The sequence below is a fragment of the Granulicella sp. S190 genome (genome assembly GCF_009766095.1).
In the GTDB taxonomy this organism is placed as follows: Bacteria; Acidobacteriota; Terriglobia; order Terriglobales; family Acidobacteriaceae; genus Edaphobacter.
Genome location: NZ_LMUD01000031.1, coordinates 48,206 through 89,492, shown reverse-complemented (window position 1 = coordinate 89,492; position 41,287 = coordinate 48,206). Strand labels below are relative to the sequence as shown.

At 59.1% G+C, this 41,287-nt stretch carries 38 protein-coding genes; 11 read left to right on the top strand and 27 right to left on the bottom strand.

All coding sequences use genetic code 11. The features are described 5' to 3' along the window. Positions 1-347: two-component regulator propeller domain-containing protein (locus tag GSQ94_RS16210; protein ID WP_216843111.1), on the bottom strand; the 347-nt coding region annotated here is incomplete at its 3' end. Positions 348-504: 157 nt separating this feature from the next. Here GSQ94_RS16210 and GSQ94_RS16205 point away from each other — a divergent pair. From GSQ94_RS16205 to GSQ94_RS16185, 5 genes are all read left to right on the top strand, one after another. Further along, positions 505-1,593, top strand: a complete 1,089-nt coding sequence (locus GSQ94_RS16205; RefSeq protein WP_158944902.1) for a substrate-binding domain-containing protein — start codon at positions 505-507, stop codon at positions 1,591-1,593. 187 nt (positions 1,594-1,780) lie between these two features. Further along, positions 1,781-3,985: a bifunctional rhamnulose-1-phosphate aldolase/short-chain dehydrogenase gene (locus GSQ94_RS16200; protein ID WP_158944901.1), complete on the top strand. Its 2,205-nt coding sequence runs from the start codon at positions 1,781-1,783 to the stop codon at positions 3,983-3,985. Positions 3,986-4,027: 42 nt separating this feature from the next. Continuing rightward, complete coding sequence (locus GSQ94_RS16195) at positions 4,028-5,494, top strand: rhamnulokinase family protein (protein ID WP_174240952.1); 1,467 nt, start codon at positions 4,028-4,030, stop codon at positions 5,492-5,494. Between the two features lie 3 nt (positions 5,495-5,497). After that, positions 5,498-5,941 (top strand): DUF6314 family protein, encoded by a 444-nt coding sequence (locus tag GSQ94_RS16190; protein WP_158944900.1) that lies wholly within the window; start codon positions 5,498-5,500, stop codon positions 5,939-5,941. Between the two features lie 12 nt (positions 5,942-5,953). Beyond that, positions 5,954-7,417 (top strand): RNB domain-containing ribonuclease, encoded by a 1,464-nt coding sequence (locus tag GSQ94_RS16185; protein ID WP_158944899.1) that lies wholly within the window; start codon positions 5,954-5,956, stop codon positions 7,415-7,417. A 184-nt stretch (positions 7,418-7,601) separates the two neighbouring features. Here GSQ94_RS16185 and GSQ94_RS16180 read toward each other — a convergent pair whose 3' ends face one another. From GSQ94_RS16180 to uvrA, 11 genes are all read right to left on the bottom strand, one after another. Next, on the bottom strand, positions 7,602-8,270 hold the full coding sequence (locus tag GSQ94_RS16180) for a class II aldolase/adducin family protein (RefSeq protein ID WP_174240951.1): 669 nt from the start codon (positions 8,268-8,270) through the stop codon (positions 7,602-7,604). A 206-nt stretch (positions 8,271-8,476) separates the two neighbouring features. Beyond that, complete coding sequence (locus GSQ94_RS16175; protein WP_158944898.1) at positions 8,477-10,102, bottom strand: glycosyl hydrolase family 39; 1,626 nt, start codon at positions 10,100-10,102, stop codon at positions 8,477-8,479. A 151-nt stretch (positions 10,103-10,253) separates the two neighbouring features. Then, complete coding sequence (locus GSQ94_RS16170) at positions 10,254-11,132, bottom strand: sugar phosphate isomerase/epimerase (protein WP_158944897.1); 879 nt, start codon at positions 11,130-11,132, stop codon at positions 10,254-10,256. A 112-nt stretch (positions 11,133-11,244) separates the two neighbouring features. Then, positions 11,245-12,564: a Gfo/Idh/MocA family protein gene (locus GSQ94_RS16165; RefSeq protein ID WP_158944896.1), complete on the bottom strand. Its 1,320-nt coding sequence runs from the start codon at positions 12,562-12,564 to the stop codon at positions 11,245-11,247. A 55-nt stretch (positions 12,565-12,619) separates the two neighbouring features. Beyond that, positions 12,620-13,585, bottom strand: a complete 966-nt coding sequence (locus tag GSQ94_RS16160; RefSeq protein WP_158944895.1) for a sugar phosphate isomerase/epimerase — start codon at positions 13,583-13,585, stop codon at positions 12,620-12,622. 163 nt (positions 13,586-13,748) lie between these two features. Then, a complete protein-coding gene (locus tag GSQ94_RS16155) occupies positions 13,749-17,225 on the bottom strand; it encodes a TonB-dependent receptor (protein ID WP_254063922.1) in 3,477 nt (1,158 codons plus the stop codon). Between the two features lie 179 nt (positions 17,226-17,404). Beyond that, the gene (locus GSQ94_RS16150; protein ID WP_158944894.1) at positions 17,405-17,872 is read right to left on the bottom strand and encodes a DoxX family membrane protein; all 468 of its coding nucleotides are present in this window, start codon (positions 17,870-17,872) and stop codon (positions 17,405-17,407) included. Further along, positions 17,869-18,543: an orotate phosphoribosyltransferase gene (locus tag GSQ94_RS16145; RefSeq protein ID WP_158944893.1), complete on the bottom strand. Its 675-nt coding sequence runs from the start codon at positions 18,541-18,543 to the stop codon at positions 17,869-17,871. Before GSQ94_RS16145 ends, GSQ94_RS16150 begins: the two co-directional genes overlap by 4 nt. 173 nt (positions 18,544-18,716) lie before the next feature. Next, a complete protein-coding gene (locus tag GSQ94_RS16140) occupies positions 18,717-19,070 on the bottom strand; it encodes a hypothetical protein (protein WP_158944892.1) in 354 nt (117 codons plus the stop codon). A gap of 94 nt (positions 19,071-19,164) precedes the next feature. Continuing rightward, positions 19,165-20,241 carry a CPBP family intramembrane glutamic endopeptidase gene (locus tag GSQ94_RS16135; protein ID WP_216843110.1) on the bottom strand — a complete coding sequence of 359 codons (1,077 nt, stop codon included), beginning with the start codon at positions 20,239-20,241 and terminating at the stop codon, positions 19,165-19,167. Next, complete coding sequence (uvrA, locus tag GSQ94_RS16130) at positions 20,238-23,363, bottom strand: excinuclease ABC subunit UvrA (protein WP_158944890.1); 3,126 nt, start codon at positions 23,361-23,363, stop codon at positions 20,238-20,240. Before uvrA ends, GSQ94_RS16135 begins: the two co-directional genes overlap by 4 nt. Before the next feature lie 243 nt (positions 23,364-23,606). Between uvrA and GSQ94_RS16125 the strand changes: the two genes are divergently transcribed. After that, on the top strand, positions 23,607-23,780 hold the full coding sequence (locus GSQ94_RS16125; RefSeq protein ID WP_158944889.1) for a hypothetical protein: 174 nt from the start codon (positions 23,607-23,609) through the stop codon (positions 23,778-23,780). Positions 23,781-23,826: 46 nt separating this feature from the next. Here the strand turns inward: GSQ94_RS16125 and GSQ94_RS16120 are convergent, their stop codons facing one another. After that, the gene (locus tag GSQ94_RS16120; RefSeq protein ID WP_158944888.1) at positions 23,827-24,258 is read right to left on the bottom strand and encodes a hypothetical protein; all 432 of its coding nucleotides are present in this window, start codon (positions 24,256-24,258) and stop codon (positions 23,827-23,829) included. 468 nt (positions 24,259-24,726) lie between these two features. Here GSQ94_RS16120 and GSQ94_RS16115 point away from each other — a divergent pair, with 468 nt between their 5' ends. The 4 genes from GSQ94_RS16115 to GSQ94_RS16105 all read left to right on the top strand — a co-directional run bounded on the left by GSQ94_RS16115 (position 24,727) and on the right by GSQ94_RS16105 (position 27,453). After that, entirely contained in the window at positions 24,727-25,023 is a 297-nt protein-coding gene (locus GSQ94_RS16115) for a hypothetical protein (protein WP_158944887.1), read from the top strand. After that, positions 24,996-25,505 (top strand): flavin reductase, encoded by a 510-nt coding sequence (locus GSQ94_RS21895; protein WP_371417539.1) that lies wholly within the window; start codon positions 24,996-24,998, stop codon positions 25,503-25,505. Before GSQ94_RS16115 ends, GSQ94_RS21895 begins: the two co-directional genes overlap by 28 nt. Before the next feature lie 96 nt (positions 25,506-25,601). Beyond that, on the top strand, positions 25,602-26,648 hold the full coding sequence (locus GSQ94_RS16110) for a hypothetical protein (protein WP_254063921.1): 1,047 nt from the start codon (positions 25,602-25,604) through the stop codon (positions 26,646-26,648). Positions 26,649-26,802: 154 nt separating this feature from the next. Next, positions 26,803-27,453 (top strand): nitroreductase family protein, encoded by a 651-nt coding sequence (locus GSQ94_RS16105; RefSeq protein ID WP_158944990.1) that lies wholly within the window; start codon positions 26,803-26,805, stop codon positions 27,451-27,453. 66 nt (positions 27,454-27,519) lie between these two features. Here GSQ94_RS16105 and GSQ94_RS16100 read toward each other — a convergent pair whose 3' ends face one another. The 6 genes from GSQ94_RS16100 to purB all read right to left on the bottom strand — a co-directional run bounded on the left by GSQ94_RS16100 (position 27,520) and on the right by purB (position 33,069). Continuing rightward, positions 27,520-28,119, bottom strand: coding sequence for a UbiX family flavin prenyltransferase (locus GSQ94_RS16100; protein ID WP_158944886.1), 600 nt, complete (start codon positions 28,117-28,119; stop codon positions 27,520-27,522). A gap of 372 nt (positions 28,120-28,491) precedes the next feature. Further along, positions 28,492-29,118 carry a YkgJ family cysteine cluster protein gene (locus GSQ94_RS16095; protein WP_158944885.1) on the bottom strand — a complete coding sequence of 209 codons (627 nt, stop codon included), beginning with the start codon at positions 29,116-29,118 and terminating at the stop codon, positions 28,492-28,494. Positions 29,119-29,308: 190 nt separating this feature from the next. After that, a complete protein-coding gene (locus GSQ94_RS16090; protein WP_158944884.1) occupies positions 29,309-30,373 on the bottom strand; it encodes an SDR family oxidoreductase in 1,065 nt (354 codons plus the stop codon). 130 nt (positions 30,374-30,503) lie between these two features. Next, complete coding sequence (locus GSQ94_RS16085; RefSeq protein ID WP_158944883.1) at positions 30,504-30,710, bottom strand: hypothetical protein; 207 nt, start codon at positions 30,708-30,710, stop codon at positions 30,504-30,506. Positions 30,711-30,888: 178 nt separating this feature from the next. Next, complete coding sequence (gene purU, locus GSQ94_RS16080; RefSeq protein WP_158944882.1) at positions 30,889-31,758, bottom strand: formyltetrahydrofolate deformylase; 870 nt, start codon at positions 31,756-31,758, stop codon at positions 30,889-30,891. A 3-nt stretch (positions 31,759-31,761) separates the two neighbouring features. After that, complete coding sequence (purB, locus tag GSQ94_RS16075) at positions 31,762-33,069, bottom strand: adenylosuccinate lyase (RefSeq protein ID WP_158944881.1); 1,308 nt, start codon at positions 33,067-33,069, stop codon at positions 31,762-31,764. 226 nt (positions 33,070-33,295) lie between these two features. Here purB and GSQ94_RS16070 point away from each other — a divergent pair, with 226 nt between their 5' ends. After that, a complete protein-coding gene (locus GSQ94_RS16070; RefSeq protein WP_158944880.1) occupies positions 33,296-33,727 on the top strand; it encodes a nuclear transport factor 2 family protein in 432 nt (143 codons plus the stop codon). A 65-nt stretch (positions 33,728-33,792) separates the two neighbouring features. On the opposite strand, the gene GSQ94_RS16065 is transcribed toward GSQ94_RS16070, so the two are convergent. From GSQ94_RS16065 to GSQ94_RS16030, 8 genes are all read right to left on the bottom strand, one after another. Next, a complete protein-coding gene (locus tag GSQ94_RS16065) occupies positions 33,793-34,047 on the bottom strand; it encodes a glutaredoxin family protein (protein WP_158944879.1) in 255 nt (84 codons plus the stop codon). Between the two features lie 139 nt (positions 34,048-34,186). Further along, positions 34,187-34,960: an SDR family NAD(P)-dependent oxidoreductase gene (locus GSQ94_RS16060; RefSeq protein WP_158944878.1), complete on the bottom strand. Its 774-nt coding sequence runs from the start codon at positions 34,958-34,960 to the stop codon at positions 34,187-34,189. A gap of 9 nt (positions 34,961-34,969) precedes the next feature. Beyond that, entirely contained in the window at positions 34,970-35,890 is a 921-nt protein-coding gene (gene tadA, locus GSQ94_RS16055) for a tRNA adenosine(34) deaminase TadA (protein WP_158944877.1), read from the bottom strand. A gap of 36 nt (positions 35,891-35,926) precedes the next feature. After that, on the bottom strand, positions 35,927-36,553 hold the full coding sequence (locus GSQ94_RS16050; protein ID WP_254063920.1) for an HD domain-containing protein: 627 nt from the start codon (positions 36,551-36,553) through the stop codon (positions 35,927-35,929). After that, positions 36,550-37,617 (bottom strand): agmatine/peptidylarginine deiminase, encoded by a 1,068-nt coding sequence (locus GSQ94_RS16045; RefSeq protein WP_158944876.1) that lies wholly within the window; start codon positions 37,615-37,617, stop codon positions 36,550-36,552. Before GSQ94_RS16045 ends, GSQ94_RS16050 begins: the two co-directional genes overlap by 4 nt. Before the next feature lie 147 nt (positions 37,618-37,764). Continuing rightward, positions 37,765-38,538: an SDR family NAD(P)-dependent oxidoreductase gene (locus GSQ94_RS16040; protein ID WP_158944875.1), complete on the bottom strand. Its 774-nt coding sequence runs from the start codon at positions 38,536-38,538 to the stop codon at positions 37,765-37,767. 133 nt (positions 38,539-38,671) lie between these two features. Then, on the bottom strand, positions 38,672-39,640 hold the full coding sequence (locus GSQ94_RS16035) for a carbon-nitrogen hydrolase (RefSeq protein WP_158944874.1): 969 nt from the start codon (positions 39,638-39,640) through the stop codon (positions 38,672-38,674). Positions 39,641-39,860: 220 nt separating this feature from the next. After that, positions 39,861-40,913 carry an aldo/keto reductase gene (locus GSQ94_RS16030; protein ID WP_158944873.1) on the bottom strand — a complete coding sequence of 351 codons (1,053 nt, stop codon included), beginning with the start codon at positions 40,911-40,913 and terminating at the stop codon, positions 39,861-39,863. Between the last annotated feature and the right edge of the window lie 374 nt (positions 40,914-41,287).

Below are 41,287 nucleotides of genomic sequence, written 5' to 3'. Positions count from 1 at the left end.
TGATCGTTGGTTGCAGTCCAGATGCGGCCAGAGTCGTCCTGGTAGACGTCGATGACGAGACTTTCGCGGATGCCGTCTGCTGTGCCGAAGCGGTGAAACTCCGCGCCATCGTAGCGGAAGAGGCCGTTTTCAGTAGCGGCCCAGAGGTGGCCCGTCTTGTCCTGGATGAGTTTAAAGACATCGTGATTTTTAAGACCTTCGTTCTGATCGAAGTGTTGAAAGGTGAACTGCTGTGCGTTTGCCTGGAGCGTGCCGAGGAGAAGGGTCGCCAGGGCGGCCTTGAGGAGCCAGAGCGAGAGGGCAGATCTAAAGACAGAAGACTCGGCGGGTCGGTTGGGCCTGGGCAAGATGTCTCTCTTTTAGCACAGTAAAGATTTTAAATCGTACCGGAGTGAGAGGGGTTGACGGAGATTTTGCAGTTTGCGCGCCTGGATTCCATTAGCGAAACGCGAGACCTGTGCAGCATAATGGATCGGCTGAGTGGTTTCTCCTCAGCGGGAGCCTATGCCGGTACGCAAGACCTCGAAACGACTTTATCTCATTCCTGTGCTGTCGAAGGCGCTGGATATTCTGGAGTTGCTGCAGGCGGAGAACCAGCCGATGACGCTGGAGTCGATCCACCGGCAGACGCGGATCTCTAAGACGACGGTGTACCGCGTGCTGAAGACGTTTGTGCATCGGGGATATCTTTCTCAGTCCCCTGATGGTACGTACCGGCACGTGACGCGGCCGAAGAAGATCCGGTTCGGGTTTGGCGGCCAGAGCGCGGATATGCCGTTTTCTGTCGAGGTAACCGAGAGCCTGAAGGATGCGGCGGCGGCGGTGGGAGTCGATCTGCTGATCCTGGATAATCACTACGATTCGGCGACTGCGTTGAGGAATGCGGAGGAGTTTGTTTCGAGCAAGGTTGACCTGGTGATTGAGTTTCAGGTGGAGCAGGAGGTGGCGCCGATGATCGGAGACAAGATCGCGGCGGCGAAGATTCCGCTGATTGCGATCGATATTCCGCATCCTCATGCGACTTACTTTGGCGTGGACAACTACCGGGTTGGGATTGAAGCGGGGGAGACGCTGGGCGCGCATGCCACGGCGAACTGGGATGGCAAGGTGGATTGGGTGCTCGGGTTGGACCTGGCAGAGGCCGGACAGCTGGTGCAGAGCCGGATTACGGGCGCGTTCGAGGGTGTGAGAAAAGGACATCAGGAGCTGCCGGTGGAGGTATTTGTACGGATCGACGGGCGAGGGATGAGGGACCGGAGCAAGAAGCTGATTGCGGATTTTCTGCAGCGTCATCCGAAGGACAAACACATTCTGATTGCGGCGGCTACGGACTCCAGCGCGCTGGGTGCGGTGGATGCGGTGCGGGAGCAGAAGCGGGAGAAGCATGTTGCGATCGTGGGACAGGATTGCATTGCCGAGGCAATCCAGGAGATGCGGAGGGATAAGTCTCCGCTGATCGGGTCTGTTTCGCATGAGGCGAGTTCTTATGGGCCGAGTTTGATTCACCTGGGCCTGTCGCTGCTGCGCGGACAGACGGTGCCTCCGTATAACTATGTCGCGCACAAGATGGTGACGCGGGAGTCGCTGGGCTAGGACGGCTGTTAGGGGCCCGGTTTCGGCGCCGGCCGGGGGGTTGCGGCGAGACTGTTTCAGGTGGGTTCCGGCTTGCATCATGGCTTGCCCTGCGCGAAATTTTCTCATTGGAAATAGTTGCTGTATTGGTGTTGGGTGTGGAATGATGGTCCGGGCCTGAGTTTGGCCGACACAACAGAGGTACAACATGACTGGACGGAGTGGGCTGCGGTTTCTTGAGGATCGGTGGGATGATGCGGTTGCAGCGAAGCTGGATGCGCCGGAGCTGCTGAGATACCGATCGAATCTGCTGGGTTCGGATCTGCGGATCACGAACTTTGGCGGGGGAAATACGAGCTCGAAGCTGGGGCAGGTGGATCCGCTGGATGGAAAGACCAAAGAGATTCTGTGGGTGAAGGGAAGCGGGGGCGACCTGGGGAGCATCAAGCGTGCGGGGTTTGCGACGCTCTATATGGAGAAGCTTCTAGCGCTGGAGAAGGCATATCGCGGAGTGGATCTCGAGGATGAGATGGTGGAGATGTATCCGCTGTGTACGTTTGGGAATAATCCGATCGCGGCTTCGATCGATACGCCGCTGCATGGATTTCTGCCGTTTGCGCATGTGGACCATCTGCACCCGGATTGGGGGATCGCGCTGGCGGCCTCGGCCAATGGGAAGATCAAGATGGAGGAGTTCAACAAAGAGTTTGGACACAAGCTGGCGTGGCTGCCGTGGCAGCGGCCCGGATTCGAGCTGGGCATGATGTTGAAGAAGATTGTGGCAGAGACGCCTGGATGCGACGGCGTGGTGCTGGGTGGGCATGGGCTGTTTACGTGGAGCGATACGCAGCGCGAGAGCTACCTGAATACGATTACGATCATCGATCAACTGGGACAGTTTATTGAGCGGCATGCGAAGGATGGGTATACGGTCTTCGGTGGCGGCCAGGGGAAGACGCGAGAGGATCGTGCAGAGATTGCGGTTTCGATCATGCCTTATCTGCGCGGAGCGGTATCGCGGAAGCAGAGATGGATTGGGAGTTTTTCGGATTCGCCGCAGGTGCTGGAGTTTGTGAACTCGGCGCAGGCGGAGAGGCTGGCGCACCTGGGGACGAGCTGCCCGGATCATTTTATCCGGACGAAGATTCGACCGATGTTGATCAAGTGGAGTTCGGCTGGCGACCCCTTGGAGTTGAAAGAGCTGATTGAGAGCGGGTTGGAGACTTATCGCGCGGAGTATGCGGAGTATTACAAGAAGCATGCGGTGAAGGACTCGCCTGCGGTGCGTGATGCGAGCCCGACGGTGGTGCTGGTGCCGGGTGTGGGGATGTTCAGCTTTGGGAAGAACAAGACGGAGTCGCGGATTACCGGCGAGTTTTATATCAATGCGCTTGGCGTGATGCAGGGCGCGGGCGCGCTGGGCGCTGGAGTGGATTGCAAGGAGATTCCTCAGGCTGGGCCTGCGGCTGCGGCGGATCAGTTTACGGTGCATGCGAACTATGTGGCGCTGCCTCCGAGCGAGGCGTTTCGGATTGAGTACTGGAAGCTGGAAGAGGCGAAGATTCGCCGGCAGCCTGCGGAGAAGGAGCTGAGCCGACGGGTGGCTTTGATTGTCGGGGGCGGCAGCGGGATTGGACGCGAGGTGGCTTTGATGGCGGCGGAGCGTGGTGCGCATGTGGTGATTGCGGACCGCGATGTGAAGGGCGCCGAGGCGGTTGCGGCGGAGGTAAAGGCGATCTCGGGGAAGGAGTCGGTGAGCTGGACGGGCATCGACATTCGCGACCGGAAGACGATAAAAGCTGCGCTGGAGGCTACGATCCGGGAGTTTGGCGGGATCGATATTCTAATCAATACGGCTGCACTGTTTCCGTCTTCGCCGGATGGGGTGATCAGCGATGCGCAGTGGGCGCTGACGCTCGAGGTGAATGTGACGGCGAACTATCTGCTGGCAGATGAGGCTGCGAAGATTTTTGCAGAGCAGGGAATCGATGCGAGCGTGGTGCTGACGAGCTCTGCGAATGCAGTGGTGGCCAAGCGCGGGAGTGAGGCTTACGACGTGAGTAAGGCGGCGTTGAGCCATCTGGTGCGAGAGCTGGCGGTCACGCTGTCGCCAAAAGTGAGGGTGAACGGAATCTCTCCTGCGACCGTGGTGAAGGGCTCGACGATGTTTCCGCGGGACCGGGTGATCGCTTCGCTGAAGAAGTACAAGCTGCCGTTTGAAGAGACGGCTACGGACGATGAGCTGCGGAATGTGCTGGCGCAGTTTTATGCGACGCGAACGCTGACGCATCAGCCAATCGATCCGAAGGATTGTGCGCAGGCGATTCTGTTTCTTGCCGGGCCGCTGGCGCGATGCACGACGGGACATCTGATTCCTGTCGATGGCGGGTTGACTGAGGCTTATCTTCGCTAGATTTGGCAGGAACAGCCTGGGTGGCCCGATGAGACAGACGCGATGAGACAGACGGGGGACAGGGTGCTGGTTCCGATGAATACTCGGGCTTTGGTGGCGGTGGACCTGGGGGCGGAGAGTTGCCGGGTGTCGCTGCTACGGTGGGTGACTGGGCGCCCTGTGATTACGCTGGTGCATCGATTTGCGAATGCTCCTCGCGTAGTGGATGGCGGTTTGCGGTGGGATCTGGCTAGGATTGAGGCGGGGCTGGAGGATGGGCTTCGGCGGTGCGCGGAGATTGCGGAGGAGGGTGTTCGATCGATCGCGGTCGATGGTTGGGCCGTGGATTATGTCCGCGTGGATGCGGAGGGGCGAGCACTGGCTGATCCGTTCTGCTATCGCGATGAGCGAACGATAGAGGCGGAGCCGTTGCTGTACCGAGCGATTGCGCCTGAGCGTCTGCGAGAGCTGACAGGAGTACAACTACTGCGGATCAATACGCTGTACCAACTCTATGCGGACGGGCTGCAGGGAGCTGAGGCGGGGACGCAGTGGATGAACCTGCCAGAGTATATTCTGTCGCGTTGGGGAGGAGCGCGGGTGGCAGAATATACGAATGCGACGCATACGCAGATGGTGGATCTGCATCGTTCGCGCTGGTGCGAGGAGATCTTTCAGGCTGCGGAGCTCGATATGGCTTGTGCGTCGAAGCTGGTTCCTCCAGGGACCGTGGTGGGGAGATTGAGTGGGCCGCTGGCGGGGCTGGCGGCGTTTCGGGATACGGTGCTGATTGCTCCGGCTTGTCATGACACGGCCTCGGCGATTGCGGGGATTCCTGCGACGGGTGGCGATTGGGCTTATATCAGCTCGGGTACGTGGTCGCTGGTGGGGACGGTACTGGAGCAGCCGCGGAATGACGAGTCTGTTGCGGGGGAGAACTTTACGAATCTCGGTGCAGTGGGGGGCCGGATTTGCTTTCACAAGAATGTGAATGGGATGTGGCTGCTTCGGCAGTGTATGGATGCGTGGGCAGCGGCGGGGCGGGAGTGGACGGTGCCGGAACTTGTGGCGGGGGCGGAGACGGTAGCGAAGCCGGAGGGGATGCTGAATGTGGATGATCCGGAGCTGCTGCTAGCGGGACAGATGCCGCAGCGGATGAATGAGCAGAGAGCGAGAATGGGATTCGCACTTCTGGACGAGAGCCCGGAGGGTGCGCCGGTGTTTGCCAGTTTGATCTTTCATAGCCTAGCTGCGCGGTATGCAGAGGTTTTGCAGCGTGTGGCGCAGCATAGCGGTAAAGAGCTGAAGCGGTTGTTTGTCGTAGGAGGAGCCAGCCAGAACGATTTTCTGAATCGCTTGACGCGGGAGGCTACCGGGCTGGAGGTTTTTCGTGGGGCGGCGGAGAGCTCGACCGTAGGGAACTTTGCGGTGCAGATGGCGGTGCTTGAGGGGAGCCGCGATGAGGTAACTGGAGCCTATGCGGAGCAGGTTTCGCGGTGGGCCGCGTTGCTGGTTACGGCGATGGGTTAGCCGATGCGCGATGTGTTCGACGGTCTGCTGGGGGAGTGGGGGTTCGAGCGGGAGATCCCGGGGCAGGGACGTATGAGTGGGACGGCTTCGTTCACGGCTCTGGAGGATGGGAGCGTGCTGTATCGTGAGGCGGGCGAGTTGCGGCTGGAGGACGGACAGGCGTTGCAGAGCCGGCAGAGTTACCTCTACGAGCGAGGTGATTGTGGATTTGCGGTGCGGTTTCATGACACCCGCGAGTTGTTTCAGGTGGTGCGGTTTGAGGTTGAGGGTGAAGAGATGGCGGGCGGTGCGGAGCATCTCTGCAAGGATGATCGTTATGTTTCGGCTTACCGGATCTATGCCGATGGGAGCTTTGAGATTCGGCATCGGGTGAGTGGGCCGAAGAAGGATTATGCGATTCGGACGGTGTATTGGCGGTTGAAGCGCGAGTCAGGCGCGTCATGTTAGGCTACCTCTCGCATGTCTAACCTACCCTTTGACCTTGTTGGTTCTGCCTCGGCGGAGATGATTCGCGAGGGATTTCATGTTGGATTTCCCGATGGCAGCGATGCGCAGATAGCTGCGATTCGCGCGGCATTGCATACGGCTCCTGACAAGGATGTGCGTGACCTGCGGGAGCTGCTTTGGTCTTCAATCGATAACGATACCTCGCGGGACCTGGATCAGATTGAAGTTGCTGAGCGATTGGCGGGCGGGGGCGTTCGCGTGAGGGTGGGGATTGCGGATGTGTCGGCCGCAGTGTTGAAAGATACGCCGTTGGATCGTCATGCGGCGGAGCAGACCGAGACTGTTTATACAACGGTGAAAAACTTTTCGATGCTGCCGGTTGAACTCTCTACGGATATGACTTCGCTGAATGAGGGCGAGGATCGGGCGGCGATGGTAGTGGAGTTTGTGGTGACTGCCGAGGGGATGGTAGAGCAGGCGAGTATCTACAGGGCTACGGTTACGAATAAGGCACAGCTTGCTTATAGTCACGTGGGTCCGTGGCTGGAAGGAAAGAGCGGGCCGGATGCGAAGGTGGCGGCTTCAGCGGAGTTGCAGGAGCAGCTGCGGATGCAGGATGAGGCTGCGGTGGCGCTGCGGGCGCAGCGAGTGAAGCTGGGGGCGCTGGAGTTCAACCGGGTTGAGGCCGATCCGGTGGTGGTGGACGGAAAGGTGGAGTCGATTGGGACGGCGTTTCATAACCGGGCCAGTGACCTGATTGAAGAGCTGATGATCGCTACCAATGAGACGATGGCGCGGACGCTGCGGGAGGCGAAGCGGTCGTGCATTCGCAGGGTGGTGCGGTCACCGGAGCGATGGGCGAGGATAGTAGAGCTGGTGGGGCGGCATGGGACGGTGCTGCCGGCGCAGCCTGATTCGGGTGCGCTGAATGCGTTTCTGCAGACGCAGCGGGTGGCGGATGCTGTGCATTACCCGGATCTATCGCTAGCAATCATCAAGCTGATGGGGCCGGGGGAGTATGTGCTGGCGAAGGGCGATGAGGCGGAGTCGCAGGGGCACTTTGGATTGGCTGCGCAGGACTATGCTCACTCGACGGCGCCGAACCGACGGTTTGTGGATCTGGTGACGCAACGGGTGGTGAAGGCGATGCTGGCGGGAGAGGTGGCTCCTTATAGCGATGAAGAGCTTGACGTGATTGCGAAGCACTGCAATGAGCGGGAGTCGGCTGGACGCAAGGTGGAGCGAACGATGCTGAAGCGGGTGACGGCGGTTGCGCTGGCTGGGAGCGTAGGCAAGAGCTTCCACGGGGTGGTGACCGGGGCGAACGATAAGGGGACGTATGTGCGGGTGTTCGATCCGCCGGTGGAAGGCAAGGTGGTGCGGGGGGCGCAGGGGCTGGACGTGGGAGATATGGTGGATGTGATGTTGGTGCATACCGATCCGCAGCATGCGTTTATTGATTTTGCGCGTGGCTGAGGTTGGCGATTGTGTTTGGGGCCGAACGGTGTAGAGAATGGAGGGTTTGCGAGAAGCAGATTCCTCCGCTTCGCTGCGGAATTACAACAATAAGACGAAGGGCGACAGGATACTGACTGCAACAAAAGAGACAGACTGCAATAAAGGCCGACTCAATAACAGGCGCTATTGAGGTGCGTTTGTTTTAGGTGGCGTTACGGATGTACTTTTGTTTGGCGCGGAGAAGATCGTCGAGTTGATGGTCGCTGAGGGTTTGAGGGGAGCCTAGCTGGTGGGCGACCAGGCGGATGTGGGCGAGATGCTCGACGGTTTCCATTTTAAGGAAGGCATCGAGAAGAGTAGGACCGTAGGCTACGGCGCCGTGGTTGGCCATGAGGATGGCGGTGTGGTGGGGGATGAAGGGGCGCAGGCTGGCGGCGACTTCGTGGGTGCCCGTGGTGGCGTACTGGGCCAAGGGGACCGAGCCGAGGGTCATAACGGCCTCCTGGCAGAGCATCTCGTCGAGAGCGCGGCCGGCGCAGGCGAAGGCGGTGGCGATGGGAGGGTGGGAGTGTACGACCGCCTCGATGTCAGCTCGCATGTTGTAGACGGCGAGGTGCATGATGAGCTCGCTGGTGACCCTTCTTGAGCCTTCGAGCTGACGGCCTTCAAGGTCGACGATGACCATGTCGGAGGGGCGCATGAGGTACTTGCTCATGCCGGTCGGGGTGACCAGCAACCGCTCCTGATCGAGCCTGACGGAGAGGTTCCCTGAGGTGCCCGGCATGAAGCCGAGTCGAGAGAGCCATCTGCCAAACTGAACCAGCTCGCGCCTCAGTTCCACTTCGGGTCGACTGATACATTCCTGGATCATCGTTCCTCTTTCGTTGACATGAAGTGTAGCGCCATTATCGTCCGAGGTCGCATGATTTCTCGCAGAGTCCCGGTTGGCGATTGTCTCGCGAAGGATCTATTTTGTCGATGATAAGTTTTGTCTGTCTCTTTACACAGTGGCGCAGGAGTGATTCGTCGCAGCTGAGTCCTGCAACGGAGCGGGATATTGATTGCCTGGATTGACGATTATTGATGTTGCGTTTTGACGACCAAAAGAACGAGGCCGTGGGGGGGGATGGTGAGCTGCAGATGCCCTTGAGAGAGGTGAAGGCTCTCTGCAGGTGTCATGGTGCCTGCAGCCTTCAGATTGAGGATTTGATCATGGGTGAGGTCACGCGGGCGTCCCATGGCGTCGAAGGCCTTCAGAACATTTCCGTGGTCGTCATCAAGCCGGAGCAGCTCGACCTTCGCATTCGCGGGAACACCGGTGAAGGTCACCTGAAAGCTCTTGTCCTGCCCCTTGTTGGCCGGTGGGGGGGTGTAGGCAGCGCCCGTGCCGAAGGGAGCTGCATAGTTCCAGAGAGCAAGTTCGACGGCGCCATCGCTCGATTTTGTAGCGAGTGCGTCGTCGGCCTCGAGTTTGATCCTGCGATCTCCGAGCCGATGCAACATCGCAAAGGCGTTAAAGGCTGGCTTGGGGATGCTGTGTTCAGCAAGCAGACCGAAGCCTCCGTAGAAGAGGGTTCGCACGACGCCCTGCTCCTCGAAGACGTCTGAGAAGGTCCAGTAACTCATCGCCTCGGTGAGGCCGTCGCAGAGACGGATGTTGTTAGCCAGCCATGGGCCCATATAGGTGGAGTCGGTGACGTTCGGTTCGTTGGAGTAGCTGGCGTTGTACTCACTGAAGAGAAGCGGAGTTTTGGGGAAGGGAGAGGCGGCGATCTCTTCATGCACCTTCTTGACGGCACGGTAGACCATGAGATCGCGCGGAATCTGCTCGTCGGTGTGAAGGACATCCTTGGCGGTGTCGTTGGCGTAGACGTGGGTTGAGGCGAAGTCGACTGGGATGTTGTGATCTTTGCAGTGCTGAAGAAAGTCTGCGACGTATGCGGCCTGGGCGGTGGATGGGCCGCCGACGCGAATGCGCTGGTTTACTTTTTTGAGGGCGAGCGCGGTGTGGTCGTAGAGTTCAAAGTAGGTGGGGATGTTGGGACGTCCGCCCCAGAAGTCGAGATTCGGCTCGTTCCACACCTCGAAGTCCCATGTTGCGACCTCTTCGATGCCGTAGCGGTCGATGAGGTGCTGGGCGAAGGCCGTGATCATTGCATCCCAGAGGGCGTAGTCCTTTGGGGGGGAGACGACGGGCTTGTAGAAGAAGGATTGCGTCTGGTTGGGGTCGGCTGCCATCTTGCGAGGCATGAAGCTGAGCTCGACGAAGGGTCGGACGCCGTTTTCGAGGAGGCCATCGTAGATCTGGTCGATGTAGGAGAAGTTATAGATGCCCGCGCCCTGAACTTTTTCCGGTGCCTGACCGGGGTTTTGCGTTTGAGCATCGGGGTCGTAGAGTCCGACCTCGTCGAGGAAGATTCCGTGAAAGCGGATGGCGCGGAGATCGGTTACGTTCTTGACGGTGTGGATGTCGTCGCGGTAGCTCTGGCGCAGGGAGAGAATGGCGCGGCCAGATCCGAAGATCTGCTCCCAGACATGCGGGAAGGGAGTGGTGTCGGCGTGGGCGTCGACGCGAATCTGCTCTTGTGCGTGCGCGGAGAGATTGCTTAGTTGAGTCGATGCCAGCAGTAGGACTAGCCCGAGTCCTAACGATCCGATCGATCCTTGCGATCCATGCGATCCAGTCTTCTTTTTGTTAAACATCGTGCTCCTACGCGCGCTGTATTGCTGAACCTCTTCGGCCAGGAATGCTCAAACCGCGCCAACCTGCCGCAGGATAACACTCTGACGTCGCCTCTGGCTGACTGAGCGCGGGCGAGTAAGTGATCTTGAGATGAGGCTTACGGCAGTGGGATCAGCTGTGGGACAGGTATCCCATACCTGCGAGGACGCCTCGCATGTAGGCGAAGCTGCTGATGACTCCGGGCATGGGATCGTCGGCGTGGACTTCGTATTCGAGGTCGACGAAGCCCTTGTAGCGGGTTTTGATGAGAGCCTCGAAGATTCCCCTTATTGGCATGATCCCGTCTCCTACGGCGACCTGGCTCTCTTTGCTTTGGAAGTTGGTCAGATCTTTCATGTGGACGTTGAAGAGGCGCGGGCCTACTTCGTGGATGGCCTGGACGACATCGGTGCCGGCTCGGACGGTGTGGCCTACGTCGATGCAGCAGCCGATGCGCGGGTCCATATTTTTGACGGCTTTGAGGATGTCGAGCGGGGAGTGCCAGAGCTTGTCTTCGGGGCCGTGGTTATGAATGGCGATGCGGATGTCGTACTCTTTCACGAATTTTTCTACGCGGGGAAGGGTCTCGGGCGAGGGGTCGCCGGCGACGATGACGGAGATGCCGGCGCGTTTGCAGTACTCGAACTTGCTGCGGATGTCGGCGTCCTCATCCTTGCTGAAGTAGATGGCTCCGGCGGCGTGGAGTTTGATGCCGGCGGCGGTGTAGTCAGCGATTGCCTTCGCCTCTTCGGCCGGATCCATGGGTAGATGATCCTTGGTGTCTTTGACATTGAGGTCAGAGACATTGAGCTGCTTCATGAAGCCGATCATCTGCTCGCGGGTGAAGTTGCGGAAGGTGTAGCTGGTAAGCCCGAGTTGAATGGGAGTGGGGGCTCCGGTGACAGGCGAGGGCTGGAGAGCGGAAGCGGGGATGGCCTTTGAGGTGGCGGCTGCCGCCGCGAAGAGTGCGCCGGACTGAACAAAACTGCGACGGGAGACAGTGTTTTTCATGAGAAGGAGTTGACTCGCGCTTTCTTCGGGTTAGTGGTGACAGTGTGCAAAAGCAGATTCCCTTCAGGAATGACAAACAAAAAGGCGCCTCTATCCCAACTGCGTCGGTGCCCTATAGGTGCGGCGCCCATCCCTTTTCGTAGTCGCGGCCCCACATCTTCATAGCTTCGGCGTCGTGCAGTATCTTGCCGTCGGTGGTGTCGAGCTGGAGTTCGCGATTGACCTCCCACGCTACGTTGGAGAGCTGAAGCATGGTGACGGCGACGTTTCCGATGGAGACGGGAGCATTGAGTTTCTCGCCTTTGCGAACACCTGCGATGAAGTTGGCGAAGTGTGCATCGGTCATGGAGTCGCGGCCGGTGAGATCGGAGGACGAGGTCTCTTTGCCGGTTGCGAACTCGCTGGTCTTGTTTCCCTTGAGATCGTAGATCTCGTAGCCGTCGCGGTCGACGAGGACGGTTCCGGTGGTTCCCATGATGGCCGAGCCACGGTCGCGATTGTAGTACTTCATGCCCTGGCAGCTCTTACCTTCCCAGGTGATCATCTTGTCACCGTAGTCGAAGCTGGTGACGAGGGTATCGTAGAACTGCCAATCATCTTTGAACTGGTAGCGTCCTCCGGAGGAGGTGATGCGGTTGGGGAACTCCGCGGCGAGAGCCCAGCGACAGACGTCGACCTCGTGGGTGCCGTTGTTGAGGGTTTCGCCGGTGCCATAGGTTCTGAACCAGTGCCAGTTGTAGGGCTGGATGTTGTCCGTGTAGGCGCGGCGTGGGGCGGGGCCCTGCCAGAGATCCCAGTCGAGCTGCGGAGGAACGGGCGCTTCTTTGCCGGTGCCGATGGACTTTCTTACGTTGCTGTACCAGGCCTTGGCGAAGTAGGCGCGACCGACGAGGCCGTTGTGAATCTTGTCGACGATCTCGATGGTGTGGGGAGAGGAGCGCTGCTGAGTGCCCATCTGGACGAGCTTTCCGTACTTCTTTTGCGCCTGGACGAGGAGCGCGCCCTCGGCGGGATTGTGGCTGCAGGGCTTTTCGACGTAGACGTGTTTGCCGGCTTGCAGTCCGGCGATGGCCATGGGGGTGTGCCAGTGGTCCGGGGCGGCGATGGTGATGGCGTCGACATCTTTCTGCTGAAGGATATGTCGGAAGTCCTTCTCCGGCTTTGGAGCTTCGCCCATCTCCTTCTCTGTGTCTTCGGTGAATTTCTTGAGCGTGTTGCTGTCTACGTCACAGACATAGGCGATGCGCGCATTCTTCTTGTTTGCCTTGAGCGCGGAGAGATGAGCGTAGGCTCGGCTGCGAACGCCGATGACTGCGAAGTTGAGGCGGTCGTTGGAGCCGAGGATCTGAGCGTAGCTCTTTGCGGTAGATCCAACTGCAAGGCCTGCTGCTCCTACTGCAAGGGTGTCGAGGAACTCACGTCTGGTGATCATTTTTTCTCCCGTGGTGTGAAGCGATAGGGACGGCTGAAGGCAAGTGCGCCGACGGTTAGAAGGTTCCCGAGTTGATCAGGCACTGCTTCATGCCTGCCCAACTGATTCTTGTGGAAGCCTCGGGGGTGCCCGCTCCGCGCCAGTGCGTTTCGAGGCTGACGGCGTCGCGGTAGCCAGCCTGCTTGAGTGCGCGGAACTGTGCGGTCCAGTCGATATAGCCTTTATCCACGGGCGACCAGACGATCTTGCCGGTGTCGTCCTTGACTGCGTTCTTGCAGTGGCAGTGGTGGATGCGGTTTTTGGGGATGGCATCCCAGCCGGCAGGGAAGGCGTCGAGTTCGCCGCGCATGACTGCGTTACCGGCGTCCCAGTTGAGGGCGAAGTGAGGAGTCTGGACGGCTTCGAGGACCTTCGCCGCTTCGCGGCCGGTGGCGGTGTTGCAGGCAAACTCGTTTTCGATGACGAGGAGGAGATCTTGTTTGCCGACGATCTCGGCTGTGGCGCGGAGCTTCTCGTTGATCGCTGTGCGGTAGGGTGCGACGTCGTCGATGCGCCAGAAGTCGAAGCAGCGGATCTTGTCGGTCTTAAACTGTTTGGCCAGGGAGATGGAACGTTCGACGACTTCGTCCTGCTGCTTGTAGGCGACCTCGGCGGCTCCGTGCATGTCGCCTTTGGAGCCATACTGCGATTTGGGTGCGCCGGGCCAATCTACTTTGAAGAGCGGGCTGGCGATGTCAGTGACCTGGAGTTTGTACTTGGCGAGGATCTTGAGGGCCTCGGCGATCTCGGCATCAGAGGATGCCTGAAGATTCTTGCCCCACATCTCGCGGAGCTCGACGTAGTGGAGGCCGAAGTCATTGGCAATGACGGAGCAGGCGTGGTCGAAGTCCTGGGAGATCTCGTCGGAGATGACGGCGATCTTGAAGGGCGAGCTTGCGGCCCATGCGCGCATTGGCAACGTGAGAGAGGCCGCCAGTCCGGCTGCGCCTCCTGCAAACTGTCGCCTGGTGAGATTCTTCATAACTTGCACTCCTCTTTCTTCTCTGCAGATTTTGCGTGCGGCATGGACATAGACGGATGAAGCTGCTCCTGGGCCGCACACGTGACGCGATAGAACCCCCAGCGATTTGAGGTCATTGCGAGATCCGCACCCCGGATACAGGATGCGGGGGCTTCGCTTCGGATTAGAAGGCGATCTTTACAGCCGCCTGGAGAACACGTGGACCGCCGACGCCGTTGACATTGCCGACGCCACTGCTGAGGGGTGAGGTTATTACGCCGAACGAGCTGGACCCAAAGGTCGTTCCGGGCAGGCCGAAGGCGGGTGTATTGGTCAGGTTGAAGGCATCGAAGCGAGCCTCGAGAGACGCCTCGCGGAAGATCGGAAAGCTTTTGAAGAGCGACAGATTGTCTGAGAAGTAACCAGGACCACGGAATTGATTTCGTTGCGTATTTCCAACGACGCATGGACCAGGGGCTACGCAGCCGGAGAGCCTGCTTACGCTGAAGCTTGTGGGATCGAACCACTGTACATTGGCCGCTCGGGTGACGTGATGGAGGACGTGGAAGGGGGCAACTTCATCAACTGTCTGGGTTGTTCCGGGGGTTGCGCTTGTGGTTGTGAGGGTAAACGGCAGACCCGAGAGCGCCGATAGGATCACAGAGGTCTTCCAGCCACCCAGCACGTAGGAGCTGATGCCTGAGTTGAAGAACTTGTGATTGCGTCCAGCCGGCAGCTCCCACGTGAGAGTCTGCTCGAAGTTGAGCCTTCGGTCGAAGTCGGCAAGGGTGTAGTTGCGACGAAGGTCGCCGCTGTAGAAGAGCAAGGCTCCGTCCTGGGGACCGGTTTGATAGTTTTGCGCCTTGCCCCAGGTAAACGCTGAACTAAATGCGAGACCGTGAGTGAATCGGCGAGTGAGTTGCACTTGCAGCGATTGGTAGTTTGTGGTGAAACCCTGAAAATACTCAGTCACAGAGGCAGTCTTTTTAAACGCTATGTTCAACGGATCGGATGCCCCACTTTCTCCGTAGACGCTGGGTACGTTGATGTTCTGCGCTACGTCAATCCGTGTGCCGTGGTTGGCAACATAGGCGATCTGCAGAGAGCTATCGTGCGGGAGCGCCTGCTGAATGGCCGCATTCCAGGAGGAGACATAGGCGTTCTTGAAGTTGAGCGGGATGTACAGGGTGCCAAGACTGTTGAGGAATGTGTTGCCGGTTGCTGTGATGGTTCCATCGGAGCCGATGGGGATGGTCGGGGTGGGTGGAATTCCGCTTACGAAGTTGACTGCTGCTGGATTATTGGAACCCAGTACGGCAGCTCCATAGGTCGGAACATTGGTGTAGTCGGTGCTCCTCTTGATGGGATAGTTGTAGGCGTAAGAGTTATCGACGAAGGGAACATAGCTGACGCCGAATCCAGCTCGGATCACGGTGGAATCGGTGGCACGATAGGAGGCGCCGAGCCGGGGAGCGAAGTTGTCGTAGTCGGTCTTCATTCCAAGATTGGAGGGATTTCCATCTACGCCAGCGATGACGAGCTGGTTAGTGGCAGGGTTGAAGTTTGAGAACCCTCCGGCTTTGCGCGGTGTGGCGGGTGGGTACAGCTCATATCGTAGGCCTACGTCGACAGTCAGTTTGGAGGTAGCCTGCCATTTGTCTGAGACGAAGAAGAAGAGCCAGGTCTGCCGATAGGCGGGGAAGGTGCTGTTCGTATCTTGACCTACCTGATATGGAGTGTCGAAGAGAACACTGGCGATATCGTTAGCTTGTCCCTTGGTGGTCGCGCTCGGGCTGGAGGTCTGGTTTTCGCTGAAGTAGAAAGTTCCGGCAGCGGCGTTGATGTTTCCCTGAAGTAGGTCGTCGCGGATGCGGCGGACGTCGACTCCTGCTTTGAGCGCGTGGTTGCCGAGAATCTTAGTCCAGTTGTTGGCAAAGTCGATGTTCGATTCGGCGCGGAGCCACGGGAGCGATTGGGAGTACCCGATAAGCGGGTTTCCGGTGCCGTTTTCTCCATTGCCCGCGAAGTTGCTTACCTGGAAGGCAACTTGTCCGCTGTCTATTGAGCTAAGGTTTGTACCGGGAATGCCGAGGGTCTTGGCATCGGTCGATCCAAAGTCCGACTGTTGCGCGGAGTTGCGGAGGTGGGCTACACCGACGCGAACTTCAGTGAACAGCGTTGGCGAAAAGACGTGGTCGTAGTTGCCGCCTGTACTGTAAGCGGCGGCCGTTCCGGTTGCTTCGAAGCCTCCAGCTGTGGGACCGCCGAGGAAGGATCCGAACAGAGGTGCCTGAAATGTGTTGGTTTTCTGATGGCTGAAACGAACGCTCAGGTGGTCTTTTGCGGTGATGACGTAGTCACCCTTAATGTCGTAGCTGATGGAATCCTTACTAAAGGGTGAGTTCTGCTGGAAGTTGTTGGAGATTGCTCCGCCTACGTAGGCGGCGGATGCGAGGTTGCTCTTTGGATCTCTCGCGATGGCGTCGAGTGCCTGAATAACGGTCAACCCAATGTTGCTGTCGTTGACTGGCGTCATGACACGGCTTAGCGGAATTTGGTTGCCGGCGAAGGCGGTTCGTCCTTTACCGCAGTTGCCTGGGGTCGCGCCGCCCTGGCAGTCTGCCGTATCTCCGGTCTTTGGATCGTAGACTTGCCCGGCGTATTTGCTGAGATCGATGTTGCCGCCGACGACGTTGTAGTACGGGATGGATGTGGTGACTGTGGAGGACTCGTGATCGGAGGTGCGGAGAAAGTCGCCGAAGAGGAAGAGCCTGTTCTTGAGGACCGGACCGCCGAGCGATCCGCCGGTGTAGTTATAGACGAGACGACCGTTGGGGCCACTCGCGAAGTAGTTGCGAGCATTGACCCCGTTGTTCTCCATGTTTTGAAAGACAGAGCCGTGAAACTGGTTGGTTCCTGACTTGAGGGTGACGTTGACGACGCCGCCGACGGCGCGGCCAAACTCTGCCTCGAAGTTATTGGTGGTGATGTCGACGTTCTGGATCGCGGCAGCGGGGGGAACGAGGATGATGTGGATTCCGGTGCGCTGGTCATCGTCGATACCCTCAATTTGATAGAGGTTGACGTAGGAGGACTGGCCGTTTGCATTCACAGACAGATCATTGTTGGCGTTGAAGAACTGTGAGTTGTTGAAGACGACGGGCGCCATGCCGGGAACGGTGTTGAGCAAGGATTGAAAGCTGTTGCCGCTGCTGAGGGGAAGATTAGAGATCTGATGGGCTTCGAGGGTGGTGGAGATGTCGGCGCGGTCGGTCTGCAACAGAGCGGGTGCCGTGGTTACGAGAACAGTCTCGGAGACGCTGCCGGTGACCAGAGTGATGTCGACACGGGTGGAGGTGTTGACGAGGAGGTCGATGTTCTGATGAGTATCTTTTTTGAAGCCATTGGCTTCGGTGGTGATGCTGTAGGTGCCGGGAGGAAGGTCGGGGAGGGTGTAGTTCCCGCTCTCGTTGGTGATCGACTGATGGACCGTTCCGGTCGCTGTTTCTACGATGGTGATCTTGGCCCCGGCGACGGTAGCGCCGCTTGGGTCGTTGATCGTACCGAGCAGGGTAGCGCTTACGGCTTGACCGAGGAGAGAGGGCGTCAAACTTAGGAGAAGCAACGAAACGATGAGTCTTAGTTTCTTGAGTGTGATCACTTGAAGCCTCCAAAGGTGTTACAGATTTCAGCCCCAGGGTAGTTATTGTTTGAAGAGCGAACGAACCGTACCAGCGGCGATATAACGCAGTCAAGAAAATAAACGAAGACCTGCGAAGGCCGATCTTTGAAGGGCGAGTGGCGTTTGGGGCTGAAGGGGTTACGGCGCTTCGAACAGGACTATTTCCGGAGTCGAAGGAGCGTCCAGCGTTGATTCGAAGGGCTCAAAAGTAAGGTAATAAAGCAGAGGGCGAGTACGGAGTGATCAAGGGATGCGCCGAAGAACTCCCAGAGAGGTGCGTGGGGGCCGGGATAGTTCGAAGAGAAGAGGAAAAGGAGCATCATGGTCAGACCACCGGCACTGGCCCAACGGACGAGTGCGCCAGAGAGGAAACTCACAGCAATCAAGCACTCAGAGACGCTGACGATGGCACCGAAGAAGACGGCGTGGGGGAGGATGATTTCTTTGAGGAAGGGCCGCAGGAAAGGATAGGATCCCTGGTCGATGAACTGACGGATGTACTGAGCCATTCCTCCCCAGATGAATCTGGTGCTTGTGAGTTTGTACTCGGCGAAGATAAAGAAGAGAAGGCCGATGGAGAGGCGCAGGAAGGCGAGTGCCCTGGATTGTTGATCCTCCGCGCTCATCTCTTCTTTTGCTGGGCGATGTGAGCGGCGCGGACGTCGGTGGCGGTGAAGACGGAGAGAAAGGGAACGCCGGGGATTGCGGCTTCAATGTTGGCGCGGCCACCTTGTTCGCGGTCGACCAGGCAAAGGACTCCTGCTACGTGCATACCGGCTTCGCGGGTAGCTTCGATTGCGGTGATGGTGGATCCGCCGGTGGTGCAGACGTCGTCGACGATGACGACATGGGCGCCGGGTTTGAGAAAGCCTTCGATGCGTCGGCCGGTGCCGTGAGTTTTTTCTGCTTTGCGGACGAGGAAGCCGTGGATAAGGGTAGGTGCGGGGCCTTCTTCGCTGCGTTCGTCGACGCCTAGCTCGAGCGCGTCGGAGAGCTCAGCGATCTCGTTATAGTCCGCGAGAGCCCAGGCGGTGGCGGTGGCGGTGTTGGAGACGAGGGGGTCGGCGCCCATGGTGAGGCCGCCTACGGCTTCGATCTTTTCAGGATGCGGAAGGTACTGGTGGATGAGGTCGTAGAGGACCAGACCGGAGAGGCGGCCGCCTTCGGCGTGAAGCGTGGTGATGCGGCAGTCGATGTAGTAGTCGGACTTTTTGCCGCTGGCCAGGGTGAAATCGCCCAGCTTGAAGGAGTGTGTGGCGATCAGATTCAGGAGGGCTGTCTTATTGTCGGTCGGCATGTCTATTTCGATTGTAGAGGATAGTTCCCCCAGGGGCTTGTGGTGGCGGAGGGAGTGCCCATCCTTGTGGAAGGGGAGGTTTCGTACGGTCGCTGGTAGGGAGATTTACATTCCCACCCATCGCGATGAGGCCGCGATAGATGGGGCACCCAGCCGGACAGGATTGGACGCTGTTATCTGTGACGAAACCAGTGCGAGGCTAGCAGTATCAGGACAATAGCAGCACTGACGATGAGTCGGCGTCTAAACGGATGGAACGTGAGATCGTCTTCACTTCCTGAATTTTCCTCAGGGTTCTCCGGGTTATAGGTGATGGCAAAAGTGTGACCTAACGGGACATCGGCATGTGCAATGTATTGGCCGGAGTGTTCCTGGCCGTGTGTATGGTACGTAAAGGTGATGGCATACCTTGAGAAGTCCGGCATCTCAAAGTTTGCAATGCGACCAGTGCGGATGCGTGGTGCATGTTTGATGAGTTCGCACGCTGCGACCGTTGCAGTTGTTTCAATCCAGGGATGATCTTCCATGTCAGGCCCGAAGAATTATAGCTCGCTGCTTGATTGCTGTTGAAGATCAAGCGAAATAGCGAGGGTGGAACAGTCTTTTCCTTTTGCGTGTGGGTTAGTGGGAGAGCTTGTCGAGGTGGCGGTAGCCGCCGGTGGCGATGAAAGCGGTGAGGAAGATGGTGAAGTTGTAGCTGGCGTGGATGAGGGTGGAGGCTAGGACGGAGCGGAGACGGATGCGGACGGCGCTGAGGATGAGCGAGACGCAGAAGAGAAGAAGCAGTACGGGCCAGGTGAATGCGGTCTGCTGGCCGTGTAGAGCGGCGAAGAGAATGCTGGTGAAGACAGCGGAGAAGACTAAGGCCGGTGTGGAGATCTTATTATTAGACTGCCAGAGTTCGCGGGCGGCGGGGATGCGGGGGAGCGAGAGCCAATCGTAGGCGATGGCGACGGCGGGCAGGAGGAAGCCGCGGAAGAGGATCTCTTCGAAGAGAGGGGCGAGGAGGACTCCGAAGAGGGTGACCAGCCAGACGTCCGATGGAGTGCGGAAGAAGTCGTCCATGGGGATGTCTTTAGGGATTGCGATGACCGACGAGATGGCTTGTACCGCAAAGGAGAGGGTAAGGCCGATGGGGATGAGGCGGATGGCGTTGCGCCGCGCGGCGTCTGGGTTGGCGTCTATGCCGTTGGTGAAGGGGCGCTTCCACAGCAGAGGGAAGACGAACCAGGAGATGGCCAGGGTTGCGAGATAGGTGAATGCCTCCGAAGCTATGAGTAGCTTTGGCGGGATGGAGGCGGCGGATAGCTTGCCCCCGATCGCGGGGGCGTGGGTTAAGCCGAGAAGAATGAGCTGGGTGAGAAAGAGGAAGACGCCGGCGATAGCGAGGAAGAGGAGCGCGTGGCCGAGGTTGGGGATGCGGTGAGGTGCGTCTTCGGGCGCGTCGTTGGGGGTGTTGTCCATGGGAGGCTGGAGGATGGCCTCGCCTTCGGGAAGGATGGAGAGTTCGGGGAGTATTGGGCGTTCGGGGAGGATCGGGCGCACGGGAGCGTCGGATTGGCTTCGGCTTTGGGGTGCGACCGGAATTGGATCCGTAGAGAAAAAATCGGCAGTGCTTTGGGAGATGTCCGAGCTAAGGGATCGGGACGCGGGGGATCCGGCGGCTGGTGTGGCGGGGTTCGGGGTTAGGTCGCTCATGCTTTAGTCGTGCGCGGGGCCGGCTTTGAGGCGGATGCTTTCTTCTTGGGTGCTGATTCTTTTTGAGCTGCTGCTTTGCTTATTGTGGACTTCTTTGCGGCTTTTGGCTTGATGCTTTTGGGGGATCTCTCTTCGGGCTTGGTGGCGCTGGCCTTGGCGAGTCCGGTTTTCTTTTCTGGCGCGATGAATTTGCCGCGCGATTCCTTCTTTTTGTCGGGGGCAGCAGCGATGGTAAGGGGCTGGGGGCCAGCGTGGCTGGTGCCGTTGCGGCTGGCGAAGTTGGAGTTGTGGGAGGTGTAGTAACGGGCGAGGAAGCTGCCGGTGTGGGAGGCGGCGACGGTGGCGATCTGCTCGGGCGTGCCGTGGGCGATGACGCGGCCTCCGCCTTCGCCGCCCTCGGGGCCCATGTCGAGGATGTAGTCGGCGTTGCGGATGATGTCCAGATTGTGCTCGATGATGACGACGGTGTTGCCGAGGTCGGTGAGGCGATGGAGGACTTCGAGGAGCTTACGGACGTCGTCGAAGTGGAGGCCGGTGGTGGGCTCGTCGAGGAGATAGAGGGTGCGGCCGGTCTGGCGCTTGCTGAGCTCGCGGGCGAGCTTCATGCGCTGGGCTTCGCCGCCGGAGAGGGTAGTGGCGGATTGACCGAGATGGATGTAGCCGAGGCCTACGTCGACTAGCGTTTGGAGCTTGATGTTGACTGTGGGGATGTCTTTGAGGATGGGGACGGCGTCGGCGATGGGGAGGTCGAGGAGGTCGGCGATGCTGTAGCCATTAAATTTTACGGAGAGGGTCTCCTGATTGTAACGACGTCCGTTACAAACTTCGCAGAGGACGTAGACGTCGGGCAGGAAGTTCATCTCGATACGGCGCTGACCTTCACCCTGACAGGCTTCGCATCGTCCGCCCTGGACGTTGAAGGAGAAACGACCGGGTTTGTAGCCGCGCTCGCGGGATTCGGGGAGCATGGCGAAGAGGTCCCTTATTGCTGTAAATACCCCCGTGTAAGTCGCTGGGTTGCTGCGTGGGGTGCGGCCGATAGCTGACTGATCGATCTGGATGACCTTATCGAGCTGGTCGATGCCGATAACCTTGCCGTGCTGGCCGGGCTCTTCGCGGGAGCCGTAGAGTTCCTTGGCCAGGGAGCGATAGAGGATGTCGTTGACGAGGGTGGATTTTCCGCTGCCGCTGACTCCGGTGATGACGGTCATGACGCCGAGAGGGAAGTGGGCGGTGACGTTTTGCAGGTTGTGCGAGTGGGCGTCTTCTACTGTGATCCAGTTGCCGGTGAGGGCGCGGGGTTCAGTGCGGGCTACGATTTCGATTTTGCCCGCGAGGTACTGGCCGGTGACGGAGGCCGGGTTGTCCATGATTTGTTGCGGGTTGCCGTCGGCGATAAGGTAGCCGCCGTTTTTGCCCGCGCCGGGGCCGAGGTCGAGGACGTAGTCGGCTTTGCGGATGGTATCTTCGTCGTGCTCGACGACGAGAACAGTGTTGCCGAGGTCGCGGAGGTTTTCGAGCGCGGAGATGAGGCGTTGGTTGTCGCGCTGGTGGAGGCCGATGGAGGGCTCGTCGAGGACGTAGAGGACGCCGCGGAGGCGGGAGCCGATCTGCGTGGCGAGGCGGATGCGCTGGCCTTCACCGCCGGAGAGGGTAGCGGCGGATCGGTCGAGGGCGAGGTAGCCGAGGCCGACCTGATTGAGGAACTCGAGACGTTCGATGATCTCGCGCTGGAGGCGGTCGGCGATGAGGCGGTCGCGGCCGACGAAGTTCATGTTGCGGGCGGAGGTGAGGGCACGCTCGAGGGGTAGGGCGGTGAAGTCGGCGATGGATGCGCCGTTGACGGTGACTGCGAGGGATTCGGGGCGGAGGCGGCGGCCTTTGCAGACGGGGCAGATGGTCGCGGACATGTACTGCATCATGTACTCGCGGTAGCCCTCGGATTTGGTGTCTTCGAGGTTGGAGCGGAGGTAGTCGAAGATGCCGTGGAAGCCTGTGCGACCGGCTTCGGCGCGGGGGGGGCCGTAGAGGAAGAGGTTTTGCTGCTCGGTGGTGAGGTCTTCGAAGGGAACCTTGATGTTGATCTTGGTTTTTTCGGCGAAGAGCTTGATGAGGCGGAGGAGGTAGGCGGAGCCTGAGCCAGGTCCCATGGCTCCGTCGAGGAGCGGCTTGGACCAGTCGGAGATGGTCTTGGCGGGGTCGAAGTCGTAGATGCTGCCGAGGCCGTGGCAGTTGGGGCAGGCGCCGTAGTTGGAGTTAAAGGAGAAGCTGCGTGGCTCAAGGCGTGGGACGTTGATGCCGCAGTCGGGGCAGGCCATGGAGGAGGAGTAGAGGGTTTCGTCCATGCCGTGGATGCCGATCAGAACGAGACCGTTGGCCATTTGCAGGGCCTTGGCGACGGAAGTCTCGAGACGGCGAAGGTCGTACTTGGGGGCAGCGTTGGCAAGGGCAGAGTTGGTGTTGGGTTCTCTCGCTTCAGGCGGGAGGGGTTTTAGGATGATGCGGTCAACGACGGCTTCGATGGTGTGGTTCTTGCGCTTTTCGAGGCGCATGCCCTCGGTGAGCTCGGTCATCTCGCCGTCGATACGCGCGCGGAAGCCTTGTTGGTCGAGGGCTTCGAGCTCTTCGCGGAACTCGCCCTTGCGGCCGCGGACGAGGGGGGCGTATACAGTGATGCGTTCGCCGGGGGAGAGGGCGGCGATGCGTTCGACGATCTGCTCGGCGGATTGGCGGGTAATGGGGCGGTGGCAATTGGGGCAGTGGGGCTGGCCGACACTCGCGTAGAGGAGGCGGAGGTAGTCGTAGATCTCTGTGATGGTGCCGACCGTGCTGCGGGGGCTGCGGGAGGTGGTTTTCTGCTCGATGGAGATGGCGGGGGAGAGGCCGTCGATGGCGTCGACGTCGGGCCGCTCCATCTGATCTAAGAATTGTCTGGCGTACGCCGATAAGGTTTCTACATAGCGACGTTGGCCTTCTGCGTAGATGGTGTCGAAGGCGAGGGAGGATTTTCCGGAGCCGGAGAGACCGGTGACGACGGTGAGGGTATTGCGCGGAATGCTGACGTCGACGTTGCGCAGATTGTGCTGGCGAGCGCCGCGGACGGTGATGTGTGTAATGCCCATGGGAGGTCTCAGGCGGTGTTCGGCCAAGACTCTAGAATACGGCATTTTGGAAGATGGCATCTTGCAGGATGGAGGACGTAGTTTTGACCCGGGCAACTCCAGAGTGGGAAAGATGTATCCGAAGGAGCAACATGATCCACTTTCGGGTCATTGTATCGGCTGATAAGTTTGTAACAATAGCCACGATATGAAAGTCTGTCGCAGGCAAAATGGACCTGACGGCTGGTGAACTGAGGAGTGGGTGTGAATTCGTCGATCATGTTGGTGTCTGCGGTACTGGCTTCTCTGGCAGTAGGTGTTCTGGTGGCTTACGGGGTTTGTATCGCCATGTTCAGCGCCTTCCAGATGCATGTGCGCCAAGTGGCGGGGAGTGCGGCCCGTCAGGTGGCGGCCACCGTGCAGGTTGCGAAGAACTAACTCGATTGCCCCCCTGGAAGCAGGTTGCGGCTTTTCCACTAAAAGACTATTGAGGCGGGGTTTGCTGCTGGCGTATACGCTGGAGCTGCTCGTAGATCTGCTGTGGCGTTTTGACGCCGTTGGGTGAGTCCGGCTGAGATCCATCGGCTGGTACAGCCGCATTTGGCGTGGCTGGGACGATTGGGGGAACAGTCGTGTTTCCGGGGGGTACTTCGGCAGTGGGCGCGGACTGTTCGGAGGATTGCTGGGGCTGCTCGGAGTCAGGTTTGTCGTCGAAGGTGGAGGCGTTGGGATTAGGCGGCGTTGGGCCACCCTGGCGAGGGGTAAGGATAAGCTCTGCCGGGGCTGCGCCATCACGGTGTATCAGAAGCATATTGCTGCCCGTCCCATCCAGGAGCTGGGCCAATATTTGGGCTGGTTCGGCGGGACCATACTGACCAAAGACTCTCTCGTCTATTACTCCTCCGGTGATCTTCATACCAGTTTCATGAGAGATCTGGCGGAGGATTTGATTGAGGCTGGCGTTATCCGCCAAGACGGAAAGAGTATTCCTGGTTAGTGTTACCTGCGCTCGCTTTGGCTGCTGTTGGGAAGGCGTAAGAGGAATCGAGGGTTCAGTCGTGGTGGTGGCCGGGGTCGCGGGCAGGGTGGATGCCGGCTGAGCGGCAGAAGGTTTGGCTTGCGGGGGCGGTGGGGTCTGTGCAGAGAGCAGAGTGGCGCAGGCCACGCAAACTAAGGCAATGCAACGGATTGGCGCCATGGTCTGCATACAGTGATAGGACGCTTTGTGGCGGAGGAAGGTCATCTGCGGATATCAGTATCCAGCTTATCGCGGACGGGTGTGAAGGAGTTACATTTCTGTGACATCTCCGCGCGCGGAGCGTTGTAAAGTCTGCTCACAGTTGCCCTGCTCTGTACTGGCATGAGGTGAGGAACTGGAGCAAAGATGACGACTACCGCTGGGAGCGCCGAGGGCGAATCGATGCAAACCGCTCAAGCATACTGGGACTCGGCCGCAGAGACGTATGAAGATGTTTTTTCCGGGACCACGATCGGGAAGACACGGCGTGAGGCCGTGTGGCAGGATCTGAAGCGTCTCTTTCGACGAGACGATCATGTACTGGAGATCAATTGCGGGACCGGTCTTGATGCGGTGTTTCTTGCAAAGGAGGGCGGTATTGGACGTGAAGGGATGGGAAAATTCCTAATGCCCGGATGTCAGCAGTTGACGCTCACGCGATGATGGTGATGTTTCTCTGTCCTCGTCCGGTGGTTCTTGTTACTGCGATGGAGGAGCGGAGCGGCAATATATTTCCTATGAATCTGATGGGTTCTCTCGGGGACGGGTACTTTTCGTTTGCGCTCAATGCGGAACGACAGGCATCGCGGTGCGTGAGACGAGTCGAGAGGGTCGCCCTGAGCAGTGTGCCCTACGACAAACAAAAGGAGGCGCGTGAGTTGGGAAAACAGCATATGCAGACCTCTGCAGACTGGGACCGACTTCCGTTTGGTATCAGACGCTGCCTTCAGTTTGAAGTTCCCGTCCTGGAGTTTGCGTTGTCGGTTCGGGAGGTCAAGATTCGCGTCGCGAGAGATCTCGGCAGCCACACCTTTTTGTCGGTAAGGTTATGCGGGAGGAAAAAGTGTGCAGAGGCTCCGGCATTTTTCATGATTCATGGCATGTATCAGCGGGTGCGGTCTCTGAATGAGAGTGCCAGGCGTTAGGCGCTGCGATTTAGTGTCTCCTGAAGGCCGCTTTCTTTGATTTGCGTGCCTGGCTGTAGACTGGGAGCACCCTTTTGCAAGTCTCGAATGGAACGAGTGAGACTTTTCAAAAGCGTGACGGTGGGCGCAATGACAGGTCTCAGGATTGGATTGTTGACGTTGGGACTGCTGATGAGCGGGGAGGCATCGGCAGAGGTATGTACGACGCAGTCACAGATGGCTCCGGCTGATCGCGATGCTCTTGCGGCAGCAGCACGTAGTTTGGCTGCAAAGGTTCAAGCGAATGACGTGAGTGGACTTCGTGCAGCTACGGCGGCTGAGTATGCCAAGGATTTCAGCGGCATCGGGGACGTGGTTGGCAGCACGTCGGTACGGGTAAAGAGTGGCACCCCAAAGGTGGAACAGGTCTATGTCCTGGACGCAACGCAGTTGAAGCCTGGAGCAAACGGGGCTGCGTCGGATGCACAGTTTTTCTGTTCGTTGAATAGATCGGTAGCCGAAGCGGATTTTCTGATCTCGGGGTTGGCGCCAGGACGATATGGATTCGTAATGGTGGATGTTCCAGACGGAAGTTCTCCGTGGCGATTGTCTTTTTTGCTTCGACAGGATCAGGGGCAATGGATGATGGCCGGGTTTTATCCCAAGCCGTTGCTGGCAGCGGGTCATGATGGACTCTGGTACTGGACACAGGCGCGATCGATGATTCTGCAGAAGGAACATTGGAACGCGTGGCTCTACTATGAACAGGCTGAAATTCTGCTAAGGCCAACCAACTTTATTCAGAGTACCCATCTTGAGAAGCTGAAAGCAGAGCAGACGACGGCTGCGCCACCCGCTCTGTCGGAGGGAGTGAGCACCGAGTCTCCGCTGGTGGTGAAGGGTGCGGATGGTATGGAGTACCGGTTTACCGGCTTAGGGGTAGATGATTCCCTTGGGAAGGATAAGGTCGACATCCTCGCACATCTCAAGGTGGACCAGATCGGAGATGCAGCTGCGGCTCGTAAACGCAACTCAGACGCGATGGCCGCACTGCTCGCTGCGTATCCAGAGATGAAAAAACCGTTCCATGGAGTGTGGATGTTCGCTGAGGCTCCTGGGCAGAATCCGTTTGCGACGGAAGAGGCAATGAGTGAGATTCATTGACTCTGCAGATGAGTTTTCTGGATCTTATGACGTGTGTTTGATTGGGTAGTGCTATCTTGAGAATCGTTTCCGCGGGACGGTAAGCAATGCAAGGCATGAAGGCTAACCTTCTATGTGAAGCTGGCAGTCTATTGGATAGATGAGAAAGAGAATGATGACAAAGATAAAAAAAACGTTGATCCAAGCGATTCAAGAACGTAGAGCGACGCCGAGTTTTGACGGGGCCCCGATCCCAGCAGAGGACTTGCGGCAGATTCTGGAAGCAGGGCTGCATGCGCCTAGTGGATATAACATGCAGCCTTGGCGATTCGTGGTGGTGCAGTCTGCAGAACAGAAGAAGAAGCTTCGCGCAGCGAGCTACAACCAGGGGAAGGTGGAAGAGGCGTCCGTTGTGATTGTGGCGTGTGGGGATGCGGATGGCTGGCGGAAGGATCTGGACTTGATGCTGGAGAATGGGCGCAAGGGTGGGATGCCGGAGGGCTACGCGGCGCAGGCCCAGAGCAGCGTGCCGAACTACATGTCGAGCTTTAGTGGTGCGCAGATGCAGGGCTGGCTGAACAAGCAGGTGATGCTGGCGTTTACGCATATGCTGCTGATGGCCGAGGTGATGGGGTATGACACCGCGCCGATGGAAGGGTTCGAGCAGGATAAGGTTCATGAGGCGTTGCGGCTTCCGATCAGCTATTGGGTGGTGGCGCTGCTTGCGGTGGGACATGTGAAGGGCGCTGACAAGTTCGACGGCGGACGCTTCGATATGGGACACACGGTGTTTGGGGAAGAGTTCGGCAAGCCGCTGAAGCTATAACGTGGAGATGACTGGCGATGAAGCTTGCGCTGCGCGTTTCCAGTGGGATATTGGCGGAGTTTTGGCTTAGTCGGGTTGCCACTGGTAGGCGTCGGGCTGGGGAAGGCCTATGTGGGCAAGGACCCGGTGAACGAACTGGCGCGCCATCTCCTGGGTACTTTGGGGATGGTTGTAGAGGGTAGGGATGGCGGGGAAGATGGTGGCTCCGGCGTCGGAGGCGAGCTGCATGTTGCGCAGGTGGATGCGATTGAAGGGTGTCTCGCGGATGCAGAGGATGAGAGGGTGATTCTCTTTGAGGCAGACATCGGCGGCGCGCTGGATGAGGTTTGAAGCAAGGCCGTTGGCGATGGCAGCGAGGGTGCCCATGGAGCAGGGAAGGACGATCATGGCGTCGGTGGGATAGCTGCCGCTGGCGATGTTGGCGCCGATGTCGGTTTCGGCGTGATGCTGAAGCTTAGGGCAGGGGGCGCCGAGAAGTTTTTCGGCGAGATCGTTGCGTCCGCTGAGTTCGAGCTCTTCGGCGAAGACGCGGAGGGCGCTGTCTGAGGCGACGAAGTTTATCTTTGTGACCCTGGTGTCGGCGGCGAGGGTGCGAAGGATCTCCGCCGCGTAGATGCTGCCGCTGGCTCCGGTGACTGCGAGGGTGATGTTTGCAGGTGCTGACACGGGATGATGTTCTCCGACTTCGGGTGGGGTACCCCCCTCCCCCTTGCTGGGTATTTTTGGCGCAAGTGCTTTTGTAACAATAGGATAGCGACGGGGTGTGCCGCTAAAATATTACAAATAAAAGGGTTACGTGCAAAATATCTGAAATGTGCAGCTTACGGGAGTTTTGTCTGGGACCGCACGTTCTTATTCAATCTTTTGCCTCGATATGGGGTTCGGAGCGTCTCTGTACTCTCTTCCTCTATTTTACGGAGGGAACGATAACTCATGCGCCATGCTTTCGCGATTTATTGATGGGAGTGAAAGGAAGTGTTTTGTGTGGGTTGAGGCGGAGAGGCAGAGTCGCCTTGATGCTGAGGGGCTTGACACGAGCTACGGGTGAGGCTGGCTGGGATCGCGGAGGGCGTAGGCGATGAGGGTTTCCCCGTGGAGGTGATGGGTGGTGTTGAAGGTGGTGTTGCTGGATTTCTGCTGGTCGGGGATGGTGGGATCGAGTTCGCAGGCGGCGATCTCTTCGGTGGTGGCGTGGATGAAGCAGAGCTCGCAGGTGGCGAGGTTGACCTCCCCGTTGTCTCCCTCGCTGCGCATGGGTGGGCCGAAGGTGCGGCAGAGGATGGGGCGGTGTTGGTAGAGATCGCAGGTTCCTGTGGTGAGGTCGAGGACGGGGCAGGGCTCGTCGTTGGCGAACTCTTCGAAGAGGATGGCGGCTTCGTGGTCTTCGTTGAGAATGCCCGTGGCGAGGTCTCCGGGGAACCAGGGATCGAGGCGGGTGAGGGAGTCTTTGACTCTTTCGTGAATGCGTGCGGATCTTTCGGGATCGGTTTGTTCAAGGAGGGTGAGGCCCTCGCGGAGGCGGGCTGCGTCTTCGTGAGCGATGGGGAAGACTCCGATGCAGCATTGGGAGCAGCCGGGGTGACAGACGAGGTGTGCGCCTCCGCGAAGGTAGGCGTCGGCTACTGCGGTGTCTACGATTTGGATGAGGGGATCGTGGAGGGGCATAGTTTGATTATGCTATTGCGGTGCAGATGGCGGTTGTGGCCAGGGTAGAACGAATGCGACAGATCGCTTCGAGAGGAAAGAACAAGCTACTGCAAAAGCAACCGCAGATCCCTACGGGATGACAAACAAAAGAACAGGCAACTGCAAGAGCAAGTGCAACGGCAACTAGCAGATTCGCTTCGTTGCGTGGTTAGGGGATGATGCGGTTGTGGCGGAGGCGGGTGAAGAGGTCGTAGAAGCTTTCGTCGGTGGGTTGGTAGTCGAGGAAGCCGAACTTGCGGCTCTTGCTCATGTCGGTGACGACTTCGATGGGGCGACCGAGGTCGGCGTCGGTATGCCATGCGGAGACGAGGCTGTTTATGTTGGGTTCGATGAGGTTGTGGGACTTTGCGATGTTGCGCCAGATGTCTTCTGTGTCGGCGAGTTGTTGTTCGAGTGGGGTGCCCTGGCCGGGGAAGGGTGCGGGTTCGATGCCGAACCATGCGGCGAGGCGAGGCCACATCCAGCTCCAGCGGAAGACGTCGCCGTTGACTACGTTGAAGGCGTGATCGTGCGCGATGGGAGTCGTCGCGGCCCACTCGAGATGGCGGGCAAGTAGTCTTGCGTCGGTCATGTCGGTGAGGCTGTTCCACTGCGTGGGTGAGCCGGGGAAGAGAAAGGGACGGCCGGTTTCGCGGCAGATGTTGGCGTAGACGGCGAGGGTGACGCCCATGTTCATGGCGTTGCCGAGGGCGTAGCCGATGATGGTGTGCGGGCGGTGGATGCTCCAGTTGAAGCCCTGGCGCTCGGCTGCGGCGAAGACCTCGTCCTCTTGAGCATAGTAGAAGTTTTCGATGTCGAGACGGGGCTGCTCTTCGCGGAAGGGCGTGGCGGGGAGCTTGCCTTTGCCGTAGGCCTCGAATGGCCCGAGGTAGTGTTTGAGACCGGTGACGAGCGCGACGTGGCGGACGGAGTCGGCGGGCGCGACGGCTTCGAGGAGATTGCGCACCATGGCGGAGTTGACGCGGATATTTTCGGCTTCGGTGGGTTGGCGGAGCCAGGTGGTGATGAAGACGTGCGAGGGCTTGATGTTGGCGACCGCTGTGCGCAAGGCGATTGGGTCGAGGAGATCCGCGGCGATGAAGTTGACTCCGTCGATGGTGTTGGAGGCTCGTCGCGCGAGGCCGTGAACCTGCCAGCCGTTGGTGAGGAGTTGCTGGGCGAGATTGTTGCCGACGATGCCGGTGACTCCAGCGATGAGTGCGGTGCGGGACATGAGAGATCCTTTCGGCCTTGTGGCTGATGGCGATTGGATGAGGTTGGTGGGAGATGGGATTCGGAGGGCGTGATGCGTCAGCGGCACCGGTCTGGGTTGAAGACAAGCCTGAGCGACCGGCGCCACGTTGCTAGACAGCTTTGCGCTGGAAGGTTGTTTTCTTGGTTCCGGCGAAGGAGTCCTTTGCCTTGACGGAGGCGGTCGACGATCCGGCGAGGGATTTGTCGCCACCCTTTGCCTGGGCTGCTGCTTTTTCGCGCGCGGCCTGGAGCTTCTGGGCTTTCGGGCTTAGACCGCGTGTTTTGACTTCTGCTGGTTTCGGGATGAAATCACTCATAGAGAAATCGTCTCATGTTGTGGGGTGTTGAACAAGGCATGTGTCCGGTGGGTTGCGCTCGCGTGTGAGGGACTCGCTCTCCTTTTATCCCAGGAATAGCGCAGCCGTATCAAGGAAAGTCTCATCTCGGTCTGTTGGTGTCGATAGAGAAGATGACTCTGACGGATGATGAGGTGGCTCAGGCGAAGATGACGGTCTTGTTGGCGTAGGAGAGGATGCGGTGGTCCAGGTGCCATTGGACGGCGCGGGAGAGAACCATGCGCTCGAGGTCGCGACCCTTCTGGATGAGGGCGGGGAGCTGATCGTTTTGCGAGACGCGGGCGACGTCCTGCTCGATGATGGGGCCTTCGTCGAGGTGTTCGGTAACGTAGTGGCTGGTGGCTCCGATGAGTTTGACTCCGCGGGCGAAGGCGGCGTGGTAGGGCTTTGCGCCAACGAACGCGGGGAGAAAAGAGTGGTGGACGTTGATGATGCGGCGGGGATAGGCCTGGACGAAGGTGGGCGAGAGGATCTGCATGTAGCGGGCGAGAACGATAAGGTCGATGCGATGGTCGGTGAGGAGAGCCTGCTGCTGGGGTTCGATTTGAGGCTTGGTTTCGGCGTTGACGGGGATGTGGTGGAAGGGGATGGAGTAGAAGTCGGCGAGGGCGCGGGCGTTCTCATGATTGCTGATGATGAGGGAGAGATTGCAGGAGAACTCGCCGGTCTGGTGACGGTGGAGGAGGTCGGCGAGACAGTGGAGATATTGGGAGACGAAGATCGCGACGTTCTGCTGAGCATGGGCGAACTCGATGCGCCAGTTCATGTGGAACTGGCGGGCGAGCGGATCGAAGGCGTCGTGGAAGCCCTGTTGGGTGCAGAGAGGATCTTCGGTGGCGAACTCGACGCGCATGAAGAAGAGGCCGAGTTCGGCGTCCTGATGCTGGTCTGCGTTGAGGATGTTGATGTCGTACTTCTGCACGAGGAAGTTGACGATCGCGGCGACGAGGCCTTTGCGGTCGGGGCAGTCGATGAGAAGGACGGCGGTTTTGGCAGGAGAGGTCTGCATGCGTCAGGAGGCAGGGTTCAGGACGCGGTCGAAGATAGCGTCTACGTTGGCGAGCTGGCGGGTGTAGTCGAAGGCTCGGGCTAGTTTTTCAGGGGTGAGACGGACGGTGATCTCGGGGACTTTTGCGATTTCGTCGCGAAAGGTGAGGTCGTTCTTCCACGAGTTCATGGCGTGGGTCTGGACGAGGCGGTAGGCGTCTTCGCGCGACATGCCGGATTCGGCGAGGTCGAGGAGGAGCTGGCCGGAGAAGATGAGGCCGCCGGTGGACTCGAGGTTCTTCAACATGCGGGCGGGGTAGACCATGAGCTTCGCGATGAGGTTGTCGGTTTTGGTGAGGAGATAGTCGGCGAGGATGGTGGAGTCGGGGAGGATGACGCGCTCGGCGGAGGAGTGGGAGATGTCGCGCTCGTGCCAGAGGGCTACGTTTTCGAAGGCGGTTTGCGCGTTGGAGCGGATGACGCGGGCGAGGCCGGAGATCTGCTCGCTGGTGATGGGGTTGCGCTTGTGCGGCATGGCGCTCGAGCCCTTTTGTTTTTCGCTGAAGAACTCTTCTACTTCGCGGACCTCGGTGCGTTGGAGGTGACGGACCTCGGTGGCGATCTTGTCGAGGGTGCTGGCGAGGACGGCGAGGGTGGAGATGTAGGCGGCGTGGCGGTCACGCTGGACTACCTGTGTCGCTACCGCGACTGGTTTGAGACCTAATTGGTTACAAATTGCTTCTTCGTGTTCGGGCTTGAGGTGGCCGAAGGTGCCGACGGCTCCGGAGAGCTTCCCTACGCGGAGGTCTTCGGCGGCGGCGTCGAAGCGGGTGAGGTTACGCTGCATCTCGGAGTACCAGAGCAGCAGCTTGAGGCCGAAGGTGCTGGGTTCGGCGTGAATGCCGTGGGTGCGGCCGATGATGGGGGTGTGCTTGAACTCTATCGCGCGCTTCTTGAGGGTTTCGGAGAGAGCGACAATGCCGGCGCGGATGATGGCGGAGGCTTCTTTGAGCTGAAGGGATTGCGCGGTATCGACGACGTCGGTGCTGGTGAGGCCGTAGTGGAGCCAGCGGGAAGCTTCGGGGTCGGCGATGTGTTCGGCGACGGTGGTGGTGAAGGCGATGACGTCGTGACGGACTTCGGCTTCGATCTCGTTGATGCGGTCTACGGTGAATGCGCCCTTGTCGCGGATGGTATCGGCGGCGGACTGGGGGACGAGGCCGAATTTAGCGAGGGCCTGGGAGGCGGCGACTTCAACGGTGAGCCAGCACTGGTACTTGTTGGCGTCGGACCAGATGCGGCCCATCTCTTGGCGTGTGTAGCGTGCGATCAAAGCGGTGTCTCCGTGGCTCTCTGGGCTGATTCGAGTTTAGACGACGGCGGGGGTTATGACGGGAGATTGATTCTGTGAGGATCTAGAATTTGCTGGCGCGAGAGGGCCGTGGAGGTGATAGGAAGGGAAGAATCAGAGTCTCTCAACACGATAAAATGGGACGAGCACAGCATAAGAGTTTTTTGATTTGCTGTGTCATTATGACTGGAGATAGTAGACCTTGAAGATGAACAAGTTTGTAGTCGGCCTCTGTATGGCATTTACCGTCACCGCCTTTTCCCAAGCCCAGGATTTGAACAAGACCATTCTCGACAACGAGACCAAGGTCTGGAATACGTTTGTTGGGGCTCACCCAGATATCAATGCGTTCACGCAGCTTGTCGTTCCGGATTATCTTTGCATCGAGGCGACTGGAAAGTTGTTCACTAAAGCCGACAACATCGATCAGCTGAACCATCTGACCTTTTCGGGCTTCAAGATCCAAGATCCGCAGGTGAGGCGGCTCTCTCCGAACTCAGCCCTGATCGTGGCGCGGGTGCGCTTCGAGGCGAAGGCGGGTCCGCAGGACATCTCCAGTGAGACTCTGACTTCAACGGTATGGGTGAAGCGCGACGGGAAGTGGCTGGCTCAGCTGCATACCGAGACGTTCAAGAAGTAGGATCCTGTCGAGTTGAAAGATTGCATCGCCCGAGCCTGAGAGGTAATTCCGGCTCGGGTGGATGCTTAGCCGTTGACGCCCAGGAGTTTGGCCATTTCGTCGTGGAGGAAGCCTTCGCCGGGGCGGTAGGGCTGAACCCATTTGCCGTCGATGACGAATTGCGGGATGGCTCGCTTGCCTACGTTCGCGATGACAAGCTCGGCGGCGCCGGGGGTGTTCTCGATGTCGACCTCTTTGTAGGGGATGTTGTGAGAGGTGAGAAAGCGCTTGGCTTCGCGGCAGTCGCGGCACCAGGAGGCGGAGTAGACGGTGAGATCCATAGAGTTTTATTTTATCCTGTCCCGCCTGATGGGCCGCTGGGCGTGTCCTGCCGGACGGGCTCGCTGCGCGCGAGGCGGCCACTTCGTGGCGTTTTAACCTCGCTTCGCTCGATACGGCCGCCCTCCCGTCGGTCGGGATCTACTGCTCGTGGTAGTTGCGGATCAGGCCACCGTCGACGAAGTAGGTCGCGCCGGTGACGTAGGCTCCATCGTCGGAGGCAAGGAAGAGAGCCACGCCGGAGACGTCATCGGGTGTGCCCATGCGACCTAACAGGATGTTTTTGAGCAGGGCATCGAGTTGCGCTTTATTGTCCATCAGCTTGTTGTTGATGGGGGTGGCGATGGCGCCAGGAGCGATGTTATTGACGGTGATGTTGAGGGGGCCAAGTTCGACGGCGAGGTCGCGCATGAGCATGCGGATGCCGCCTTTGGAGACGCAGTAGGTGGAGAAGTTGGGGAAGACCATGTCCTCGTGGACGGAGGAGATGTTGATTATGCGGCCAGGAAGTTTGGCGTCGCGGAGGCGGCGAACGAAGGCTTGCGCGAGGAAGAAAGCGCCCTTGAGGTTGACGTTGAGGACGGCGTCGTAGTCGGCTTCGGTGACGTCGCAGAAGGCGGCTTCTTTTTCGATGCCGGCGTTGTTGACGAGGATGTCGCAACGGCCCAGCTGGCTGTAGGCCTGGCCGACGAGATTTTGAGTGTCCGCGAGGTTGGAGACGTCGGCTTTGACGAGGATGGATTTTCCTCCTGCGGCTTCAGCTTTGGAGGCGGTCTCCTGTGCCTGGTCGATGTGGTTGCGGTAGTCAATGACTACGGTAGCGCCTTCGCTGGCGAAGCGGATGGCGATGGCCTGGCCGATGCCTGAGCCTGAGCCGGTAACGATTGCTACCTTTCCTGCGAGACGACCTGACATGAAGAGCTCCTACTTTTTGGTGGATTTTTTGGAGGCGGTTTTTTTCGAGGCTTTCTTCGCGGTCTTCTTTGCTGCCTTCTTCGTGGATTTTTTTGCTGCGGTTTTTTTAGCCGATTTTTTCGGCTCGGGTTTTTGCTTAGCGATGATTTCGGAGAGGAGAGCTTTTGCTTTCTCCAGCTCGGCGTGGCGTTCCTGCGGCAGATTTTTGCCAGCGCGGTTGATGTAGAAGTTCAACATGCGCATGCCTGAGGCGGGGCCTTTGGGAGAGACCTTCTTCGAGGCAAGGGCTTTGGCTATGGCAGAGGCGCTTTTGCTGAAGAGACCCTCGTCGGGATGGGTGGAGTCGGTGTCTACCTTGGCGGACCATTTCCTGGCTGTCTTCTTTGTTGTCACGGTCGTCTCCTTCGCAACGTGCGGGGATGTTGCTTCGCTTTGTAGGATGCGGGCTTGTGACTTTTCCAGACGGCGTCTGCGAAAAAAATCGGTGAGGAGGGTGCCGCACTCTTCGGCGAGGAGGTTGGGAGTGACTTTGACTTTGTGGTTGAGCTGAGGGTGGTTGATGACAGAGAGGACGGAGCCGCAGGCCCCGGCTTTGGGGTCGGGCGCGGCGTAGACGAGGCGGGAGATGCGTGCGTGGAGGATGGCTCCAGCGCACATGGCGCAGGGCTCGAGGGTGGCGTAGAGGATGCAGCCTTCGAGGCGGTAGTTTTTGAACGCGAGCCCGGCCTGGCGGAGTGCGACGATTTCGGCGTGGGCGGTGGGGTCGCTGTCGCGAAGGACTCGGTTTTGTCCGCGGGCGATGATGCTGCCGTTATGCACGACGATTGCGCCTACGGGGACTTCGCCGTTGGCTTCGGCGTTACGGGCTTCGGCGATGGCTTCGCGGAGGAAGGATTCGTCGGTCTCGCTGGTTTCTGTGAAGGGCGGCATCGAAGCTAGTTTAGCCGCGGCGGGGGCGACGTGTAGCTAGTAGAGGTTTGGACCGGCTTCGGATTCAAGGGCTTCGAGGAAGGCTTGCATGATCTTGAGGCGAGGAGCGGCGAGGGTCTTCGAGGTTTCGAGGTGGAGTTGAGCGGGGAGGATGGCGAGTTGTTTTTTGAGCGCGGTGAGGGCTTCGGTGAAGGTGTTGAAGCGGGTGTCGCTGCCTAGTTTGGCAAGGGTGCGGGTGATGCCGATGGCTCCGAGCTGCTCGAGGATGTCGGCATCGCGGGCGATGGTGGCTTCGGGGGTGAGGGGCGCGTCCTGCGGTTGGTGAGTGCGGATGACTTCGAGGACGGCGGGGATCTTTTCTTCGGGGAAGCCTGATTCTTTGAGGATCGCTGGAGTTTTTTCGATGGCGTAGTCTACGTGGTTCCAGGTTTTGAGAGCGGTCTCGTCCTCGGGGCGGTGGCCGACGAAGACGCCGAGATCGTGCATCCAGACGGCAGCGAAGACTACGTCGTCGTCGTAGGTGAGGCCTGCGCCGATTTGTTGGGTGAGGGCGTAGAGGCGGGGCTGATGGCCGAACTTGTGGGTCGGGTTGGCGTGGGTGGCGATATAGGTTTCGACGGCGGTGCGGTAGGACGGATTGGGCGGATTGGTCATGGTGCTCATGCGGGCTCCTGCTGGGAGAGGCAGTGGAGGGTGCCGAGGCCCCAGACGAGATCGACGGCGTGGATGCCTACGATCTGGCGGTCGGGGAAGCAGGCGGCGATGATGTTGAGGGCGTGACGGTCGTTGGGGTCGTTGAAGGTGGGGACGAGGACAAGGCCGTTGGCGATGTAGAAGTTGGCGTAGCTGGCAGGAAGACGCTGGCCTTCGAAGACGACGGGCGCGGGCATGGGGAGCTCGACGATCTGGAAGGGCTCGCCTGCGAGGTTGCGAAAGCTGCGGAGACGATCGAGGTTTTCGGCGAGGGGGAGATGATTTTCGTCGTGGATGTTGGGTTCGACAGTGGTGAGGATCTTGTTTTCAGAGACGAAGCGGGTGATGTCGTCGACGTGGCCGTGGGTGTCGTCGCCGGCGCAGCCTTTGTGCAGCCAGAGAACCTTTTCGATGCCGAGGTAGTCGTGGAAGGCTTGCTCGAGGAGACGGCGGGTTTCGGCTTCGTTGCCGAGGCCGGGGTTGCGCTGCTGGATTTCAGAGAGGAGACACTCTTCGGTGGTGAGGAGGAGGCCTGCACCGTTGGTGTCGATGCTGCCGCCTTCGAGGACGAGGCGGTGTTGGCCGATGTGAGGCTTCGACTGAGGCATGTCGTAGAGACTGGCGACGTGGTCGGGGATTTGATCGTCGTTGTGCCAGTTGTTGTACTTGGCCCAGGCGTTGAAGTGCCAGTTGGTGATGGCTAACTGACCTTCAGGATTTTTTACGAAGATGGGGCCGGAGTCGCGAAGCCAGACGCGGTCGGTGGGCCAGAGGTGAAAGTGGAGGCGGGCGAGGTTGGCTCCGGCACGGCGAAGGAGATTGTTGGCGCGGCGCTCAGCTTCGGCGTTGTTGACGAGGATGTGTACGTCTTCGACGCGGGAGAGGTGGCGTACGATCTCAGCGTAGACCCAGGCGATGGGTTGAAACTTGCCAGGCCAGTCGTCGGAGTTGTGCGGCCAGGCGATCCAGGTGGCGGCGTGAGGAGCCCACTCGGCGGGCATGCGGTAGAGCTGGTGGTTGGATGTCTGGGACATGTCTGTTTAAAGTGTAATGGGATTTTGTTGCAGTTCGTTTGCGGTGCGGGAAGGAAAACGGTTTGCGCGTGAGTGAATTTCCACTCCTGCGACGAGGCTGCATGAATGGAGCACCCGGCAGGTCTTCCTGGACAGGGACTGTGAGAGTTACTGGTTGTAGATTGGTGCTCCCATCATTGCGCCTGTGGCTCCGCCGTCGATGACGATCTCTGCTGCCTGGATGAAGGAGGATTCGTCGGAGGCGAGAAACAAGACCGCGTAGGCGACCTCCAGCGGGGTTCCCACCCGGCCGAGGGGGATACTTCTCTTCAACCTGTTGTAGAGATTTTTTTTCTCTTTGGGGCTGGGTGCGACGTTGTCCCAGATGGGTGTGTCGATTGAACCTGGCGAGACGGCATTGACGCGAATTCCTCGCGGTGAGAGCTCGGAGGCCATTGCCCTCACCATGGTTCGCAGCGCCGACTTGCTTGCAGCGTATGCGGAGAGGCGCGGTTTTCCGTCGACATTCTGAACCGAGCTGTTCAAGATGATGGACGCGCCTTGCTTGAGGTGTGGCAGGCAAGCCTGCACGATAAGGAACGTGGAGGTTACATTTACGTTCAGGATGTTCTCGAACGATTCGGCTGAGGTCCCTCCGAGCGGCGTGAAGTAGCCGGTGCCAGCGTTTGTAAAGACCACATCGAGCTTGTCGAATTTTTCTACGGTCGCAACGATCGCTCTTTCCATGGCTGCCTGGTCGGTGACGTTGGCTTGGATTACGAGAGCCTCGTCGCCGAGTTCGAGCGCAGCGGCATCGAGTGTCTTCTGATCGCGGCCGGTGATAGCGACCTTTGCGCCTTCGGATACGAACAGTTTGGCGGTGGCCAGTCCGATGCCGCTGTTGCCGCCTGTGATCAGAGCTACTTTATCTCTTAATCGCATGGAGGATCCTTTTGATTTGACGTACAGGCGTACTGCGCCTCTGACCCCCGGCGGCGCAGCGCATGCAGGCCATGATAACAACTGGGCGGGCTGAATATTCCCGTTCGTTGTTGTGTGGAGACGGGGTCAGAAGCTAGTCGATGAAGCGTTTGGCGATGCCTTCGTAGGCGTCTATGCGGCGGTCGCGGAGGAAGGGCCAGTGCTGGCGGGTGATCTCGATGAGCTTGTGGTCGAGGTCGGCGAGGAGGATCTCTTCTTTGTCGTGGCTGGCCTTGGCGAGGATGCGGCCGAAGGGGTCTGCGATGAAGCTGCCGCCCCAGAACTGGAGGCCGGAGCTGGGAGTGTGATCTCCGGGGCCGTGAAGCTCCACTGTGGCTGGGTTGCCGTCAGCCGCGGTGACTTTGAATTTGACGTCGCCGTGCTCATGGCCGACGCGGTTGACGGCGCAGACAAAGACGCCGTTCGCGATGGCATGGGCGCGCTGCGCGGTCTGCCATGCGTCGTACTGGGCGTCACCGAACTCCTCTTTCTCTGAGGGGTGCCAGCCGATGGCGGTGGGAAAGAAGAGGACCTCGGCGCCGCGGAGGGCGGTGAGGCGCGCCCCTTCGGGGTACCACTGGTCCCAACAGACGAGGGTGCCGATGGGGCCGGAGGTGGTTTGCGTGGTCTTGAAGCCGAGGTCGCCCGGGGTGAAGTAAAACTTCTCGTAGTAGAGCGGGTCGTCGGGGATGTGCATCTTGCGGTAGACGTCGGCGATGCGGCCGTCCTTCTCGATGGTGACGGCGGTGTTGTGATAGAGGCCGGGGGCGCGGCGCTCAAAGAGGCTGGCGACGAGGACTACGCCGGTCTCGCTGCAGACGCGGGAGAGGACGTCGGTGGAGGGGCCGGGAATGGATTCCGCGAGGCCGAAGAGAGCGTGATCTTCGCGCTGGCAGAAGTACTGGGCGCGGAAGAGCTCCGGCAGGCAGACGAGGGTGGCACCCTGACGAGAGGCTTCGAAGACGCGCTCGGCGGCTTTATCGAGGTTGAGCCGGACGTCGGGCTCGCAGGACATTTGGATAAGGGCGACGCGTTGTACGGAGGACTTGCTGTTTGTTGTCATGATCTTCTTCTTTAGTCTATCTAGATTTTGCTGGCGGTTCGAGGCCGAGGTGCCGGGGTATCAGATATTTGCAGGAGGTTAATCTTTGGATACCTCGTTTATCTTGCTGCTCCGATTTTCTGATCGAGATGAAAGCGGTTCGCACGCGGCACGAACGCCCACCTTAGCGACGGGAGGATGCGGTCGCTAAGTTGGGCACCCGGCCTGGGCCGAGTTCGGCTCATTTCGTCGTAGGGAGGGGGCGGGCCACGGGTTCGAGGCGATTAGCGCTTTGAAAGGGCAGCATCCAGCCGGGGTACTCGGGCGGGAGTGCGCTGACTTCATCGAGCTGCTTGAGCTCGTCGACGGTGAGTTTGAGATCGACGGCGGCCAGGTTGTCGTTGAGCTGGTCGAGGCGCTTGGCTCCGATGATGATGGAGGTGACGACGGGTTTTGTCAGCAGCCAGGCGAGGGAGATACGGGCCGGGCTGCAGTTGTGCGCCTTGGCGATGGGAGCCATGACGTCGAGGATGCGCCAGGTGCGCTCTTTGTCGACGAGGGGGAAGTCGAAGCTGGTGCGGCGGGAGTCTTCCGGCTTCTGGTTTTCGCGGGAGAACTTGCCGGAGAGCAGGCCGCCGGCGAGCGGACTCCAGACCAGGAGGCCGGTCTTTTCGGCTTCGAGCAGAGGCACAAGATCGCGCTCGATATCGCGACCGGCGATGGAGTAGTAAGCCTGCAGGCTGTCGAAGCGCGCGAGGTGTTTGAACTCGGAGATGGCGAGGGCTTTGGCGATCTTCCAGGAGAGCCAGTTGGAGACGCCGATGTAGCGAACCTTGCCTGAGGTGACCAGCGTGTCGAGGGCGCGCAGGGTTTCTTCGATGGGAGTGATGGAGTCGTTGCCGTGAATCTGGTAGAGGTCGATGTGGTCGGTCTGGAGGCGGCTGAGACTGGCGTCTACGGCGTCCATGATGTGGCCGCGGGAGGCGCCGACGTCGTTGCGGCCGGGGCCGGTGCGGCCGAAGACCTTGGTGGCAATGATGACATCCTTGCGGGGGATGTTGAGATTCTTGAGCGACTGGCCGAGGGCCTTTTCGCTTTCGCCTTCGGAGTAGACGTCGGCGGTGTCGTAGAAGTTGATGCCTGCGTCAATGGAGGCTTTGATGAGCTGGTCGGCGCCCGCTTGATCGACGTCGCCGATGTTCTTCCAGAAGCCGGTGCCACCGTGGAAGGTCATGGTGCCGAAGCAGAGGGTGGAGACGAGAAGTCCGGTGTCGCCGAGGGTCTTATATTGCATGGTTTTCCTTTTCGCCGAGGGATTCGGCAGACAAGAGATTAGACGTTGCGAAGAGCCTGTGCGATTCAGGCGGAGGGAGGGCAGCGAACAGGAGCAACTGGCTTGGACTTTAGAGATTTTGGATTTTGCAGACTTTGCTTTTTCGCTGATGAATTTTCTGTTAGTTTTGAGGTGTGGAGCGGTCAGATGCAGGTTTGATGCGTTCTCTTCCAATCACCTAAAAACATCTTCCCCAGCCATTGCAGTAAGACGTGTACCTCATTGCAGAAGGAGTGTTATTTTGAGCGAATTTCGTGATTTTCTGGAGCTTTCGTACGGCGAACTCGAGGACCTGAACCTGGCGGCTAAAGAGCAGCGCAAGAAGCGCGTTGCGG

Excerpts from the sequence above, each read along its gene's own strand:
- GSQ94_RS16205 (WP_158944902.1), top strand. The coding sequence starts at position 505 with ATGCCGGTACGCAAGACCTCGAAACGACTTTATCTCATTCCTGTGCTG.
- GSQ94_RS16200 (WP_158944901.1), top strand. The coding sequence starts at position 1,781 with ATGACTGGACGGAGTGGGCTGCGGTTTCTTGAGGATCGGTGGGATGAT.
- GSQ94_RS16195 (WP_174240952.1), top strand. The coding sequence starts at position 4,028 with ATGAGACAGACGGGGGACAGGGTGCTGGTTCCGATGAATACTCGGGCT.
- GSQ94_RS16190 (WP_158944900.1), top strand. The coding sequence starts at position 5,498 with ATGCGCGATGTGTTCGACGGTCTGCTGGGGGAGTGGGGGTTCGAGCGG.
- GSQ94_RS16185 (WP_158944899.1), top strand. The coding sequence starts at position 5,954 with ATGTCTAACCTACCCTTTGACCTTGTTGGTTCTGCCTCGGCGGAGATG.
- GSQ94_RS16180 (WP_174240951.1), bottom strand. The coding sequence starts at position 8,270 with ATGATCCAGGAATGTATCAGTCGACCCGAAGTGGAACTGAGGCGCGAG.
- GSQ94_RS16175 (WP_158944898.1), bottom strand. The coding sequence starts at position 10,102 with ATGTTTAACAAAAAGAAGACTGGATCGCATGGATCGCAAGGATCGATC.
- GSQ94_RS16170 (WP_158944897.1), bottom strand. The coding sequence starts at position 11,132 with ATGAAAAACACTGTCTCCCGTCGCAGTTTTGTTCAGTCCGGCGCACTC.
- GSQ94_RS16165 (WP_158944896.1), bottom strand. The coding sequence starts at position 12,564 with ATGATCACCAGACGTGAGTTCCTCGACACCCTTGCAGTAGGAGCAGCA.
- GSQ94_RS16160 (WP_158944895.1), bottom strand. The coding sequence starts at position 13,585 with ATGAAGAATCTCACCAGGCGACAGTTTGCAGGAGGCGCAGCCGGACTG.
- GSQ94_RS16150 (WP_158944894.1), bottom strand. The coding sequence starts at position 17,872 with ATGAGCGCGGAGGATCAACAATCCAGGGCACTCGCCTTCCTGCGCCTC.
- GSQ94_RS16145 (WP_158944893.1), bottom strand. The coding sequence starts at position 18,543 with ATGCCGACCGACAATAAGACAGCCCTCCTGAATCTGATCGCCACACAC.
- GSQ94_RS16140 (WP_158944892.1), bottom strand. The coding sequence starts at position 19,070 with ATGGAAGATCATCCCTGGATTGAAACAACTGCAACGGTCGCAGCGTGC.
- GSQ94_RS16135 (WP_216843110.1), bottom strand. The coding sequence starts at position 20,241 with ATGAGCGACCTAACCCCGAACCCCGCCACACCAGCCGCCGGATCCCCC.
- uvrA (WP_158944890.1), bottom strand. The coding sequence starts at position 23,363 with ATGGGCATTACACACATCACCGTCCGCGGCGCTCGCCAGCACAATCTG.
- GSQ94_RS16120 (WP_158944888.1), bottom strand. The coding sequence starts at position 24,258 with ATGAAGATCACCGGAGGAGTAATAGACGAGAGAGTCTTTGGTCAGTAT.
- GSQ94_RS16115 (WP_158944887.1), top strand. The coding sequence starts at position 24,727 with ATGACGACTACCGCTGGGAGCGCCGAGGGCGAATCGATGCAAACCGCT.
- GSQ94_RS21895 (WP_371417539.1), top strand. The coding sequence starts at position 24,996 with ATGTCAGCAGTTGACGCTCACGCGATGATGGTGATGTTTCTCTGTCCT.
- GSQ94_RS16105 (WP_158944990.1), top strand. The coding sequence starts at position 26,803 with ATGACAAAGATAAAAAAAACGTTGATCCAAGCGATTCAAGAACGTAGA.
- GSQ94_RS16095 (WP_158944885.1), bottom strand. The coding sequence starts at position 29,118 with ATGCCCCTCCACGATCCCCTCATCCAAATCGTAGACACCGCAGTAGCC.
- GSQ94_RS16090 (WP_158944884.1), bottom strand. The coding sequence starts at position 30,373 with ATGTCCCGCACCGCACTCATCGCTGGAGTCACCGGCATCGTCGGCAAC.
- GSQ94_RS16085 (WP_158944883.1), bottom strand. The coding sequence starts at position 30,710 with ATGAGTGATTTCATCCCGAAACCAGCAGAAGTCAAAACACGCGGTCTA.
- purU (WP_158944882.1), bottom strand. The coding sequence starts at position 31,758 with ATGCAGACCTCTCCTGCCAAAACCGCCGTCCTTCTCATCGACTGCCCC.
- GSQ94_RS16070 (WP_158944880.1), top strand. The coding sequence starts at position 33,296 with ATGAACAAGTTTGTAGTCGGCCTCTGTATGGCATTTACCGTCACCGCC.
- GSQ94_RS16065 (WP_158944879.1), bottom strand. The coding sequence starts at position 34,047 with ATGGATCTCACCGTCTACTCCGCCTCCTGGTGCCGCGACTGCCGCGAA.
- GSQ94_RS16060 (WP_158944878.1), bottom strand. The coding sequence starts at position 34,960 with ATGTCAGGTCGTCTCGCAGGAAAGGTAGCAATCGTTACCGGCTCAGGC.
- tadA (WP_158944877.1), bottom strand. The coding sequence starts at position 35,890 with ATGCCGCCCTTCACAGAAACCAGCGAGACCGACGAATCCTTCCTCCGC.
- GSQ94_RS16050 (WP_254063920.1), bottom strand. The coding sequence starts at position 36,553 with ATGAGCACCATGACCAATCCGCCCAATCCGTCCTACCGCACCGCCGTC.
- GSQ94_RS16045 (WP_158944876.1), bottom strand. The coding sequence starts at position 37,617 with ATGTCCCAGACATCCAACCACCAGCTCTACCGCATGCCCGCCGAGTGG.
- GSQ94_RS16040 (WP_158944875.1), bottom strand. The coding sequence starts at position 38,538 with ATGCGATTAAGAGATAAAGTAGCTCTGATCACAGGCGGCAACAGCGGC.
- GSQ94_RS16035 (WP_158944874.1), bottom strand. The coding sequence starts at position 39,640 with ATGACAACAAACAGCAAGTCCTCCGTACAACGCGTCGCCCTTATCCAA.
- GSQ94_RS16030 (WP_158944873.1), bottom strand. The coding sequence starts at position 40,913 with ATGCAATATAAGACCCTCGGCGACACCGGACTTCTCGTCTCCACCCTC.